Here is a 57,671-nt window from a genome sequence, read left to right on the forward strand (position 1 = left end):
CGTTGCTGGTGGCCGGTCTGATCTGGGTCGAGACCGCTTGGGATGGGGCTCGCGGCGGGATGATCGTGGTAGGGATTCTCTGTTCGCTGATGGCGACTTTTCCGCGGCCGTTGCTGGCCGCGCAAAGTTTTGCCAGGGGACTGGCTCTGGCCTTGGTGGTGTCGGCGCTCTATCTGTTCATGCTAATGCCGATGATCAGTGACTTCGAGTTACTCGCCTTGTTATTTGCGCCATTGCTATACGCCGTGGCGGTGGGGCTGGCCAGCCCGCCAACCACTGGCACAGGCATTGGTCTTGGGCTGACGACCATGCTGTTGTTGGGGCCACAAAACGCAGGAATCGGCCAGAACAGTGCCATTCAGTGGTTCGAGTTTGCCGGTGCGTATATCAGCGCCGCCACACTGGCACTCAGCGTTTACGCCTTGATCTTCCCGTTCAGGCCCGATTTGCGGATACGCCGGCTGTTCAATGAAAACTGCGAGCAGGTCTACGCTTTGTTGAAGACGCCGGCCACCGACGAACAGCAATTTGCGTTTGAAAGCCGTATGGTCGATCGCCTGACCATGATGTTGGGGCTGTTGCCAGCGACCAGCGACAAGCACTCCCGCGACCTGTTCGAAGTCAGCCTCGGGTGCATGGCACTGGGGGTGGCTTTGAACCAGCTCAGGCAGCAGGGGCAGAGCAACACGTTGTTGAGTACGCAACAACAGAACCGTTTGCTGACGGCTGTCCGAGAGACTGGACGATTGATCGCCGGGCGGCCCGGGATTGACCTTGAGCAGTTGCTGGGAAGCTTGCGTGTCTTGGGCGATGAAATGGACGACTTGCATCTGGACGTTCATGAACACCTGTGGTCGGTATTCAGGATGCGCGTGGCGTTGTTGATCGTGGTGTCGTTCCTGGAGCGCCATCGCAAATATTTTCAACCGACAGACGTGGAAGGAGTGCCGGCCCTTGCCCATTGATCTGGAAGTGGGTGGCGTCTATCTGCCGCCAATCGCCCAGGCGCTGTTGCTGGCCTTGCCGATTTTTCTGCTGTTGGACTGGACCTTGCGCCGCGTGGGGGTGCTGCGTTTTGTCTGGCATGAAGCCCTGTTCGAAGGTGCGTTGTATGCCTGCGTATGCGCAACGTTGATTCTGATGATGGGAGCCTGATGCCTTGAAGACGATCCTTGCCCGACTCGCGACCCTGGCGGTGGTGGTGCTGGCCGTCATCCTCGGCTGGTTCGCCTGGGAGCATTACACCCGCGCCCCCTGGACTCGCGATGCACGGGTTCGCGCCGATGTGGTGACGTTGTCCGCCGATGTCTCGGGGCGCATCGTCAGCCTGAGTGTGCAAGACAACCAGCATGTCGAGAAAGGCCAGTTGCTGCTGGAGATCGACCCGGCTCGCTATACGCTGGCGGTGGAGCATGCCAAGCGCGCGGTGGAAGTCGCCAAAGCCACGCTGGGTCAGTCCGAAGCGACGATTGTCTCCAGCGAAGCGCTGCTGCGGCAGCGTCAAAGCGAAGAGCAGCGCCGTCGAACCCTTAAACAGCGCTTCGCGATCTCTGGCGAAGAGTGGGAAAAGTCCAGTACCGAAGTGGCTGTGGCGCAGGCGGAACTCTTGCGCAATCAGGCCAATCTGGGCCTGGCACACGCCAACGTGCAACTGGCGATCGCGGCTTTGACCCAGGCCGAACTGGACTTGCTGCGCACACGAGTCGTAGCGCCTGTGAGCGGCTACGTGACCAACCTGCTGACTCGTCAGGGTGATTACGCCGCTGCCGGGGGGGCACTGTTGGCATTGGTGGACAGCGATTCGTTTTATATCAGTGGCTATTTTGAAGAAACAAAACTGCCGCGAATCAAGGAGGGCGATCGGGTCAGGATCGAGTTGATGAGCGGCGAGACCTTCGGTGGCACGGTGCAAAGCATTGCCTTTGCTATCGCCGACCGTGAGAACGCCCCCGGCAGTCGCCTGCTGGCCAACATCAACCCCAGTTATACCTGGGTCAAACTGGCGCAACGGGTGCCGGTGCGGATTCAGATCGACGCCGACTATATCGCCAAAAACCGCCTGCGTGCCGGGACCACGGCCACCGTCACTGTCATGGAAAACCGGGATAACGAGGCAACCCACTAACCCACTCCCACAGGGATAGGTGTTGAATTAAAGACCGACAAAAAAAGCCCCGCGACCGAATGAGGCGCGGGGCAAAGAATTTGGTTGGGTTGCGGCCAACCAAAGGGGCACGTTAAAGCATTACTTGTTGGCGACCGTCTCTGGCTGCCAGCCACCACCGAGGGCTTTGTAGATCGCGACGATGCCGCGGTACAAATCGACTTCGGCCTGGGCCTGGGTGTCTTCGGCTGCCAGACGCTCACGCTGGGCATCGAGCAGGACGAGGAAGTCCACGGTGCCTTCGCGGTAGCGAATTTCGGCGAGGTCTGCCGCGGCGCGGCTTGATTCGCTTTGACGAATCAGCGAAATCAGACGCTGCTGGCGTTTGCCGTAATCGCTGAACGCGTTTTCCGACTCTTCCAATGCCAACAGCACTTGCTGCTCGTAGGTCGCCAGGGCGCCTTCGGCTTCAGCATCGGCACCGCGCAAACGGGCGCGCACGCTGCCCAGATCGAACGCCGCCCAGGTAATGCTCGGGCCCAGCGCCCAGGCATTGGCTGCCGACGAGCCGATTTGCGAACCGCGCCCGGCAGTCCAGCCAAGAAAACCGCTGAGGCTCACCCGAGGGAACAAGTCAGCCTTGGCCACGCCGATACGCGCAGTGGCAGCCGCCAGTTTGCGTTCGGCGCTGCGGATGTCCGGACGCCGTTGCAGCAGTTCACCCGGATCGCCGATGGGCAGAGCCTTGGCGATCGCCGGCAAGTCTTTTGGACTCAGGTCGACGGTCAGCTTGTCCGGACGTTCACCCAGCAGGGTGGCGATGCGGTTGCGCTGACGAACCTGTTCGGCCTGCAGCTGCGGCACGCTGGCTTCGACAGACGCCAGGCGCGCATCGGCGCGAACCACGTCCAGCTGATCGCCGACACCGGCATCACGCAGGCTTTCGGTGATCTTGCGCGACTCCTGCTGGTTGTTCAGGTTAGCCAGGGCGATCTTTTCCCGCAGTTGCGCGCCGCGCAGTTGGCCATAGGCGTCCACCAGTTCGGCAATCATGGTGACTTGCAGTTGGTAAAGATCGGCTTCGGCCGCTTGCTGTTCGGCGTCGCTGGATTCCAGGTTGCGCTGGATGCGACCGAACAAGTCCAGTTCCCAGGCCATGTCCAGACCCAGGTCATAGCGTTCACTGTTGACCCGTTTGGTGGTCTGGCCGGGAATCTGCCCCTTGGCCAGATCACTGCTCGCGCGACTGGTGATGGTCGGCATGGCATCATTGCTGGCGTCATCGCGAATCGCCCGGGCCGCTTTCCAGCGGGCAAAAGCCACACGCAAATCACGGTTGCCTTGCAAGGATTGCTTCACCAACTGGTTGAGGGTCGGATCGTCGAATTGCTGCCACCAGATGCCTTCGAAACGGGCACGGTCAAAGTTCTTCTGACCGGCGCTGCCATCGGTGGCGGCCGTGATGTTGGCCGCCTCGGTGGCTGGGGTCTTGTAGTCCGGGCCGACGGCACAGGCGCTCAGCGCCAGTACCAGCAGGCTCGGCAGGAAGGCTTTCAGGCTCATTGTTGCGCCTCCAGTTTCAGGGCTTTGGCCGCTTTGCGCGCTTCACCGCGTTCCACAAAGTTGCGAATCAGTACGTAGAACACCGGCGTCAGCAACAGACCGAAGAAGGTCACCCCGAGCATCCCGGAGAACACCGCCACACCCATGGCATGACGCATTTCGGCACCAGCACCGCTGGAGAAAACCAGTGGCACAACACCCATGATGAACGCGAAGGAGGTCATCAGGATCGGCCGCAGACGCAGACGGCAAGCTTCCAGTACCGCTGCCAGCGGGCCGAGACCTTCTTCCTGCTTATCCTTGGCAAACTCGACGATCAGAATCGCGTTCTTACAGGCCAGTCCCACCAGTACGATCAAGCCGATCTGGGTAAAGATGTTGTTGTCGCCGCCCGAGGCAATCACCCCGGTAATGGCCGACAGCAGGGTCATCGGTACGATCAGGATCACCGCCAGTGGCAGGCTCCAGCTTTCGTATTGAGCAGCGAGCACCAGGAACGCCAGCAGTACGCAGAGCGGGAACACGAACAGCGCGGTGTTGCCGGACAGAATCTGCTGGTAGGTCAGGTCGGTCCACTCGTAGGTCATGCCGTTCGGAAGTTCATCCTTGAGCAATTTCTCGATGGCTTTTTCGGCTTGGCCGGAGCTGTAGCCTGGGGCTGCCGCACCGTTGATTTCAGCGGTGATGAAGCCGTTGTAGTGCATCACGCGGTCTGGCCCCGAGGTGTCGCTGACCTTGATGAAGGTCGCCAACGGGATCATCTCGCCACGGTTGTTACGCACTTTCAGCTGACCGATCTGGTCTGATTCGAGGCGGAACTGTTGCTCAGCCTGAACGTTGACTTGATAGGTACGACCGAAGCGGTTGAAGTCGTTGGCATACAGCGAACCCAGGTAGATCTGCAGGGTGTCGAAGATGTCGCTGACAGCCACGCCGTGGGTCTTGGCTTTTTCCCGGTCGATGGCGGCATCGACTTGCGGCACATTCACGGTGTAACTGGTGAACAGACCGGCCAGTTCCGGCACGCTGTGGCTTTTGGTGATGATGTTCATGGTTTCTTTGTACAGTTCGTCATAGCCCAGGTTGCCCCGGTCTTCGATCTGCAGGCGGAAACCGCCAATGGTCCCCAGGCCTTGTACCGGCGGCGGCGGGAAGATCGCCATATAGGCTTCCTGAATCCCGGCGTACTGGCCGTTCAACGCACCGGCAATCGCACCGGCGGACATGCTCGGATCCTTACGCTCGTCAAAAGGCTTCAGGGTGACGAACACGATGCCGGCGTTAGGGCTGTTGGTGAAACCGTTGATCGACAGGCCGGGGAAGGCCACCGCGCTTTCCACGCCAGGCTGTTTCAGGGCCAGGTCGGACATGCGCTTGATCACGTCTTCGGTACGGTCCAGGCTCGCGGCATCCGGCAGTTGCGCGAACGCCACCAGGTATTGCTTGTCCTGGCCAGGTACGAAACCGGTCGGCGTGTTGGAGAAACCGAAGAAGGTCAGCACCATCAAGCCTGCGTACAGCAGCAGGGCGATACCGCTGCTGCGGATTACCCGGCCCACGGTGCCGACATAGCCATGGCTGGCCTTGTCAAAGAAACGGTTGAACGGACGGAACAACCAGCCACCGAAGATCTTGTCCAGAACCTTGGAGAAACGGTCCTTCGGCGCGTCATGACTTTTGAGCAACACGGCGGCCAGTGCTGGCGACAAGGTCAGCGAGTTGAAGGCCGATATCACAGTCGAAATCGCAATCGTCAGGGCGAACTGTTTGTAGAACTGACCGGTCAAGCCGGAGATGAACGCGGCCGGGATAAACACCGCACACAGCACCAGTGCCGTGGCGATGATCGGACCGGTCACTTCACGCATCGCACGCTTGGTGGCTTCTACCGGAGTGAGTCCGAGCCCGATGTTTCGCTCGACGTTCTCCACCACCACGATCGCATCGTCGACCACGATACCGATGGCCAGTACCAGTCCGAACAGCGACAGGGCGTTCAACGAGAAGCCGAACAGGTGCATCACGGCAAAGGTACCGATCAGCGAAACCGGCACCGCCACCAACGGGATGATCGAGGCGCGCCAGGTTTGCAGGAACAGGATCACCACCAGCACAACCAGGATCAGCGCTTCGAAGAGGGTGTGAACCACCGCCTCGATGGAGCCGCGCACGAAGATCGTCGGGTCATAGACGATGCTGAAGTCCATGCCTTCCGGGAAGTTCTTCTTCAGCTCGGCCATTTTCGCCCGAACGTCGTTGGAGATCTGGATCGCGTTGGAGCCTGGGCGCTGGAAGATCGGGATCGCCACCGCCGGTTGGTTGTTCAGCAAGGAACGCAGGGCGTACTGGCTGGAGCCAAGCTCGACGCGAGCGATGTCTTTGAGGCGAGTGATTTCACCATTTTCGCCAGAGCGAATGATGATGTTCTCGAACTCTTCCTCAGAGACCAGACGGCCCTGGGTGTTGACCGACAGCTGGAACGCGGTGGCATTCGGCGCTGGCGGAGCGCCGAGGGCACCGGCCGCCACTTGACGGTTCTGTTCACGAATCGCGGTGACCACATCGGTGGCGGTCAGGTTGCGCGAAGCGGTCTTGTTCGGATCGAGCCATACGCGCAGCGAGTAATCGCCCATGCCGAACAGCTGCACATCACCGATACCGCCCAGACGCGCCAGCTCATCCTTGATGTTGAGCAGGGCGTAGTTGGACAGGTAGAGCATGTCGTAGCGTTTGTCTGGCGAGGTCAAGTGCACAACCATGGTCAGGTCGGGCGACGCCTTGTCGACGGTGATACCGATGCGCGTCACTTCCTCTGGAAGCTTTGGCTCGGACCGGGTCACGCGGTTCTGCACCTGCACCTGTGCGTTGTCCAGGTCGGTGCCCAGGGCGAAGGTGATGGTCAGGGTGATCTTGCCGTCAGCGGTGGACTGCGAGGACATGTACAGCATGTTCTCGACGCCGGTGATGGCTTGCTCCAGAGGAGCGGCCACGGTTTCGCCGATGACTTTAGGGTTGGCGCCGGGGAAGTTGGCACGGACCACCACGGTGGGTGGCACCACTTCCGGGTATTCGCTGATCGGCAACTGGAACAGCGAGATGGCACCGGCGATCAGGATCAGCAGCGACAGCACCGCTGCGAAGATCGGCCGTGAAATGAAGAATTGGGAGAAATTCATCGGAGTAGTTGCCCCTTAACCGCGTGGAGTCGCAGCAGCCACTTTCACAACCGTACCCGGCGCGACCTTGGCAGGTGCGACTTGGGGCAGGTTGCTGGCTTCCAGCGCTTGTCGTTGTTGAGCGAGAGCCGCGAGGGTTTCCTTGCTGGCCATCGGAATCACCTCAGGGGTGACCGGTGAGCCAGGACGAACCCGTTGCAAGCCCTTGACGATGATGGTGTCGTCCTTGTTCAGGCCGCTGCGCACGATGCGCAAGCCTTCGATCTTCGGACCCAGTTCGACCGGGCGATAAGCCGTTTTGTTGTCGGCATCCATCACCAGCACGAACTTTTTACCCAAGTCGGTACCGACTGCTTCGTCGTTGATCAGTACCGCGGAGTAAGTGCCGCTGCCCACCAGTTTCAGGCGTGCATAAAGACCCGGGGTGTAGCTGCCATCGCTGTTGTCGAACACTGCACGACCGCGAATGGTGCCGGTCTTCGGGTTGACCTGGTTGTCGACGAAGTTCATCTGGCCCTGGTGCGGGTTGCCGTCTTCATTGGACAGGCCCATGTAAACCGGGGTGGTGGCGCCGCGTTGACCCTGGCGGGCGAGTTGGTTGTACTTGAGGAACACACGCTCGTCTGCGTCGAAGTAGGCGTAAACCTTGTCGGTGGACACCACGCTTGTCAGGGCGGTGGTATCGGCGGTCACCAGGTTGCCGGCGGTGATTTCCGCACGGCTGACGCGGCCACTGATGGGCGCAGTCACGCGGGTGAAGCTCAGGTTCAGTTTGGCCAGGTCCAGTTGTGCCTGAAGGGCGCCGACGGCGGCGCGAGCTTCTTGAGCAGCGCTGGTGCGCGAGTCGGCGAGTTCGGCGGAAATCGCATTGCTGGTGCGCAGGCGTTCACCACGCTGGGCTTCGTTTTCACTGCGGGTAGCGGTGGCGCGAGCTTGCGCCACCAGGGCTTCGAGGCGGCGGACCTCAGCCTGGAAAGGGCGCGGGTCGATCTGGAACAACAGATCGCCTTTCTTGACCAACGCGCCTTCGGTGAAGGCTACGTCATCGATCTGGCCGGAAACCCGTGGACGAATCTCAACCGTTTCCGGCGCTTCAAGGCGCCCGGTGAATTCGTCCCACTCGTTGACCGGTTGTTCCAGCACCTTGGCCACGCTGACTTTGGCTGCGGGCATGGTGGCGGCGGCGTCCGGGGTCTTGCCGCAGGCGCTCATCACCAGTACGGCCAACAGGGCCAAGGGGAAGCGCAAATGTTTGAGTGACTGTTCCATGGATGCATCCGCCAATGTATTGAGATGGACGGATGATGCTTGGCGGGGTTGTATGGCACGAATCGAATGAAGCGAAGGTAACTATCATTCGGAATGATATAAGATCGAAGCGAGCCCTCTAGCATGCACCTTCTGTTAGGGGGCTATCAAATGAAATGATGACAATTGTGTGTTGCGGGGTGTGCAAAGGTCTGGTTTGAAACCGTGTCGCCGCCTTCGCGGGCCAACCTCGCGCCAGCAAAGGATTTTGCTTCTTGTTAAAGACGGAGTGGGTAGTTGTCACCTAATTACGCGTCTTTGGCACCAATAATCGCTCGATGGCGCCACTCACCATGTTTTCCATCAGATTATCGCGCTCTTGCTCATCCAGCGAATGTTGCGTCAACCAACAGGGCGCGCTGTTGAGCAAGGCTGCGATGGCTCGACCCGCGGCCTGTAGCGCCGGTTCGCTCACGCGGGGTGGTTTTGTTCCGAGCATCAACAGCAATTTGCGTTCGTATTGCTCGCGCAAGTGGCGAACCTGTGCCTGCTGCTCATCGTTCAGGCAGCCACTGTCGCGCTCGGCCAGTCGAAAATGCCAGGGCATTTCCTGGTGCAGATTAAGGTGGGCGCGAATCAGGCTGTTGAGCCTGTCGCGCTTTGCCAGCGACTGTTGCTCGAGGCGCCCCAGAGTTGCCAACAGCTCTTCGTAAAACTCCTCGATCAGGTCGAGCAGCAAATGCTGTTTACTGGGGTAATGGTGATACAACGAGCCTGGAGACAACCCCAGGCTCGTCGCCAGCTCACGCATGCCGACCTGACCGAAACCCTTGCTGGCAAAAAGCTCCAGCACCTTGTCCCGGTATTCGGCGAAGCGTGAGCAACGTTCAGGCATAGGCATGGAAGCCGCGCCCCGTTTTGCGCCCCAGGTAACCGGCCGCGACCATTTCCTTGAGCAGTGGAGCAGGGCGGTATTTGCTGTCGTTGAAGCCCTCGTAGAAGGCTTCGAGAATTGCCAGCACCGTGTCCAGCCCGATCAGGTCCGCCAGTGCCAGCGGGCCGATGGGCTGGTTGCAACCGAGGCGCATCCCAGCGTCGATCTCTTCGGCGCTGGCCAGGCCTTCCTGAAACACCAGGATGGCTTCATTGATCATCGGCACCAGAATCCGGTTAACCACAAAGCCTGGACGGTTGCCGGCGGTGATCGCGGTTTTGCCCAGGGTTGTGGCCATTTCCAGCGCGAGGGCATGGGTGGTATCGCTGGTTTGCAGGCCGCGGATCACTTCGATCAGGCCCATCACCGGCACCGGGTTGAAGAAGTGCAGGCCGATGAAGCGCTCAGGCTGGCTGACACTGGCGGCGAGCTGGGTGATGGACAACGATGAGGTGTTGGAGGCGATCACACAGTCAGCACTGACCTGCGCGGCGATTTGTTGCAGCACGCGCAGTTTCAGGTCGAGGTTTTCGGTGGCGGCCTCGATTACCAGTTGCACGTTTTGCAGGCTGTGGTAATCGGTGCTGGTGCGAATCTTGTCGAGGGCCGCGAGCTTTTGCTCATGCGTCAGCGTCTCCTTGACGACCTGCCGATCAAGGTTTTTGTCCACGGTTGCCAGCGCTTTTTGCAAGGCACTCTCGCTGATGTCGATCAAGGTCACATTGAAGCCGGCGAGGGCGCAGACCTGCGCGATGCCATTGCCCATGGTGCCGGCACCGATGACGCCAATGTTCTGTAGGTTCATGTGCACGTCCTTGTGGTCAAACCCGCTCGAACAACACGGCGATGCCTTGGCCGCCGCCGATGCACATGGTCGCCAGGGCATAACGGCCCTGACAGCGATGCAGTTCATGAATGGCCTTGGTGGCGATGATCGCGCCAGTGGCGCCCACCGGATGGCCCAGCGAGATGCCCGAGCCATTGGGGTTGACCTTCTGCGGGTCGAAGCCCAGCTCTTGCGCGACGGCACAGGCCTGGGCGGCAAAGGCTTCGTTGGACTCGATCACATCAAGGTCGGCAACGGTCAGACCGGCACGTTTGAGTACCAGGCGGGTGGCGGGAATCGGTCCCAACCCCATCATTGAGGGCTCAACGCCTGCGTGGGCATAACCCACCAGTCGAGCCATGGGCTTGAGGCCTTGTTCCTGAACGACTTGCCCGGTGGCCATGATCAGCGCGCCGGCACCATCATTGAGACCAGACGCGTTGCCGGCGGTGACGGTGCCGTCCTTTTTGAAGGCGGGTTTCATGCGGCTCAATTGCTCGACGTTGACCTCAGCCCGCACATGCTCATCCGTCGCAAACGAAACCGTCCCTTTGCGGGTCGCGACTTCAATCGGCACGATCTGTCCGGAAAAACGCCCTTCGGCAATCGCGCGGGCAGCACGCTGCTGGCTGAGAAGCGCCAATTCATCCTGGGCCTGACGCGTGATGCCGTAGTGCTCGGCGATATTTTCAGCGGTGATCCCCATGTGGAAACCGGCAAACGGGTCTTGCAGTACCCCAAGCATGTAGTCGATGGCCTGCATGTCGCCCATTCGTGCACCCCAACGCGCCTGCGGCAGCAAGTATGCGCCTCGGCTCATGGACTCGACGCCACCAGCCAGCGCAGCGCCCGCATCCCCCAGCAGCAAACTTTGCGCGGCACTGACGATCGCCTGCAAACCCGAACCGCATAGGCGGTTGACGTTGAAGGCGGGAGTCTCTTTCGGCAGACCGGCATTCATCGCGACGGCCCGTGAGATGTAGGCATCGCGTGCCTCGGTCGGGATCACATGCCCCATCACTGCATGACCGATATGTTCGGGCGCCAGGCCTGATCGTTCGATAGCGGCGCGGCAAACGTCGGTTGCCAATTGAATAGGCGGTACATCCTTGAGTGAACCACCAAAGCTGCCGATGGCGGAACGGACGGCGCTCACTACAAAAATATCGGAATGGTTCATGTTGGCTCTCTGAACAGGTCTTTTTTGTTGGGCACGAGTTTAGAATCAACAGCGCCACTGGCCTATGTCAAAACTGTTCAAGGGTGATGGCGTTTTTTGCCATGTTCAGATGTGACGAGAGAGGCATTCAAATGCGGGAAACGGATTCGGTGGCGGTTTACTTCATGTATCCCATGATCCATGCGCTACGTGAGAAACCGCAGCGGCTGCGATCAGTGCTCGAACAGGCGGGGATTGATCCGGCACTGATGGATCAGCCGACAGCACGGGTGCCGGCCACGGCTTTCGCCGCGTTGTGGCTGGTGCAGATACGAGAATTGAACGACGAATTTTTCCAGTTGGACTCCCATGGTATGCCGCCGGGCGGTTTTGCCTTGATCTGTCGGGCATTGATTCAGGAGCCGACGCTGGAAAAAGCCATGCGCCAGTGCCTGGCCAACTTCGCCTTGTTCCTGCGTGATTTTCGCGGCACGTTGAGTGTGCGTGGCAAACGTGCGGTCATCAGCTTGCAGACCCGCTCGCAGAACAACGAGGTCAGTCGGCTGGGCGAAGAAACGTTTCTGGTGTTGATGATCAGTTTGCTGTGTTGGCTGGGCGGGCGGCGCATTCCCATCGATCGTGCGGATTTTCGTCATCAACGTTTGTCGCTGCGTGATGATGCCTTGCTCTGGGGGCCAAACCTGACCTTTGGCACCGAACACACCGAAATCGAGTTCGCCAGTCACTACTTGCGGCTGCCGGTGGTTCAGGATCTTGCCTCGCTGAAAGTGTTCTTGCGCACCGCACCGCAATGGCTGGTGATCCGCTTCCGCAACCAGCATGGGCTGGCATCGCAGGTTCATCAGCGCCTGCGCCATAGCCATTACAGCGAATGGCCGACCTTGCAGGCTTTCGCTCTGGAACAGCACCTGAGCCCCAGTACCTTTCGCCGGAAACTGGGACATGAAGGCTGTTCGTATCAGGAAATCAAGGATGAAGTGCGACGCGGGGTGGCGTTTGAACGGTTGCGCCAGAGCAAGGCGAGCATCAGCGATATTGCCGAACAGTTGGGGTTTCAGGAGCCAAGTGCGTTTCACCGTGCCTTCAAAAAATGGACGGGGGAGAGCCCGGGGCAATACCGTTTGCGGTTTCAAGGTGGTGATGATTGACTCATCCCGTTGAGCGAAAAAGCGCGCAAGTTCCCCTGCGCGCTTCACTTCCTGATTAGTAAGCCTAGGTAAGTGTCCGCAAGACACGCCACACTTTGCCCACAAAAGACCTGATGACAGCAGAACCGACTATCCTTTCGGATAGTGAACGCTGCACTCTTGGCAAAAAGGGACGCCATGCCAGACTATGATCGCGCCATCGGCTCCACACCCGGCATTCCATTCGGTGATCGAACCTGTCTGATCGGGCCCTGGTTACTCAGGCCTTGGATACCCTGGATGGCTTCAATTACGGTTTTCTGTCTTTTCACGGCAACGCCCGGATATGGCCAGAATCTGCCAACCACGGCGGGTGTCGAAAGCGCCACGGTTACGGTGATTGAAGCGCAGGAAATCGTTTCCAGGGCCACCCTCGAAGCCGTTCGCTGGAGCGGCCCAGAATCCGGCCCAAAAGCCCAGCGGGGCAAGAGCATCGCCCTTGTCGCGGAGGATTTGCGTAACGGAGGCATCGTCGGTGTCGCGCAGGGCGCTCGCGAGGCAGCCAAGGCGATGGGCTGGACGCTGAAGATATTCGATGGCGCTGGATCATCGGCCGGGCGCGCAAAGGCCTTCTCCGATGCCCTGGCAGAGAAGCCCGACGGCCTCATTCTGTGCGGCTCTGATGCCCTGGAGAACAATGCGGCGCTGATCCTCTTCGCCAACAGGGATGTGCCGGTGGTTGGCTGGCACGCCGGGGCACGCCCCGGGCCGATTGACGGCACGCCGGTGGCCATGAACGTCACGACCGACCCGCTCGAAGTGGCTCGCCTCACGGCCATGGCGGCAGTGGCACAGTCAAACGGACACGCCGGCGTAGTCATCCTGACCGACTCCAAATACAGCATCGCCATGGCGAAAGCCAAGGCCATGGAAAATGTCATTCGGGCCTGCCGGGAATGTACGTTGCTGGAAGTGCGCGATGTGGCGATCTCCGAAAGTGGCGAGAAGATGCCAGCGCTCACCAAAGAGCTGCTTCAACGCTATGGCAAGCGCTGGACCCACACGCTGGCCATCAACGATATCTATTTCGACTACTCGATTGCCTCATTGACCAACGCCGCAATGCCCAGTGACGGCATCAGTCTGTTGTCTGCCGGTGATGGCAGCGCTTCGGCTTTCTTGCGCATACAGGCAAAAACCTACCAGACCGTTACCGTGGCCGAGCCGCTCAACCTGCATGGCTGGCAAGTGATGGACGAATTGAACCGGCTGTTTGCAGGTCAGCCGGTGAGCGGCTTCGTAGCGCCGATTCACCTGGTCAATGCCGACAATATTGCCTTCGACGGCGGGAAGAAATTCCAGTACGACCCTGACAATGGTTATCGAGACATTTATCGCCACCTATGGAATCCCTGACATTGGACGTTATTTCCCGGCTCGGACGCCGGCTATTGCCGCAGTCGTTGCGCGCACAGTTCACACTGGCGTTCCTGACGCTGGCGCTGCTGATCCTGGCGGGTGGTGCCACAGCGGTCTACGCGTTGCGCACGTCAAACAGCGCCACCCGCCAGCTGACGGATGAACGACTGGTGCGCATGCAAAATGGGCAAGACATGGTGCAGCGGACCTTGCTGATCGAACGCCAGACCGATCAGCTTCTGACAACCCGTTCCCCCGACGCCCTGCGTTCAAGCTATGCGGCGACCGTCGAACAGCTTGAAGCCCTTGATCAACTGGTGCAGGAGCTGACTGCCGCGAACAGTGGCGAGGCGATACTCGACATGCATCAGTCGAGTCAGATGTTCCGCAATACCGCCAACATCGTTGCGCAACTGCGAGAAAGCCTGTTGCAGACCGAGGTCAGCTTCGAGCAAGCCCTGGAGGATCACGCTGCCCGGTTAACCGCGACCAAGACCCGGGCGAGCCTGGAACTGGCGGTGTTACTTTTCGATCTGCCGCAGGCTAATGACAGCGATGCCGTGCAACGGCTGCGGATCCGATATGAGCGCCTGTCACGCGCCGCTGGCAAGTTACCCGACGCTGATGGGGAAACGCCCGATCTCTTCTCCCAGCGCCTGAGGCTCATCAATCAGCACAACGTCATCCAGCGCTTCAATGAGGAGTTGAAGAATGAGGCCGGGGTTCTGGTCGCGGTGGCCCGTGCGCAATCCAGTGCTTACACCGAAGACTATCGCGAAGCCGTGCAACGTCTGGTCGAGGCCTCAAATCGTAGCCAGCGATGGGTGCTGATCATGTTGGGCGCCAGCCTGATATTCGCCTGGTTCGTGACCCGGGTCTTCATGGGCCGTCATGTGCTCGTGCGCCTGAATGAAATCAGCCGGCAATTGCGTCAGGAACGCACTGACAAAACGCATTTGATGATGGTGGAACATGGGAAAGACGAGATCGGCAACATGGCTCGTGCGGTGAATCAATTCCTCAAAGACCGTCTTCAGCTTGAAAAAAAAACGGTCCAATTGAGTATCGCCACAGAGCGGCTCGCCCTGCAAAACAACCGATTAGAGCAAGAAGCCATCATCCGTGCCGGACAAGGTCATGTCCTGGAGCTGATCGCCAGGAGCACCGAACTTGCAGAAGTCCTCGATAGTCTGGCTCACCTGGTCGAGTCCCAACTGGAGGGGATGATGGTGTCCATCCTGGTGCTGGATGAGGATGGCAAACACCTGCTGCACGGGGCTGCCCCCAGTTTGCCGAAAGCCTATAACCAGCTCATTGACGGGATTGCGATCGGTCCAAACGTCGGCTCTTGCGGCACCGCGGTGTATCGACGAGAACCGGTCATCGTCACGGATATCGAGCTGGACCCGCTGTGGGAGGAGTACCGGTCAGCCGCTGCGCCCTATGGATTTCGTGCCTGCTGGTCAACGCCGATTCTGTCCCATGAACGAAAGGTCTTGGGTACGTTTGCCTTGTATTCCAACACCGTACGCAGCCCTAGCTCGACCGAGACGCGACTGATCGACATGGCGACACCTCTTGCCGGTATTGCGATAGAACGCCAACTGACCGAGAAGCGCATTCGCTATATGGGCGACCATGACGCATTGACCGGGCTGCCGAATCGCACCTTGCTCGAAGACCGTCTCAAGCAGGCAATACTTTATGCCCAGCGCTACAGCCGGCTGGTGACGGTGGTGTTTCTCGATCTGGACAAATTCAAACTGGTGAATGACAGCCTTGGGCACAGCGCTGGAGACGTACTGCTGAAAACCGTCGCCCAGCGCATGCAGGAGTGTGTACGCCGCACCGACACCGTCGTGCGACTGGGTGGCGACGAGTTTGTGATCATCCTGTTCGACCAGCCCTCAGACCTCGACGGCGTTACTCCAGCCCTGCACAAGATCCAGGAAGCCATCCTGCGGCCGATTCAGCTCAGCGGGCATACACTCCACGTCACCTGCAGCATGGGGTTGGCCACCTACCCAGCTGACGGCAGCGATACCGACACGTTGCTCAGCAATGCGGACGCCGCCATGTACCGGGCCAAGGAACTGGGTCGCAACAGTTACCAGTTCTATACGAGCGAGATGAATAACAAGGATCAAGGCAAGCTCGCCATGCAAGACGGGCTTCGAAACGCACTCAACCATGACGAGTTCCTGCTGCTGTACCAGCCACAGGTGGATTTGCAGTCAGGTCAGATTATCGGCGTAGAAGCACTGATCCGCTGGCAGCATCCCGAACTTGGCATGGTCTCTCCAATCAAATTCATTCCACAGGCCGAAGACACCGGGTTGATCGTGCCCATCGGCGACTGGGTCATTCATACCGCGTGCAGACAGAACAAGGACTGGCAGGATGCGGGCTGGCCGCCGATCACCATGTCGGTGAATATTTCAGCACGCCAGTTCATCGAAAGGGACCTGATCGACCGGGTGAGGCATGCCTTGCAAGAGACCGGACTGGACCCGATGTACCTTGAGCTGGAGCTGACCGAAAGTCTGATCATGCAAGACCTTCAGCAAGCCATCAGCAAAATGAAGGAACTGCAATCAATGGGGATCAGTCTGTCGATCGACGACTTCGGCACCGGCTATTCCAGCCTCGCCGCATTAAAAAGCTTCCCCATCGCAAGACTCAAGATCGACCAGTCTTTCGTGCACGATCTGCCCGACAACGAGAACGACAAAGCCATCGCTACCGCAGTGATTTCGTTGGGGCACCAACTGAACCTCAAGGTCATAGCTGAAGGTGTCGAAACCGAAGAGCAGCAAACCTTCCTGCGTGAAAACGGCTGCGATGAAATTCAGGGCCACTTTTTCAGCAGAGCGGTCAGCGCAGAGGAAATCAGTCTGTTACTGCGTACGTCCCGATTGCCCCAACCGAGCCGCATTACCAGCCCTGACGCGGCAGGGCGAAAACGTGATGTAAAACGTCCACGCAGTCCAATGCCCGGGCATTAATGACTTGGCGTACGGTAAAACGCTGCTGTGTCAGAAGTGGTCCTCGCACTACGAAGACAACGAGCCCTACCCCATTCAAAGACTGCGCAGGCAGATTACGGGACGACCGAAAGACATCGTGAGATCGAACAGGGTGTGAGCGTCAGTTCGTAATTGAAGACTGCCTTACGGTTTCCAGATATCGAAGAGCTGCCGGGAGCGGAATTGAAAGTGTCCCTTGAAAGAACCACCGCTGCGTCGCTGTCCCGCGACGTTTTCCTCGAACGTTCGGCGACCGCTTGATGACGCTCGAGCAGTCGCCTTCGGGCTATAGCGCCTTGCCGAAGCGGAATGAAGCGCCATAAGCCGAGTCAGGTAAATGGCTGCTGCCATCTTCCCTTAACCTGGACCTGAAGGTACCGCGTTGCGGCTGGGTTCTGTAGAGACCGCGCTTCTGTAATTCGGGAATGATCAACTCCACGAAATCTTCGAGTGTGCCAGGGCTGATCAACGGATTGATCATGTAGCCGCTGGTGCCGGAAATGCGCGCGTGTTCTTCGATCCGGTCGGCTACCTGTTGTGGAGTGCCCACCAGGATCAGGTCGCTGCCGCGGGTGACCTTGGCAAAACGTTGCTTCACATCCCCGGCGGTCAACGGCTTACCACTGCCATCGGGGCGCATGACATAGGACGTCAGCCCTTCGGTGTGGGTCGACAATGCATCGCTGTCGGCATAGCGACTGATATCGATACCTGTGTCGCCTGCATAACTGACCAGTTGCGCCTGAAGGTGGTAGTTGCTTTGCAACGCCTCATATTTGCGCTGGGCTTCAATTTCGGTTTTGGCGGTGACGATGCGCAATACAGTCAGGGACTTCACATCCTCACGCTGGCGACCGAGCGCCTGGGCCTTGGCCCATATGTCCTCCAGGCCCTGACGGATTTCCTGAGGGTTGGATTTGGCAATGAAGATCAGTTCAGCGTGCTTGGCGGCGAACTCGCGACCACGACCCGACCAGCCGGCCTGGATCAGCAGCGGTGTGCGCTGCGGCGACGGTGAGGTGAGGTGCGGCCCGGCGACTCGATAGTGCTCGCCGACGTGGTTAATCGGCCGTACCCGATCACCCAGGGCATACAGCTGGTGAGCTTTGTCCGCGACCACCGCATCGTCGGCCCAACTGCCTTCCCACAGCTTGTACACCACCTCGAGAAATTCTTCGGCGCGTTCGTAGCGGTCATCGTGTTTGATCATCTGTTCAAGGCCGAAGTTACGCGCGGCGCTGGACAGGTAAGAGGTCACGATGTTCCAGCCCACCCGGCCGTTGGTGAGGTGGTCCAGGGTGCTGAAGCGCCGAGCGTGGGTGAAGGGGTGTTCATAGCTGGTGGTGACCGTGACGCCGAACGCCAGGTTTTCGGTGACCGCGGCCAGGGCGGGAATGATCATCAGCGGGTCGTTGGCCGGAGCTTCCACAGCCCACTTCATCGCGGCATTGGCATTGCCGCCAAAGACGTCGTAGAAACCCAGCACGTCGCCGAAGAACAGCATGTCGAGGTTGGCCTGGTCAGCAATGCGCGCCAGGTTCGACCAGTAGCCCAGCGAGTTGATTGCCAGACGCTCATCAGCCGGATGCGTCCAGAGGCTCGGCGCACCTCCACAGCCCACACTGGCTTGTTCGTAGAGTGCAAACAACAGAGGTTTTGGATCAGCCATCATGGCTCCTGAACTAATTTGAAGGGGCGTTTCTGTATCAACTCCAGCGCATAGATTGAAACGCACTATAAAAACAATATGTACTTCTTTAATGGAATAAGAGCCTTGTGTCAGGCTATATGGAGCCTGAGCCTCAGGCGCCATCCTTACCGGGCTCGGCATTGATCAGAATGAATGGCTGCACTTCGAAATACCCTGCGATCTTTTGCTCTTGCTCTGCGCGCCCGAGGAGTCAGAACGCGTATCGTTGACGCTGAGAATTTGCGTGTGGTTGTAGTTCAGCGCCGCGGTCCATCTCACTGAGCCGAACAGACCAATCTTCTGGCGCTCAATGCCGCCATCGAAGCTGCACGGGCGGGCGAGGCCGGTCGTGGTTTTGCCGTGGTAGCCGACGAGGTTCGTAGCCTGGCGTATCGCACTCAGACGTCAGCCCAGGAAATCCACACGATGATTGAAGAGCTTCAGATGGGCGCCCGTGAGTCGGTATTCACTATGAACGAGAGTGAGCGCTACAGTCGGGACGGCGTGATTATTGCCAACCAGGCAGGTGAGCGACTGGGCAGTGTAAATCAGCGCATTGGCGACATTGACGGCATCAATCAGTCGGTGGCGACCGCAACTGAAGAGCAGACTGCGGTCATAGATTCGTTAAACGTTGACATCACCAAGATCAAAACCCTCAACCAGGAAGGCGTGGAAAACCTCCGGGCCACCTTGTTTGCCTGTGACGAGCTTGAGCAGCAAGCCACGCGACTCAAGCAGTTGGTGGATGGTTTTCGAACTTAGGACGTAGCACGGCGCACTCCAGACAAACCGCGAGCGATGTCATGGATTCAAGCGCGCGAGAACAGCAGCTTTATACCCGCGGCGCCGAAGACTAACCCCAGGGTGCCTTCGATCCATCGGCGTGCCCGGCGATAACCTCGAATCATCGGTGCCGTGGAGAAGACGATCGCATAGCTGCAGAAGATAGTGACGCTCAGTACGGCGCAGCCAGCCAGGATAATCACAACCGTTTCAGGCGTCGCGTGTGGCCCCAGCCCCAGGGTCATGGTTGCGATCCAGCCCAGCAGCGCCTTCGGGTTTGTGAGGTGCATAAGCAGGCCGCGCCGGTAAAGGCCAAAGCCAGAAACGGTTGGTACGGCAGCCAGTTCTTTTTGAAGGCGCTCGTCAGAGTTGAGGGCGGAGCGGCCAGCTTTGATGGCGAGGAAAAGCAGGTAAATCCCTCCGACTATTTTGAGGGTGCTGGGGCCAGGGCTTGCTGCTCCCACGATGTAGGCGGTGAATACGAGCAGGAGATGGTGGAGATCAAATGACATTTGTAGCCCTTGACAATAACGCCCCCCAAAAAAAGCCTTGGAGTAGCGCGGGTTACTGATCGGCAGCAGTGGACTTTTGGGTAACGCCAAATCCAGCTAACGCCCCTTGAAAAAAGGCGCCAGTCCCCTTTCAAAGACTCTCAGGGTCGCCGAAGAACATCTGAATCCGCGACCTCAACCACCGCTCACCCGGATCATTATCCTGCGAGCCACGCCAGGCCATGTGCAATTCGAAACTGCGCACTGGCAACGGCGGGTCTTCCGCCCGAACACCACCAGCGGCGGTCAACGCTTCGGCGGTGTAATCCGGGACAGTAGCCACGATATCGGTTCCGCTGATCAGTGTGCTCAACCCGTTGAACTGCGGCACCGCCAGCACCACGTGGCGTTTGCGCCCCAGTTTCTCCAGCTCTTCATCGATAAAACCGCTCAGGTCGCCCGCGAATGAAACCAGCGCATGGGGGCGGGCGCAGAAATCGTCCAGGCTCAACGGCCCCGGCACTGAGTCGGCACGGAGCAGTTTTGGCATGCTGCGGCGCAATATTTTGCGCTTGGCGTTGGCCGGCAGGTCGGCGGTGTAGCTGACGCCGATGGAAATCTCGCCCGAAGCCAGCAGGCTCGGCATCAAGATGTAGTTGGCCCTACGCACCACCAACACGATGCCCGGTGCCTCGGCCCGCAGCCGCTTGAGCAGCATCGGCAGCAGCGCGAACTCGACATCGTCCGACAGGCCGATGCGGAACACCGCAGTGCTGGTTGCCGGATCGAATTCCGCCGCACGGCTGACCGCGGTGGAAATCGAATCCAGGGCCGGCGAGAGCAGGGCGAAGATTTCCACCGCCCGGGCGGAAGGCTCCATGCTGCGGCCGGTGCGCACGAACAGCGGGTCATCGAACAGCCCGCGCAGGCGCGAGAGCGCCGCACTGATGGCGGGCTGGCCGAGGAACAGTTTCTCCGCAGCGCGGGTCACGCTGCGTTCGTGCATCAGTGTTTCGAAAACGATCAACAGGTTCAGGTCGACACGACGCAGGTCATTACGATTCATCTGGGGTCCTGGCAGATTCAACAAACTTGACGTGAGCGACCATATGAGAACAATGGCCGGCATGAATCTTACGGGGAAAGGCTGGTACTCTGCACAGGGTAATTCAGTTTTCCCTGAAAGGCTGCTTCGGTTTTCACGGCATTGGATGATGTCGCCGTCGCTGCGGAATCAATGACAGGCATGTCGACTATTAATAGCCACTGATGGTCTTGGGTAAAAAGCCCAGATAGAGTTCAGGGCATTAGAGGTTAATTTGACGAGGTTTGCGATGTCCCGCACGATCCGTTTTCACAAGTTTGGTCCAGCCGAGGTGCTCAAATGCGAAGAGCATGCGGCCGCTCTGCCTGCACCGGGCGAAGTGCAGGTGCGTGTCGAGGCGATTGGCATCAGCTGGTATGACATTCTCTGGCGCCAGAACCTGGCTTCGTCCCATGCTCGCCTGCCTTCAGGTCTGGGTCATGAAATGGCCGGTGTGGTCACGGCGCTCGGCGAGGGCGTCGATGACCTGGCCGTCGGTGACAAGGTCGCCAGCTTCCCGGCCGAAAGCCCCAACGACTATCCGGTCTATGGCGAACAGATCGTTCTGCCGCGCACGGCACTGACCCGTTACCCGGACGTGCTCAGCCCGATCGAAGCCAGCGTGCATTACACACCGCTGTTGATCGCCTATTTTGCTTATGCCGATCTGGCGCGAGTCAAACCCGGGCAATTCGCCTTGGTGACCGACGCCAGTCATTGCGCCGGGCCATCGTTCGTGCAACTGGGCAAAGCCATGGGGGTGCGGGTGATCGCTGCGACCAAAACCGCGGACGAGCGTGAATACCTGCTGTCGCTGGGTGCCGAAAAAGTCATCGTCACCGAAGAAGAAGATCTGCTGATGCGGATCAACAAAATTACCGATAACCGTGGCGTCGACGTCGTGTTCGATGGCCTTGGCGGACCGCAGATGTCAATGCTTGGCGATGTGCTCGCACCTCGTGGCAGTCTGGTGTTGTACGGGTTGCAAGGTGGTAACCAGACACCCTTCCCGGCGTGTGCGGCGTTCCAGAAGAACATCCAGTTCTTCGTGCACTGCATTGGCAACTTCACCGGCAAGCCGGAACTGGGCATCCTGCAGGACCAGGCCGCACTGCAACGTGCCCTGCGCGACATCAACCAGTTGACCGCAGACCGTGTGCTGCTGCCGCTCAAGACTCGGGTGTTCCCGTTCTCCCAGTTTGTCGAAGCGCACCGCTACATGGACGAATGCCCATGCCGCGAACGGGTCGCCCTTGAGGTCGAGCCTGCCTAGGCCATTCGTATGAGGCTCTTTGCATGAGCTTCGTTGTATAAGCCCCTCTGGAAAAGTCCGTGCGAGCACGGACTTTTCCGCTGTAAAGACCTCCAAAATGAGACATCCCATTGGTCCCTCGGTGGGACGGTTCAGCAACTGAACTGGTTTTTGCTCTCGATCTGTATCTTCTAATCATTATGTAAGCCCTGATAATTGGATGATTATTTCATCTCAAGGAAAGAGTCATGGCTGGGTATCAGATTGAAACTTTTCAGTGCGCACCGGCAATACGTGCTCAACAAATAACTCGACATCGCTCGATGCTCATACATTTATTGGCAACTTCTTTCTTTATTTCTTGTATTACATGTCTGTGGGATGTTGTCGGAAATTTCCTAGGAAATCGCACGGAACCGAAAAGCCCCAGCCCTGCTGGGCGCTGCGGCGGTCTTGCCTTGTTTGGGGTTCTCGAGACATGCAACCATTTCAAATAATTACACAATGCTTAAGTGCTAGCATTTGATAACAGCCCCGGCACTCCATCGACGACAAGCAATCCGTTGCGCAATCCATGTAATTGTTGGCGCGGCGTTGAACTTATGAGTAACAGGTAAACAATGATGACCCATACCCATGAACAGGCAATGAATTATGTTTATCAACAAGTACTGCAGCGCTTGCTGAGTTTTTTCTCTCGCGCCGAGCGCACGGCATTGCAACTGATGATTCAGCGCCTGGTGGTGTCGGCTGGAGGTATGGAGCGTATTGGCGATTACAAGGTGTTGGCGATCCAGTCCGGGTCCCGTGATAGCTGCTACACACTGGCACTGCTGCGCGCCGCGCAACTGAGTATCGCCGGTCGGGCACCGGCGACATTTCGGCTGCGAGTGGCCACGTTGCGCTTGAATGGCACGGCTTCGACAGCACTGGAAAACATCCATCGCAGCAGCAGCGCATTGTTTCTCTACGACGATCCCCGGGTCGAAATGTTGATGGTCGATAATCGTGAAGTCCTTCCGTTCAACCACCTGGGGCCAATCTCCGAAGCCGGCCGCGAGTCGAATCGGCTCAACCTGCTGATGGTCGGTCACCGTCGCGCCTGGAACGGGCCGCTCGATTTGTGGGACGACGGGTACCTGGCAACTGGCGAGTTTTTTGGGCAAATCGCCCGCTGGGACAACGGCGTCGATGTCATGGTCAGTAGCGATTCACCTCGTCGGCAGGCACAGTTTCTCGACAGTTTGAACCGTGCTGCAGCCAGGGCCGGGCTTCAACCGTCGAGCCGCCATGAGACGGGCTATGAGGGATTGTTCGCGCGGCTTGATGAGCTGGGCAGTGACTGCTATCGCGAGCTATATCCCGACTCTACTCAAGCTGCATGGCGTCCTGTCGAGCGCTTTGAAGCTTGCCGCCGTACAACCTTCATCGACATTCACGACATGCTGGTCAGCAATCTGGAAGAGCGCTGGCCGCTGCTCACTGACTTCCTCGGGTTTCAACCTGACGAACTGACGGCTCAACTCAGTGATAACGACCATGTCAGTCTGTCGATATCCGCGCATGTTCGCGGCCTGCAAGCGTGTTTTATACACGCTCGCACCTACGAGGATGGTGTCATCGAGTACCTGCAACGGGCGCTGGTGTTGATGCGCCGTAAACAGTTGCCCGAGCGTTTTTGCGAGCAGGCAATGGAAACTTTCGGCAATCCGCTGACAATGGCCGATCAACGCGGCTTGGCGACGGCCGAGGCACAAAAAAGTCTCGGTTTGAGTGAAGCCCAACTGGTGTGTCTGCTGTTCGCCCCTTTTGTCGATAAAGGCGCGGCACTGGAGCATTTTCTCCGTCAGTGCCACCCCGGCATGCTGGTGGCGCTGCCGGAATTGCACCGGGCGATGCAAGGCGGCCCGGCACCCGAGCAGGTTCTGCAATGGATGGTTGATGTCAGTGGGTTGTCGGTCAACCTGATCGGTACGCTTTATCGCATGGGGCCGGTGGTTCGGGACGAGGGAAGGGGGGCCGGCACGGAAAGCGGCGACGCGCGCGCGCAAGCTGAAGGCATGGATCCTGAAAATGAAATGGCAATGACTGGCGAATGGTCGATGGGCCAGTGAACGTTTCTGGTTTGGCGGATTCATCAAGAGAGCGTCATGACGTTTGTAGCGTGTTCGGTCATCATCTATGAAAGGATCACGAGATTCCGATTTCGCGTACCAGGCGGTGTACCGCTACCTGAACAATCTGATCAATGAACCGGGCAGTGATGTGCGAGTGCGCCTTCCCTCGCTGCGACAGTTGGCGGATCGTTTGAATGTGTCGATCTCGACCATTCAATACGCCTATTCGCTGCTGGAGAAGGAAGGACGCATCTATTCGGTTGCCAAGTCGGGCTATTACGCGCTGCCGGTGTCTTCTATCGGCCTGCCCGGCAGCGGCAAAGACCTGCTCGAAACGGTCTATGTCAACGCCAGGCGCCCCGGCATGCTGGTGTTGAGCGCCGATGAACCGGCGTTATTACAACCGCTGGATAGCCCGTTGTTGTTGCTGGAGAGAGAACTGCTGCGCCAGTATCCGCGCCAGCCACAACCGTCTTCACAACCCTGCGGCGAGCTGGAGCTGCGCACGGCCCTTGCCGCACGCTACACCACTTCGCCGACTCGTTGCTGGCACGCCGATGATGTCTATATCGGCGCAGATATGCGCGGTGTACTGGAAATATTGATCGCTGTCCTTGAACTCAAAGATACAGTGGTGGTGGTCGAGTCACCGTGCGACTGGGTGATTCTGCGTTTGTTCCGTGACGCGGACGTGCAGGTTGTCGAGTTGCCGCTGCAAGCCTGTGGCGGCCTGGATCTCAAACAGTTGAGAGCGCTGCTCGAGACCGAGCGGGTGCGACTGGTGGTGCTTTCATCGGGCCTGAACATGCCGCGCGGGAGTGTGGCGCCTGACGGCAACCGACAATCCACTGCGCAACTGCTGGAGCGGCATGGCTGTTGGGTGTTGGAAAACGACTGCTACGGCGAGCTCGAATTTGAGCCAGGCGGCTTGCGGTTTCGTGACCTGCTGGACCCCGATCGACTGATCGTGTTTTCCACTTTCGAAAAAATCATTGGCTCGGAGGCGCCCTTTGGTTATCTGCTATCGCGACAACTGCGCGCCGAGTTGCAACGACACTTTCTGCTGCGGGCATTCCGCTTGTCGCTGATTCGCCAGAAAGCCATCGCACGCCTGTACAGCAATGGACGCATCGATCAACACCTGCTGGTGTTGCGTCGGCGGCTCAAGGAGCGCATGGTGCTGATGACCCAACTGCTTCAGGAGCGTCTGCCGGATGCGCTGCACTTCGTCGAACCCCGGGGCGGGGCGACGATCTGGATCCGCTCGTTGCGCCAGGTCAATGTACATCGGGTGTTCCAGCGACTGCTCAAACAGCAAGTGGTCATCGCACCGGGGGAATTGTTCAGCCTGCAGGGCCTGCACGCTCAGTACTTGCGCCTGAGTCATACGTTCGGTAGCGACCACGAGCTCGTCGCTGCACTGGGGCAGCTGGGGGACGCCTTGCGTCTGGAATCGGTCGATTGAGCCGAGGCGCAGGCATCCTCGGAACCTGACGTTCGATAACGTCGCGCGATGGCCAAACTGTCAGTAAACTGCGTGCCTATCCCGAACCACTCTCTCTCAGAGGTTTTGCATGACACTCAGTCCTTTTGCGGGCAAACCGGCACCGGCAGAACTGTTGGTCGACATCCCGCGACTGGTAACGGCCTATTACACTGGCCAGCCCGATGCAGCCATTTCTACCCAGCGTGTCGCCTTCGGCACGTCTGGACACCGAGGCAGCTCGTTCGACTTGAGTTTCAACGAATGGCACGTCCTGGCCATCAGCCAGGCGATCTGCCTGTACCGCGAAGCCCAGGGCATCGATGGCCCGCTGTTTGTCGGGATCGACACCCACGCGCTGTCCACGCCGGCCGGTGCCAGCGCCCTGGAAGTGTTGGCAGCGAACGGTGTGACGGTGATGATCGCCGAAGGCGACGAGTACACCCCGACGCCGGCCATTTCCCATGCGATTCTTTGCTACAACCGTGGGCGTACTTCAGGTCTGGCGGACGGCATCGTCATCACGCCGTCCCACAACCCGCCGCAAAGCGGTGGCTACAAGTACAACCCAACCAACGGCGGCCCGGCCGATACCCACATCACCAAGTGGATCGAAGCCAAGGCCAACGAGTTGCTGGCAGCCAAACTCGCCGGCGTCAAACGCATCAGCTACGAGCAGGCCCTGAAGGCCAGCACTACGCATCGTCACGATTACCTCAACACCTATGTCGCTGACCTGATCAACGTGATCGACTTCGACGCCATCCGCGATGCGAAGCTGCGTCTGGGTGTCGATCCGCTGGGCGGAGCAGGGGTGCGCTACTGGTCGGCGATTGCCGAGCACTACCGCCTGGACCTGGAAGTGGTGAATAAACAGGTTGATGCAACGTTCCGTTTCATGACCGTCGACTGGGACGGGCAGATCCGCATGGACCCATCGTCCAGCTATGCCATGCAAGGCCTGATCGGCCTGAAAGAGCGTTTCGACGTGGCGTTTGCGTGCGACCCGGACCACGACCGTCATGGCATCGTGACCCCGTCCGGTGGTTTGCTGGCGCCGAACAACTACCTCGCGGTCTCGATCGACTACCTGTTCCAGAACCGTCCACTGTGGCGCGCCGATGCGGCCGTGGGTAAGACCGTGGTCAGCAGCGGCTTGATCGATCGCGTCGCCAAACGCCTGGGCCGTCGTCTGTACGAAGTGCCGGTCGGTTTCAAATGGTTTGCCGACGGTCTGTTTGACGGCTCCCTGGGTTTTGGCGGTGAAGAAAGCGCCGGTGCGTCGTTCCTGCGCAAGGACGGCAGTGTCTGGAGTACCGACAAGGACGGTTTGATTCCGGCGCTGCTGGCCGCTGAAATGACCGCTCGCACGGGCCGTGACCCAAGCCAGGCCTATCGCGCGTTGACCGATGAACTGGGTGAGCCGTTCTCGGTACGCGTTGATGCCAAGGCCAACCCTGAACAGAAAGCACTGCTGAGCAAATTGTCGCCGGACCAGGTCACTTCGACTCAACTGGCGGGCGAAGCGATCCAGAGCATCCTCAGCCATGCACCGGGCAACGACCAGGCCATCGGCGGTCTGAAAGTCATGACCGAGAACGGCTGGTTCGCGGCGCGGCCGTCGGGCACCGAGGACATCTACAAGATTTACGCAGAAAGCTTTGTCAGTGACGATCACCTGAAACAACTGGTGGCCGAGGCTCAGACGCTTGTGGATGGCGCAATTTCTGCGAAGTGATTGAAGGCCCATCGCGGGCAAGCCCGCTCCCACAAGGATTTGCGCTAAACCTGTGGGAGCGGGCTTGCCCGCGATGGCGTCAGTACAGTCACCAACATTTCAGAAAAAAGGGGCGACCATCAACGGTCGCCCCTTTTTTTGCACACGGATTTACCGCCTCAAGCCACATCCACCAACACGATTTCACTGTCCTCGATCGCAGTCACCCGCAACACCTGCTCATCGGCAATCGCAACCCCGTCTCGAGCTTGTGCACGCAAGCCATTGACTTCAATCACTCCGGTTGCAGGCACCAGATAAGCTCGACGGCCGCTGTCCAGACGATATTCAGCCGTTTCCCCGGCTTTCAGGTTGGCCGCCACCAGACGTGCATCGGCGCGAATCCGCAGGCTTTGATCGTCGCCGGCCTTGCCGCTGGCCAGGGTCACGAAACCTTCACGCTGGCCTTTGGGGAAGGGCTTGGCGCCCCACGACGGTGCCAGACCGGTTTCGTTAGGGATGATCCAGATCTGAAAGATCCGGGTTTCGGTCGCTTCCAGGTTGTATTCACTGTGGGCGATCCCGGTGCCGGCGCTCATGACCTGCACATCACCGGCCTCGGTACGGCCCTTGTTGCCGAGGTTGTCCTGGTGAGTAATCGCGCCTTCACGAACGTAGGTGATGATTTCCATGTCCCGGTGCGGGTGTTGCGGGAACCCGGTACCGGGGGCAATCACGTCGTCGTTCCACACCCGAAGGTTGCCCCAGTTCATGCGTTTGGGGTCGTAGTACTCGGCGAACGAAAAGTGGTGATGGGCATCCAGCCAGCCATGGTGCGCGCCGCCCAGGGAATTGAAAGGTCTGAGTTCAAGCATGATCGTCTCCTGAAAAGGTTCGTCATGGGGCAGAACGACTGAGCCACAAACGAGAACCGGGGGTTGATGGTGAGCATCATCTATCAGGTACCAATCGATAAAAAGCGTAAAAAATGCCTCAATACAATCGAATTATTTGATATCGAATAACCTCGAATTTTTCTCATCCAGCCTTCACTTCATCGCATAAGCCAATGACCTGTAAGCATTTCACTAGAACTCAACGACAAATGCAGACACCATAGCCCTCGACAGCCTCACACACTGGAGTCCGCCTGCGTGCCGCAACACACACCCGATCTTCCGCCCGAACTTCGTCCCCTGGCCGAGATGCCTTTGCTCAAACGTCTGGCCGCCCGGTTCTTTGGCCACGGCCTGACCCGCTTGCGCGCGCAACACCGTGCGTCCTGGCTGCACGGGCAAGCCGACGGTTTTCGCAGCGGTCACAGCGCTGGCGTGGAATACGGCTATAAGGAAGGCAAGCTCGAGGGCCTGGAAGAGGGCCGGCAAGTGCTGCTGATCCGTGACTCGCGCTCGACCGAGCATCGACCGCCCAACGTCGATGACAACCTGTTCGACGATTGGCGCCTGCCATTGAGCGCCGAGCTGAAGAAGCGCATGAAGGCCGACGTGGCGCGACTGCTGCCTGCGCATGCCCAGCCGAGCGCTGCCCAATGGAAAATGATCTTCAGTGACACACCGTCGACTTCGGTGATCGCCGGCGCGGGCGCGGGCAAGTCGACCACCCTGGTGTTGCGTATCCTGCTGCTCAGCCATTACCTGGGGTTTGAGCTGAGCTCGATGACCGTGGTGACCTTCACTCGCGAGTCGCGCAAGGACTTCATCAATAAGCTGATCGAACTGTTTGCCGTGTGGGGCCGGGCACTCAGCTTCAAAGAAGCGCGGGACCTGGTGCGCACTTTTCATTCGCGGATCCTGCCAATGGTGCGCAGCCTGCCGGGTTTCGAACGACTGCAAGCCTTCGAAAACCTCAGCTTTCGCGTGCAGGGCACCGATGAGGAGGTCGACAGCAACCCCTTCGACCTGCGAATCAACGACGCCCAGCGCCAGCAGCTCAACGCCTGCTATCACAGCCTGCATACCCGCGATGAGCGTTTCCGCGAATTGATCAAGCCGTTGTCTCGTCACGCCTTGCAGCTCAAGGAACTGGAGCGCGATCACCCGGACGTGCAAAAGCGCATGGCGGTGACTGAACTGGCGGCCAAGCGCGATGAAGAGCTGTGCGACACCATCGAGGACCTGTGGTTTCGCGCCGGCGCCTGGCCGATCAAGGGCATCGAGCCGAATCGTCAGACCTTCGACATCAACGGTTCGACCTTCCATTGCCACGGTTACATTCCGGCGCTGGATGCCTGGGTGGTGCTGGGTTTCGATCCTCGGGAAAATCCCCAGGTCAGTCGCCCGAATGCCAAGCTGACCGTGCGTGCGGAATGGGCTGTAAAGCGCACCCTGTTTCAAGCTTTCTGTCGTAAGCCATTGATATGGCTCGATAGTTACGAATCTTCGAAACGTGTTTTGGCGTCGCTTGCCGGTGACGCGAGCGCCGGGCCGGGCTTCGATTACAAGGTCAAGGGCGAGCTGGCTTCCGCGCCGTTGCTGGACTGTTTTGTCGCGGCAGCCGGGTTTATCGAAAACCTCGGCCTGGATGTGCCCAATGCCGTGGGCCAGATGAGTTTCGCCAAAGATGACCCGGACCGATTCTTCTTCGAGGCCTTGAGCCTGTTCTGGCGAGCGCTGGAAGATCATCTGCTGGATCAATCGCCACCCGTGATGACCTACAACCGGATGTTTGCCCTGTTCAGCGAGCATTCACCGGAGAATCTCAAGTTGCTCGGCGATGAACTGCTCAGGCCAATGTCGCACTTGATGATCGATGAGTTCCAGGACGTGTCGCCGCAGATCGTTTCCTGGATTCGCGCCAGCCTGGCCGAGATCCGCAGTCGTGGCCCGGCCATGCACGTAGGGCGCGGGGCGCAACGTTCGTCATTGCTGTGTGTGGGGGATGACTGGCAATCGATTTACGGCTGGCGTGGCAGTTCGCCGAGCTACTTCATGGAGTTCAACAAGGAGTTCCCGTCACCGAGCACGACCAAGGTGATGCTCAGCGACAATTACCGCAGCCATCAGCACATCATCGACGCGGCGGAGCACATCGTCCGCGCCGCACCGGCAATCGCCGGCAAGAAGGCCAAGGCCAGCGGAGAACCCAAGGCGTTGCTGCCGGTGAACGTTCTCGATCGGGATGACCAGGGCATGGCCCAGCGCCTGATCGAGCACTACAGGAAAGGCGATTCAATCTTGATGCTTTATCGAAAAAGTAGCGATAAGTCATTGATAGAAGAGCATATTCAGTCTGTAGTTAATGTGGATTCTAGCTTGCCGTACGACGCGCGACGGCTCAAGCAACTGACCTATCACAGCGCCAAGGGCCTGCAAGCTGATGCGGTATTCCTGCTGGGCGATTGCCAGCATCTGACCAGTTCGCCTTACAAGAACCAGGTCTATCGCATGGCCGGGCTCGGCAAGGCCGGCGACAGCGAGCCCTACGACAGCGCGCAGAAAGACGAGATCCTGCGTCTGGCCTACGTGGGCATCACTCGCGCGGTGAGTCATTGCTACTGGTATGTCGATGGCCAGGATACCCAGGCGGCGAACATGCCCAAGGCCTCCGACCGGATCGGCAAGGGCAAGGCGTTTTTTGCCGATCACCGTCAGGGAAAAGTGCCTGCATGAAACCGGGAACTCTCAGGTAGCGGCGTTCAGGCGACGACGTTACCGACTGGCTACGAAAAGTTGCGGGGCGCGCAATCCCGGCCTATGGTCCAAGCGAGGCTTTGCTGGCGACTGGCGCGCGATGCTCGCCGCGGGTCGCTGTCCATCCAGTGCGGATACCCGTAGCGAGGTGACGACATGCCGAACAACTCCCGTCCCGCCGTGCTCGAACTGATCGGCAATACGCCGCTGGTGCGTATCAGCCGTTTCGATACCGGCCCATGCACCCTGTTTCTCAAACTTGAATCGCAGAACCCCGGCGGCTCGATCAAAGATCGCATCGGCCTGGCGATGATCGACGCCGCCGAGCGCGATGGCCGACTGCGTCCCGGCGGCACCATCGTCGAGGCCACCGCCGGCAACACCGGTCTGGGGCTGGCACTGGTTGGCCGCGCCAAGGGTTACCGGGTGGTGCTGGTGGTGCCGGACAAAATGTCCACCGAGAAGGTCCTGCACCTCAAGGCGATGGGCGCCGAAGTGCACATCACCCGCTCCGACGTCGGCAAGGGCCATCCCGACTATTACCAGGACGTCGCTGCGCGGCTGGCCAAGGATATTCCCGACGCATTCTTCGCCGATCAGTTCAACAACCCGGCCAACCCGCTGGCTCACGAGTGCAGCACTGCGCCCGAGATCTGGGCGCAGACCCAGCATGATGTGGATGCCATCGTGGTCGGTGTTGGTTCGGCCGGCACGCTGACCGGGCTGACCCGTTTCTTTCAACGCGTACAACCGAATCTGGAAATGGTGCTGGCCGATCCGGTCGGCTCGGTGATGGCCGAGTACAGCCGCAGCGGCACCCTTGGCACGCCTGGCTCCTGGGCAGTGGAGGGTATCGGCGAGGACTTCATTCCATCGATTGCCGACCTTTCCAGCGTGCGCAAGGCCTATTCGATCAGCGACGAGGAAAGCTTCGATCATGCCCGCCAGCTGCTGCGCGCCGAAGGGATTCTCGGCGGCTCTTCGACTGGCACCTTGCTGGCGGCGGCATTGCGCTATTGCCGCGAGCAAACCGAACCGAAGCGGGTGGTCAGTTTCGTTTGCGACACCGGCACCCGTTATCTGTCGAAGATCTACAACGACCAGTGGATGAACGATCAGGGCCTGCTGGCGCGCAAACGCTACGGCGATTTGCGTGACCTGATCGCGCGGCGTTTCGAGGATGGCCGCGTGGTCAGCGTCGGCCCGGACGACACCTTGCTCACCGCCTTCCAGCGCATGCGCCTGGCGGATGTGTCGCAACTGCCGGTGCTGGTGGACGGGCAGCGGCTGGTCGGGGTCATCGATGAGTCCGACATTCTGTTTGGCGTGCATGAGGACGCCACGCACTTTCGCATGACCGTGACCAGCGCGATGACCGACAAACTCGAAACCCTGCCTCCCGGCGCCAGTCTTGCTGAACTGGAGGCGGTGCTCGACCGTGGGCTGGTGGCGATCATCGCCGACACCTCGGGCTTCCACGGCCTGATTACCCGCGTCGACATGCTCAATCACTTGCGGAGATCCCTCGCATGAGTCAGCACGATGAAAGCACCGCGCCACGGGGCTTTGCCACCCGTGTGATCCATGCGGGACAAACGCCGGACCCGACCACCGGGGCGCTGATGCCGCCGATTTACGCCAACTCCACCTATGCGCAGCAGAGCCCCGGTGTGCACAAGGGCTTCGATTACGGGCGTTCGCACAACCCGACGCGCTTTGCCTTGGAGCGTTGCGTGGCGGATCTTGAGGGTGGAACCCGGGCATTCGCCTTTGCCTCCGGGTTGGCGGCGATTGCCACGGTGCTCGAACTGCTCGACGCAGGTGCGCACATCGTTTCTGGCAATGATTTGTACGGCGGGACTTTCCGCTTGTTTGAACGAGTGCGCCGACGCAGCGCCGGGCATCGCTTCAGCTTCGTCGATATGACTGATCTGGCGACCTTCGAAGCCGCGCTACAGGGCGATACGCGGATGGTTTGGGTCGAGACGCCGAGCAATCCTTTGCTCAGCCTCACTGACCTCACCGCTGTCGCACGCATCTGTCGCGAGCGAGGCATCATCTGCGTGGCGGACAACACCTTCGCCAGCCCGTGGATCCAGCGTCCTCTGGAATTGGGCTTCGATATCGTGCTGCACTCGACGACCAAGTACCTCAATGGTCATTCCGACGTGATCGGCGGCATTGCAGTGGTCGGGCAGAATGCGGAACTGGCCGAGCGCCTGGGCTTTCTGCAGAACGCAGTGGGGGCGATCGCCGGGCCGTTCGACGCGTTCCTCACCTTGCGCGGGGTGAAGACCCTGGCGCTGCGCATGGAACGTCATTGCAGCAACGCGCTGGAACTGGCGCAATGGCTGGAGCGTCAGCCGCAAGTGGCACGCGTGTATTATCCGGGCCTGGCATCGCACCCGCAGCACGAATTGGCGCGGCGGCAGATGCGCGGGTTCGGCGGGATGATTTCCGTTGAGCTAAACAGCGACCTGGAGGGGGCGAGACGTTTCCTCGAGAGCGTGCGGATCTTTGCCTTGGCCGAGAGCCTGGGCGGGGTGGAAAGCCTGATCGAGCACCCGGGGATCATGACTCATGCCACCATTCCCGCAGAAACACGCGCACAGCTAGGTATCAGCGATGCGCTGGTGCGTTTGTCTGTGGGGGTGGAGGATGTCGAAGACCTGCGCGCCGATCTGGCCCAGGCCCTGTTGCAAGTTGCGGTGACGCATTCCTTGTAACAAATCGGCAGTTGCTACAAAAAGCCCGCTTGATCGACGAGCGGGCTTTTTGTCGAGTGCTGACCGTCAGGCATAACTCCTGAGTGCCTCGGGAGGAATGAACGCTTCCAGCTCATCCTCGACCGCTTCGATAATCCGCTCTACATCGGCGGCATTCATGACCGTTGCACAAGGAATGCCGGCAATGGCGATCATGGTTTCGCCGCTGGCTCGGTCGAATAGACGAGCAACCATGCTGCCCGGTGCATCCATGGTCGCTTCGAAACCCATGGGATGAAAATGCCAGCGCATCAGCTGGCAGGCATTTGGAAAAGTGACCTTGCTGAATGAACCTTGATTCATGTGTTGCCCACCTTCTTCATCGAGCGCTTCCTTTAGCTCATGTTAGGAGGGAAGAGCCTTCAATGGCTCAACCGGTGACTGTCTTTAAAAGTAGCACCCGGATGTGAAAATCACGTGGAATTTTTCAGACCGTTCAGCGATTGGTTCAGTTTTTTTTGATGCAGGTCATGAGATGCCGGCATTTCGGCCAAGGGCCAGCATTGCCGGGCATCCCATTGGTCATTGAAGCCCGGACCGAACTTCGGCAAGCTCGGTTTTTTCTCGTCGAGTCCTCTATGCACGCCGATGATGATGGTCCGTCGCAAACCCAGGCCACGGGCGACACGGTCATGCGTTACCACCTGCGCTGGAAGCACCGGGATCTGGACGGTGTGATGGCGCTTTATCATCCGGACATTCAGTACAACGACTTTTTCCAGAACCGCGTGATGGGCCTGGACGCGTTGCGCGACTACGTGCGTGACAGCATGCCTCGCGATCCGGATGAGGCGCTGGAGCACTCGGACCGTATCCGACTGGATGGCAACACGGCGTTCATTCAATACCGCATCACCCTTCGCGGCGGTGAAGGGCTTGTGTCGTTTCGGACCAGCGAGGCGATCACCGTGCGTGACGGGCTGATCTGGCGGATCAATGAATACGCCACCCTCGTACACGAACAAACGTCCGGCAAAGCCCCCCGCAACCTGCGCCCGGCGGTCAGTCGGCTCGGGCTGTCACCGCGACAGCTGAGCTTCATGGCCGAAGACTTGCAGCAGTATTTCCAGGGGCAGCAGCCGTACCTGGATCCCGAACTCGACCTGCAACGGGTGGCGAAGGAGTGCGGATACAGCCGCAATCAGATTTCCTACTTGTTGAACCAGGTGCTCGGCCAAAGCTTCTACCGTTACGTCAATCAGGCGCGGTTGCAGCATTTGCTCGCGGCACTGGACAGCGCCACTCCACCACTGCGTATCGATGAGCTGGCCTTTGCCGCAGGCTTCAATTCGCTGTCGGCGTTTTACAGCTGTTTCCGCCAGCACACTGGCCTGTCGCCCAAGGCTTACGCCAAACAAATTTCTTTGCGTGCACGCGCGCAAGACAGCCCCTGAACCCACGCACTAGGATCGACGCCATCGAAGTATTGAGTGGCGGAGTCTGGCATGGCAGCGTGGCGCACGATCAGTTTGTGGATGGATCAACTCGACGAGCCGTTACTGGCGCGCCCGGCGCTGGAAAAGGACCTGGACGTCGACGTGGCCATCATCGGCGCCGGGTACACCGGGCTCTGGACCGCGTATTACCTCAAACGCCTGGCGCCGGGACTGAACATCGCCATTGTCGAAGCCCAAACCGCGGGGTTTGGTGCGTCGGGCCGTAACGGCGGCTGGTTGATGGGCAACCTGCTTGGCGAGGATCGCTTGCTCGCCGGTTTACCGGTCGAACAACGTCGCGCCTCTTACGATCTGTTGCACGGCATCCCCGATGAAGTAGAAATCGTCCTCGAACGAGAAGGCATCGACTGTGATTATCGCAAGGGCGGGGCGCTTTACTGTGCGGCCCGTTACCCGGAACAGGAAGCCAGCCTGCGCGATTATCTGGACGCGCTCTACCGCCAAGGGCTGACCGAGGCCGACTACCGCTGGCTCAGCCCCGAGCAATTGGCGCAACAGATCAGAATTGCCAAACCTTACGGCGGTATCTATGCACCGCACGTGGCGACCATTCACCCGGCAAAGTTGGTGCGAGGTCTGGCACGGACGGTGGAGCGCATGGGGGTCAAAATTTATGAAAACAGCCCGGTCACCCAATGGCAATCGGGCAGTTTGCGTACCGCCCGCGCGCAGGTTCGCAGCCGCTGGATCGTGCCGGCGGTGGAAGGTTACGCGGTCACGTTGCCGCCGCTGGGTCGTTATCAATTGCCCGTGCAGAGTTTACTGGTGGCGACCGAACCGCTGTCCGCCGCGACCTGGGACGACATCGGCCTCAGCCATGGTCAGGCGTTCAGCGAAAGCAGCCGCCAGGTCACCTACGGCCAGCGCACGGCCGACAACCGTCTGGTGTTTGGCGCCCGTGGCGGCTATCAGTTTGCTGGCAAGTTGCGCCATGACTTCGAGCTGAGCGCCAGCGAAGTGCAGTTACGACGCTACCTGTTCGGTGAACTCTTCCCGCAGCTCAAGAGCGTGCGAATCACCCACGCCTGGGGCGGAAACCTGGGGATGTCCCGGCGCTTCAAGCCGCACATGCTCTGCGATCAGGCCAGCGGCATCGCCTTGTCGGGCGGTTATGGCGGGGAGGGCGTGGGGGCCAGCAACCTCGGCGGGCGGACGCTGGCCGATCTGATTCTTCAGCGCGATACCGAGCTGGTGCGCCAACCGTGGGTGATTGCTCAGGGCGGTCTCGACGCGCTCAAGGCGTGGGAGCCGGAGCCCTGCCGCTGGCTGGGCTACAACGCACTCATCCGCAGCTTCGTTCACGAAGACCAGACCCTGGCCAACCCGTCCACCGCGCCCTGGCGTCGCAAACTGGCCGGCCGGGTTGCCGGGTTCATGGAAGGTTTCATGCACTGAATGGCGTTTTCTCAATCGACAGGTACTCCCATGCTAACTCACGCCGTGCGCAAGACCTAGTCCAACCACTTCATGGCCCGGCAGATTGAGGGCGGGGCCTTGAAGGAAGCCAGGAACGGTGTGGGCATCGGCTACTCGATCCCCAAGGAAGGTGCGGCCACCTGGTTCGACATGGTCGCCAGCATCAGCAACTACGTGCACTACGCCAACAGCAACGAACAGGCCGATAGCCTGATTGATCCGGCGATCAAGAGCGACACCAAGGTGTATCCGAGCCCGGAAATGATGGGCAAATTGTTTGCCCTTGAGGCGATGCTGTTGAACATTGACCGGGTGCAGACGCGGATGTGGAACAAGATTCGGACGGGGAGCTGATTGTCATCCCGAAGCGCGTCCAGGTCATCGGAAGCGCGCTTCATCCACTCATCTATACCTGTTAGTTCTGACAGTAGAAAACTCGCGATTTGCTTTGTAGCCTGACATGCGCAGACATGACGTCTGTGAAGGAGAGACACAATGAAAAAGTCAGATTTCAGGAATTTCGTCGAAAAAGAAATCAATAGCGCTGCCGAGAGAATCATCGCCAACGGCACCACATCCGATGACGTTGCTTTAGGGCGATTGTATGTACTTTCTTGTTTGCGTCGAATGCTTGACAGCAAGGCAACTCCCGAAGATGTCGGGATGTTGGGTGCCTTCAACGATGCCTGCCAGAGGTTGAAGGTGCTGGACACTAAAAAGACAATCTTCTCTGGACTGGAAGCCTAGCGGGGGACTTGCTCGTACCCTGTGGCGGGAAAACAGGTTTTCTCGCCACAACTATCACGACTAACTGAACGTTTAATCTGGTTGATGGCAATGTACCAGTACTTGCACTAAGTTCTCTGAAAATTGAGATGCAGCCGACTAAAAATAACTTACCGATATTTAATATTTAAATACGAAATTGTCGGACAATCCGGCTGAAAGCCTGCACTAAAAACAATCTTTCGACAGCGCAAGCAATGTTTGCTGGAGTTCTGCGAAACAGTTCAATTTTACGTCAAAAAAAATGTAGACGTTTGATTTCGAATTGTGTCAGTTTTCATACGCCTTCATTGGGCGAGTGATAGGACGATCTCGCCAGAGATTGTCGTATCGGACAAAAACTGTTCCATTGCTAAACAAGGAAGTGTGTTTATGTCGAAAGTAAAAGACAACGCTATTGATCTTGCCGAACAGGCCTTTGCACCATTGGCTGCCGCCAGTTCTGCCTATAACCAGATCGATAGCTTCAGCCATCAGTATGACCGGGGCGGCAATCTCACGGTCAATGGCAAACCCTCCTTCTCTGTCGACCAGGCCGCTACCCAGCTGCTGCGCGACGGCGCTGCCTACCAGGACAAGGATGGCAGCGGCAAAATCGAACTCACCTACACGTTCCTGACCTCGGCCTCGTCGAGCACCATGAACAAGCACGGCATTACCGGGTTCAGCCAGTTCAATACGCAACAGAAAGCCCAGGCCGTGCTCGCCATGCAATCCTGGGCCGACGTGGCCAACGTCACCTTCACCGAGAAAACCACTGGCGGCGACGGTCACATGACCTTCGGTAACTACAGCGGTGGTCAGGATGGCGCAGCGGCATTCGCTTATCTGCCTGGCACGGGCGCCGGTTATGACGGTACTTCGTGGTACCTGACCAACAGCAGCTATACGCCGAACAAGACGCCGGACCTGAACAACTACGGCCGTCAGACCCTGACCCACGAAATCGGTCATACCCTGGGCCTGGCCCACCCTGGCGATTACAACGCCGGTGAAGGTGCTCCGACCTACAATGACGCGACTTACGGGCAAGACACCCGCGGTTACAGCGTCATGAGTTACTGGAGTGAAAGCAATACCGATCAAAACTTCAGCAAGGGCGGTGTGGAAGCTTATTCTTCCGGCCCGCTGATGGACGATATCGCGGCCATCCAGAAACTCTACGGTGCCAACACCACCACCCGTACCGGTGACACCACCTACGGCTTCAACTCCAACGCCGGTCGCGACTTCCTGAGCGCGTCTTCGTCGTTGGACAAAGTCGTGTTCTCGGTGTGGGATGCGGGCGGCAAGGACACACTGGACTTCTCCGGCTTTACCCAGAACCAGAAGATCAACCTCAATGAAGCCTCGTTCTCCGACGTTGGCGGCCTGGTGGGCAACGTGTCCATCGCCAAAGGCGTCACGATCGAGAACGCGATTGGCGGCTCGGGTAGCGACCTGCTGATTGGTAACAGTGTGTCCAACGAACTGAAGGGCGGTGCCGGCAACGACATCCTCTTCGGCGCGGGCGGTGCAGACAAACTGTGGGGCGGCTCGGGTTCGGACACCTTCGTGTTCGCGGCCAGCAGCGACTCCAAGCCAGGCGCGGTCGACCAGATCCTCGATTTTGTCAGCGGCCTGGACAAGATCGACCTGACCGGCATCACCAAAGGCGCGGGCCTGCATTTCGTGAACTCGTTCACCGGTGCGGCAGGCGATGCAGTGTTGACCACTTCGGGCGGCAACAGCCTGTTGTCGGTAGACTTCTCCGGGCACGGCGTGGCTGATTTCCTAGTCAGCACCGTTGGCCAGGCGGCGTTCTCGGACATCGTGGCCTGATTCAAGGCATAAAGGAGGGCGGCGCTTTACGCGTCGCTCTCTGCCCCGATCCAGAGTAAAACGCCCTATGACCCAGAACGCTTTTACCTGCAAAACAACCGCGTGGCTGTTAGCGACGCTGATGATGTTTCTTGGAGAAGTAGCCATGGCAAGCAGTCTGAAACTAGCCGACCCGTCGGAGCTCGCCGGCAAATGGCAAGCCATTTTGAATACCGCGCAAGACTCGCCCGAGTCCCAGGCGCTGCAGGACAAACCGTCGAATGTCTGCACGATAGAGCTTAAGTCGGATCAGACCCTGGGTGAGGGGGCCGATTGCCTCAGTGCCTGGCTGGAAAAATCGGCGATGGGCTGGTTCCCGGAGCCGGACGGCATTGCCGTGACCGGGGAAGAAGGCTCAAGAATTGTGTTTTTCAGCCGACAGCATGAGGGGCTTTATAAAAGCACCTTGAAGTCGGGGCTGATTATTACGCTCACGCGCGCAGCGCAATAAGCGAAAAGCGTCGGACCGACGGCAGGTACTGAATATAAAGACCGTTGTTGCAGTTATAAGCAGCAGATCAATAACCAGGGCTCTTTAAAGTCCACAAAGAGTTGTTATTAATCTGTCAGCAATAACCGGCAAAAGAATGTCTCGACCCGTGTGCGGACAGTTAATTGGAACCTTGCCAAGTGAGGCGAGGCTTAATACCTCAGGAAAAACCAATGAAGATGGCGAAGAGCCCGGCCACCGCACCGTTATTCAAGGCACTGGGCGACTATAAGAGCATATTGATCAGCGTCGGCTGCTTTACCGCATTGATCAACGTTCTGATGTTGGTCCCGTCGATTTATATGCTCCAGGTTTATGACCGGGTGCTGTCGTCGCAAAACGAAACCACACTGGCGATGTTGTCGCTGATGGTGGTTGGATTTTTTGCCTTCATCGGGCTGCTGGAGACCGTGCGCAGTTTCATTGTCATCCGTATCGGCAGCCAACTGGAACGCCGTTTCAACCTGCGGGTGTATCAGGCTGCTTTCGAACGCAACCTGTTCAAGGGTGAGGGCAACGCCGGGCAATCCCTGGGCGACTTGACCCATATTCGCCAGTTTGTCACCGGCCCGGCGTTGTTTGCCTTCTTCGATGCGCCATGGTTTCCGGTCTATCTGTTTGTGATTTTCCTGTTTAACGTCTGGCTCGGCGTATTGGCCACCGCAGGGGCGGTGCTGCTGATCGGGTTGGCCTGCCTCAACGAGGCCATGACCAAAAAGCCTTTGGGCGAAGCCGCGGGTTTTTCCCAGAAGTCCAGCCAACTGGCCACCAGTCACCTGCATAACGCCGAAACCATTCAAGCCATGGGCATGCTCGGCGCCTTGCGCAAACGCTGGTTTGCGGTGCACTCGCGTTTTCTCGGTCTGCAGAATCAGGCCAGCGATACCGGCGCGGTCATCAGCTCTCTGAGCAAAACCCTGCGCCTGTGCCTGCAATCCCTGGTCCTGGGATTGGGTGCGTTGTTGGTGATCAAGGGCGACATGACCGCCGGGATGATGATCGCCGGCTCCATTTTGATGGGCCGGGTGCTGAGCCCCATCGATCAGTTGATTGCCGTATGGAAACAGTGGAGCGGCGCCAAACTCGCTTACCGCCGCCTCGACGCCCTACTGCAAGCCTTTCCACCGAGTGACGAGGCCATGGCGCTGCCGGCGCCGAAAGGCCAGATCACGTTCGAGCAAGTCAGCGCTGGCCCGCCGGGGCAGCGGGCAGCGACCTTGCACATGGTCAACTTCAACCTCGGCGCCGGCGAAGTGTTGGGCGTGCTCGGGGCTTCCGGCTCCGGTAAGTCGACCCTGGCGCGGGTGCTGGTAGGCGTCTGGCCGACGCTGGGCGGCACGGTGCGCCTGGATGGCGCGGACATTCATCGCTGGAACCGCGACGACCTCGGCCCTTACATCGGCTATCTACCCCAGGACATCGAATTGTTCAGCGGCAGCATTGCCGAAAACATCGCTCGCTTCCGTGAAGCGGATCCGCAACAAGTCGTCGAGGCCGCGCAGCAGGCTGGCGTCCATGAATTGATCCTGCGCATGCCCCAGGGCTACGACACCGTGCTCGGCGAAGACGGCAGTGGTTTGTCCGGTGGCCAGAAGCAACGCGTGGCCCTGGCTCGTGCGTTGTACGGCCATCCGAGCCTGGTGGTACTGGATGAACCGAACTCCAACCTCGATACCGTCGGCGAAGCGGCACTGGCCGGCGCCATCGCACACATGAAGGCCCGGGGCACCAGCGTGATTCTGGTCACCCATCGTTCTTCGGCCCTGGCCCAGGCCGATAAGTTGCTGGTGCTCAACGAAGGTCGCTTGCAAGCCTTCGGCCCAAGCCAGGACGTGCTCAAGGCGCTTGCCGGCAACCAGTCAGGCGCTCAGGAACCACAACGTGAAAAAGCCGCGCAGGCACCGGGCGGGCTCAGCATGAGCCGGCAGTATCAGCCCACGACCAGGAATTCGGGTGTATGAGCAGCACACGCATGAACAACGACAGCGAAGCGACGATGGAACACGACTACATTGCCGAACGCCCTGAGCGCGACGCCCGTTTCTTCGCCCGCATGGGCTGGATGCTGGCGATTGTCGGCGCCGGCAGTTTTTTCACTTGGGCGAGCCTCGCGCCGCTCGATCAAGGCATCCCGGTGCAGGGCACCGTGGTGGTCTCGGGCAAGCGCAAAGCCGTGCAATCGATGAGCAACGGCGTGATCAGCCAGATTCTGGTGCGTGAAGGCCAAGTGGTGAAACAAGGCCAGCCGCTGTTCCGCCTCGACCAGACCCAGGTCGCGGCCGACGTGCAGTCGCTGCAAGCGCAATACCGCATGGCGTGGGCCAGCCTGGCGCGCTGGCAGAGTGAACGGGACAACCTCAAGCAGGTGAATTTCCCCGCGCAACTGAGCAACGATCCCGACCCGCGCCTGGCGCTGGTGCTTGAAGGTCAACGGCAATTGTTCAGCAGCCGCCGCGAAGCGTTTTCCCGTGAGCAAGCCGCTTTGCGCGCGAACATCGAAGGCGCCAGCGCGCAACTGGCCGGCATGCGTCGCGCGCGCACGGACCTGACAGCCCAGGCCAGTTCCCTGCAACAACAGTTGAGCAATCTGCAACCCCTGGCAGACAACGGCTACATCCCGCGCAACCGCTTGATGGAATACCAGCGTCAACTGTCGCAAGTGCAGCAACAGTTGGCAGAGAACACCGGCGAAAGCGGCCGAGTGGAGCAGGGCATCCTCGAATCCCGGCTGAAGCTGCAACAGCACAGCGAGGAATACCAGAAGGAAGTGCGCAGCCAACTGGCCGACGCGCAGCTCAAAAGCGTGACCCTGGAAGAGCAGTTGACTTCCGCCGGCTTCGACCTGCAACACAGCGAAATCGTCGCCACCGCCGATGGCATTGCGGTCAACCTTGGGGTTCATACCGAGGGCGCGGTAGTACGCCAGGGCGAAAACCTGCTGGAGATTGTCCCGCAAGGCACCAGCCTGGAAGTGGAAGGGCACTTGCCGATCAACCTGATCGACAAGGTCGGCACGCACTTGCCGGTGGACATTCTGTTCACCGCGTTCAACCAGAGCCGTACCCCGCGAGTGCCGGGCGAAGTCAGCCTGATTTCCGCCGACCAAATGGTCGATGAGAAAACCGGAGCGCCGTATTACGTGCTGCGCAGCAGCGTCAGCGACCAGGCCATGGAAAAACTCAACGGCCTGGTGATCAAGCCCGGCATGCCTGCAGAAATGTTCGTGCGCACCGGTGAACGTTCACTCCTCAACTATCTGTTCAAACCGCTGCTCGACCGGGCAGGCTCCGCGTTGACCGAGGAATAAGGATGTTCGGTTGTATGAATAAGTTTTCCCTGCTCGCAGCGACCCTGGCGTTGCTGACATGCAACAGTGCGATGGCCATGGGGCCGTTCGACATCTATGAGCAAGCGTTACGTAATGATCCAGTGTTCCTCGGTGCCATCAAAGAGCGCGATGCAGGCCTTGAAAACCGCGCCATCGGCCGCGCCGGGCTGTTGCCGAGGCTGGGCTACAACTACAACAAGGGGCGTAACTCCTCCGAGGTCAAATACCTCAACGATCGCGGTAACAGACAAACGGATGATCGCAACTACAGCAGCTACGGCTCGACCTTGACCTTGCAACAGCCGCTGCTCGACTACGAGGCTTACGCGGCGTATCGCAAGGGCGTGGCGCAATCGCTGTTCGCTGATGAAAACTTCCGGGGCAAGAGCCAGGAACTGCTGGTTCGCGTGCTGGAGAATTACACCAAGGCGCTGTTCGCCCAGGACCAGATCGACATTGCGCGCGCGAAGAAAAAAGCCTTCGAGGAGCAGTTTCAGCAGAACGAGCAAATGTTCCGCCAAGGGGAAGGCACGCGCACCGACATCCTCGAAGCCGAGTCACGTTACGAACTGGCGACCGCCGAGGAAATCGAGGCGCGTGACGAACAGGATGCGGCTCTGCGCGAGCTCGGCGCATTGATTGGCGGGCCGGCCATCGACATCGGCGACCTGACGCCGCTGGATCAGAACTTCCAGACCTTCACCCTGCAACCGGCCAATTACGACACCTGGCACGAGATGGCAGTGGCCAACAACCCGAACCTGGCCTCCCAGCGCCAGGCGGTGGAAGTGGCGCGCTACGAGGTCGAACGCAACCGCGCCGGGCACCTGCCGAAAGTCAGCGCCTACGCCTCGATGCGCCAGAACGAATCGGAAAGCGGCAACACCTACAACCAGCGCTATGACACCAACACCATCGGCATTGAAGTCAACGTGCCGTTGTATGCCGGTGGCGGGGTTTCGGCCTCGACCCGGCAGGCCAGCCGCACCATGGAACAGGCCGAGTACGAACTGGACGGCAAGACCCGGGAAACCTTGATCCAGCTGCGCCGCCAGTTCAGCGCCTGCCTGTCGGGGGTCAACAAGCTGCGCGCTTATCAGAAGGCGCTGATCTCAGCCGAAGCGCTGGTGATCTCGACCAAACAAAGCATTCTGGGTGGTGAACGGGTCAACCTCGACGCATTGAATGCCGAACAACAACTATTTACCACCCGCCGGGATCTGGCACAGGCACGCTACGACTATCTGATGGCCTGGACCAAGTTGCATTACTACGCCGGCACCTTGAACGAACAGGATCTGGCCAAGGTGGATGAGGCCTTCGGCCAGGGCCCGAGGGCACAGTAGCCGTTAGAAAACAGTGTGCCGAGGGAGCTTGCTCCCGTTCGGTTGCGCAGCAACCGCCATTGGGTCTGCTTCGCAGCCCAGCGGGAGCAAGCTCCCTCGCCACAGAATCACAGCAACACGTCGCCCCTGGGACCGGAGCCTAGAACTCTAAAAACGCCAAGAAAGCGAGATGTCATGCACATGGACGTACAGATCAAGCCGATGTCGGTCGGCACGCTATTGCTCGTGATTTCATCAGCGCCCGGCCCGGCCCAGGCGCAGTACCTGGAAACCGGCACCCTCGGCGACCCGGCCAGTTGGCGTTCGGCGGAGTTCCAGCGCGATTGGGGCCTGGGGCGGATGCAGGCCGATCAAGCCTATGCCGCCGGCATCACCGGCAAGGGCGTGAAAATCGGCGCGCTGGATTCCGGATTCGATTCCAGCCATCCCGAATTCGCCGCCGACCGTTATCACGCCGTGACGGCCAGCGGCAGCTATGTCGATGGCTCGGCGTTCAACGTCGACGGCACGCTCAACACCAACAATGACTCCCACGGCACCCACGTCACCGGCACCATGGGCGCGTCCCGCGATGGCAGCGGCGTGCACGGCGTGGCGTACAACGCGCAAATCTACGTTGGCAACACCAACAAGAACGACAGCTTCCTGTTCGGTCCCAACCCCGACCCGCGCTACTTCAAAGCGGTTTATAACGCCCTGGCGGATGCGGGGGTACGTGCGATCAACAACAGTTGGGGCAGCCAGCCACCGGACGTCAGCTACCGGACCCTCGACGATCTGCATGCCGCTTACGCCCAGCACTGGAACCAAGGCACCTGGCTCGACGCCGCCGCCGACGTTTCGCGCCGTGGTGTGATCAACGTGTTCAGCGCCGGCAACAGCGGTTACCCAAATGCCAGCGTCCGCTCGGCCCTGCCGTATTTTCAGCCAGACCTGGAAGGGCACTGGCTCGCCGTGTCGGGGCTGGATCAAGGCAACCAGCAGAAATACAACCAGTGCGGGATCGCCAAGTATTGGTGCATCACCACGCCGGGAGCGAAGATCGACAGCACCATTCCCGGTGGCGGTTACGCGATCAAATCCGGCACCTCCATGGCCGCGCCGCATGCCACCGGGGCACTGGCGCTGGTGATGGAGCGTTATCCGTACATGAACAACCAGCAGGCGCTGGAGGTGTTGCTGACCACCGCGACCCAGCTCGACGGTTCGATCACCGATGCGCCAACCACGCGGGTCGGTTGGGGGGTGGCCAATCTCGACCGGGCGATGCGCGGGCCGGGGCAATTGCTCGGCACGTTCGACGCCAATCTGGGGGCAGGGCAGAGCGATGTCTGGAGCAATGACATTTCAGACAAGGCACTGATTCAGCGCCAGGCCGAAGACGCCGCCGAACACAGCGCCTGGCTACAGACGTTGCAGGACAACGGCTGGGCAAACGGTATCCCGGCCGGCGCCAGTCAGCAGGATCAGACCGACTATGCGGTAGGTATGGCGAGGGATTCCGCCGCCGCCAGCCGAGTCTACGAAGGCAGCCTGATCAAGTCCGGTGCCGGACGCTTGATGCTCACTGGCGACAACACTTATCGCGGCCCGACCACGGTCAACGGCGGCTTACTGGCGGTGAACGGTTCGCTGACATCGGCGGTGACGGTCAATGCCAGCGGCACCCTCGGCGGTAACGCACGAATCGCTGCCTTGACTGCCAATGCCGGCGGCACCGTGGCGCCCGGTAATTCCATTGGTACGTTGCAAGTCAGCGGCGATGTGACGTTTGCGCCGGGGTCGACCTATGCCGTCGAACTCTCGCCCAGCAGCAGCGACCAGATTATTGCCGGCGGCACGGCCACGGTCAGCGGCGCCACCGTCAGCCTGTCGCTGGAAAACAGCCCGACCTTGCTCAGCACCCAACAAGTGCAAAGCCTGCTGGGGCATCAGTACAACATCCTGCAAGCGGCGGGTGGAGTTCAAGGCCAGTTCGGTGCGGTGCTGCCCAACTATGTGTTCATCGGCGGCAGTCTCGATTACGCCGCGACCGGCATTCAGCTGAGCGTCGAGCGTAATGCCACGACCTTCGCCAGCGTCGGCCAGACCCCGAATCAGCGTTCCGTCGCGACTGCGGTGGAAGGGCTTGGCGCGGGTAATGCGGTGTACGAAAGCCTGCTGCTGTCGCCGACCGAGAGCTCGGCGCAACAGGCGTTCCGGCAATTGTCGGGGGAAATCTATCCGGCGCTGGGCTCGGTGTTGATCAACGACAGCCGTTATCTGCGCGATGCGCTCGGTGAGCGTCTCAATGAAGCCAACGGTTCGCGCAGCAATGGCTGGATCAAAGCCTTGGGCGCCTGGGGCAAGACCGATGAACGCCACGACACCGCCGGCTACACCACGTCGATTGGTGGTTTGCTCGCCGGTGTCGATGGCGCTGTGGATGACGAAACCCGTGTCGGCCTGGTCGCCGGCTATAGCGACAGCTCCGTCAATATGGGCTCTGGAACTCATTCATCGGCGCAGGTCGACAGTTATCACCTGGGCGCCTATGCCGGCCACGAAATGGGTGCCTGGCGCCTGAGTACCGGCGGTACCTACAGCTGGCATCGGGCCGACATCAAACGTGACCTGCAATACGCTGACGTCAGCGCCAAACAGAAAGCCAAGGTCGATGCCGGGACCACTCAGGTGTTCGGTGAAGCGGCCTATCGCCTGAACCTGCAACCCCTGGCTTTGGAACCGTTCGCCAACCTCGCTTACGTGCACCTCGACACCGAGGGTTTCACCGAGAAAGGCGACGCCGCCGCGCTCAAAAACAGTGGCGACCGACGTGACGCGGTGCTCGGCACGCTGGGCGTACGTGCGCTGAAAACCCTGACGTTGTCCGGCCAGCAACAGCTGGACCTGAGCGGCAGCTTCGGTTGGCAGCACAACCTGAGCAACACCGATTCCGAAGAACACCTGGCGTTTGTCAGCGGCGGCGCACCGTTTGTGGTGGAGAGCTCACCGCTGGTTCGCGATGCGGCGCTGGTCGGTGCCCACGCCAGCCTGGCCTTGAGCCGGGACATTCGGTTGAACCTTGATTACACCGGCCAACTGGCCAGCCGCGAGAAGAGCCATGGAGTCGGGCTGAGTCTCAATTGGCAGTTTTAACCCGGTAAACACCGATTGTGGCGAGGGGCTCGCTCTAATCCGCAGCCCCTGTAGGAGCGAGGCTTGCCCGCGAAAGGGCCGTGACATTCAGCATTGACGTTGACTGACACACCGCTTTCGCGGGCAAGCCTCGCTCCTACAAGTTGCGCGTAGGCCGCTGGCCACGAGGATTTTTGCAACACAACTAAGGACGGTAGCTTGATGGATAACAAGTACAACAAACTGGCCTTGCTCTGCGCACTGGCCTCCCTGGGCACCGCGCATGCGGCGCCCTACGTGGAAAACGGCAGGGTCGGTGACCCGAACAGTTGGCGTAGCGCAGAGTTCAACGCCGACTGGGGGCTGGGGGCGATCAACGCTCAGGATGCCTATGCGGCCGGTTACACCGGCAAAGGGGTGAAACTGGGGATCTTCGACCAGCCGGTCTACGCCTTGCACCCGGAGTTTTCCGGCGCCAACAAGGTAATAACCCTGGTCACCAGCGGCATCCGCGAGTACACCGATCCGTACATTCCGGTCAAAGCCGGGGACGCCTTTCTCTATGACGGTTCGCCCTCGGTAGGCTCCAACGGCAAACTCGGTGCCCACGGCACCCACGTTGGCGGGATCGCCGCGGGCAGTCGCGATGGCGGGCCGATGCATGGCGTCGCCTTTGGCGCGCAAATCATCAGCGCCGACAACGGCGACCCAGGCCCGGAAGACGGCATCATCCGTGGTAACGACGGCGCGGTGTACAAGGCCGGTTGGGACGCCCTGATCGCCAGCGGCGCGCGGATCATCAACAACAGCTGGGGCATCGGCATCACCGACCGCTTCGACCTCGGCGGCCGGGACCCGGCGTACCCACACTTCACCGTGCAAGACGCGCAACTGCAATTCAACGAAATCCAGACCTTGCTCGGGACCAAACCCGGCGGTGCCTACGACGGCGCCATCGCCGCGGCCCGCAGCGGCATCGTGACAATTTTCGCCGCCGGCAACGACTACAACCTCAACAACCCGGACGCTATCGCCGGCCTCGGTTACTTCGTCCCCCAGATCGCGCCGAACTGGATGACCGTCGCCGCGTTGCAGAAGAACCCGGACATCAACAGCCCCGACCTCTACACCATCAGCACCTTCTCGTCGCGCTGCGGCTACACCGCGAGTTTCTGCGTGTCGGCACCGGGCAGCCGCATCTATAGCTCGATCATCAGCGGCACCAATGCCGCTGACCTGACCACCGGCTACGCCAACTACAACGGCACCTCGATGGCGGCGCCGCACGTTGCCGGCTCGGTGGCGGTGTTGATGGAACGCTTCCCATACATGACCGGCGCGCAAGTCGCCAGCGTGCTGCGCACCACCGCCACCGACCTCGGCGCACCCGGCGTCGACGCACTGTACGGCTGGGGCATGATCAACCTGCGCAAAGGCATCGATGGCCCGGCGATGTTCGTCACCGAGCAGGACATTCCCGAGGAGTTCCGCATCGATGGCGCCTACGGCTCCAGTCAGTTTGTCGCGGACTTGCCAGGTATCGGCGCGATCATCGACGCTGGCAAACCCACCGAGCGTGTGTGCAATGACGTGCATTGCGGGCTCGACTATTGGCGCAACGACATTTCCGGCCATGGCGGCCTGACCAAACAGGGCATCGGCACGCTGGTGCTGACCGGCGCCAACACCTACACCGGCCCGACCCTAGTCAATCAGGGCCGATTGGCGATCAACGGTTCGCTGCTGTCGGCCGTCACTGTCAATGACAGCGGCATCCTCGGCGGTAATGGCAGCATCGCGGCGCTGACCGCAAAAAGCGGCGGCACTGTGGCCCCCGGCAACTCCATCGGCACCTTGCAGGTGGCGGGCGACGTGACCTTCGAACCTGGTTCGACCTACGCCGTAGAGCTGTCGCCTACCAGCAGCGACCAGATCATCACCGGCGGCAAGGCGATCATTGAGGGCGCCACGGTCAGCCTGTCGCTGGAAAACAGCCCGACGCTGTTGACCACCGGCGAGGCGAAAACCCTGCTCGGCACTCAGTACAACATCCTGCAAGCGGCCGGTGGAATCGAAGGGCGCTTCGGTGCGGTAGTGCCGGACTACCTGTTCCTCGGCGGCACTCTCGATTATTCGGCGGGCGGCATTCAACTGGCCGTCGTTCGCAACGCAACCTCGTTCACCAGCGTTGGCCAAACCCCGAACCAACGTGCGGTGGCCGCTGCCGCCGAGCAACTGGGCGCCGGCAATCCGCTGTACGAAACCCTGCTGCTGTCGCCGACCGCCGCTGTCGCGCAACAAGCGTTCCAGCAGCTGTCCGGTGAAATTCATCCGGCGATCGGCACGCTGCTGATTAACGACAGCCGCTACCTGCGCGATGCCGTCGGCGAACGTTTGCGCGAGCGTGATCTGTTCGACGCCGGCGCACCGACCGATGACCGCAGCAACGCCTGGCTCAAAGTGCTCGGCGCCTGGGGCAAGAGCGATGGCGGGCATGACAACGCCAGTTCCAACAGCTCCATCGGCGGGCTGCTGGCCGGTGTCGATGGCTTGATCACTGAAGATACGCGCTTGGGTTTCGTCACTGGTTACAGCGACAGCTCATTGAGCATGGGCGATGGCACGCATTCGCAAGCCGAGGTCGACAGCTATCACTTGGGTGCCTACCTGGGCCATGAAATCGACGCGCTGCGCCTGAGTGTCGGCGGTGCTTACAGCTGGCATCGCATCGACGTCAAACGCGACCTGCAATTCGGAGACGTCAGCGGCAAGCAGAAATCCAAGCGCGATGCGACCACCGCGCAACTGTTCACCGAAGCGGCCTATCGCCTGGACTTGCAACCGCTGGCGCTGGAGCCGTTCGTCAACCTGGCCTACGTGCATCTGAACAGCGACAGCTTCAGCGAAAAAGGTGATGCCGCCGCACTCAAGGGCGGTGAAAACAACCGCGATGCAGTGCTCTCGACCCTCGGCCTGCGGGCGAGCAAAGCCATTGTGCTGTCCGACCAGCACCAGTTGGAACTGTCCGGCACGCTCGGTTGGCAGCACAACCTGAGCAGCACCCGTTCCGAAGACCACCTGGCCTTCGTCAACGGCAACACCGCGTTCAGCGTGCAAAGCGTGTCGATGGACCGCGATGCCGCGGTGGTCGGTGCCCGTGCCGGACTGGCGCTGGGCCGCGATACCCGTTTTAACCTGGATTACAACGGGCTGCTCGGCTCCCGGGAAAAAGACCACGGTGTGGGCCTGACCCTGGACTGGCAGTTCTGATTTGACGCAAAGGAAGCCACAACATGGGACTGTTTGATTACAAAAATGCTGACGGCAAGACGTTGTACAGCGACGCGATCGCGCTCACGCTCTACGCGTACACGCCCACCGGCCAGCCGTTGCCGGCAACCGCTTGGGCGCCGATTGGCGCGGCGGCCTTGGGCTATCAGGGCAAGGTCGGGCCTCAAGGCACCTTCTATGGCGAGAAGGACGGTTTCACCAGCGCCGAAGCCGAAATCCTCGGCAAGTACGACGGGGCAGGGCAGCTGATCGGCCTTGGCATTGCCTTCCGTGGCACCGGCGGCCTGGGCTACAGCGACACCTTCGGCGACATGAAAAACAATCTGCTGGCCGCCGTCGGACCGGTGGATTACGCGAGCAACTACGCGAAAAACGCCTTCGACACCTTGCTCAAAAATGTCGCTGCGTTTGCCATCGCCCACGGCCTGAGCGCCAAGGACGTACTGGTCAGCGGGCACAGCCTTGGCGGGCTGGGGGTCAACAGCCTGGCGGAGTTGAGCGGCAATAACTGGGGCGGTTTCTTCAAGGACGCCAACTACATCGCCTTCGCCTCGCCGACCCAAAGCGCCACTGGCAACAACGTGCTGAACATCGGTTACGAGAACGACCCGGTGTTTCGCGTGCTCGACGGCACCACTTTCAGCAGTGGCTCGCTGGGCAAGCACGACGGTCATGAGGATTCGGCGACCAACAACATCGTCAACTTCAATGACCAGTACGCGTCCACCGCGCAGAACCTGGTGCCGTTCAGCATCCTCAACCCGCTGAACTGGTCGGCCCATGGCTCGTTGGGCTATGCCGACGGCTTGAACCGGGTGATCGACTCGCGCTTCTACGACCTCACTGACAAGGATTCGACACTGATCGTGTCCAACCTGTCGGAGTCGTCCCGAGGCACTACCTGGGTCGAGGACCTGGGCCGCAGCGGCGAGCCCCACACCGGCAGCACCTTCATCATCGGCACCGACAGTAATGACTTGCTCAAGGGTGGCGCGGGCAATGACTTCATTGAAGGTCGTGACGGCAACGACCGGTTCCGCGATGACGGTGGCTACAACCTGCTGCTGGGCGGCAAGGGCAGCAACACCTTCGAGCTGCAAAAGCCGTTGCAGAACTTCAGCTTTGCCAACGACGGCGACGGCACTCTGTATGTGCGCGACGCTTACGGCGGCATCAGCATGACCCGCGACATCGGCGCGCTGGTGAGCAAGGAATCGGGCTCGTGGTGGGGCAGCAAGGAGGTGACCTACAACGTCACCGCCAATGGCTTGCTCAATGGCACGGAACTGACCCACTTCAACCACTCGCTCAACGGTGATGCCTACAGCAACACGCTGGTGGCCAGCGTCGACGGTGACTGGCTGTTCGGCAACGCCGGCGACGACCTGCTGCGCAGCGACAAAAGCCACGTGACCTTCGTCGGCGGCACGGGCAATGACGTGATGCATGCCTCGGGCGGCGGCAACACCTTTTTGTTCAGCGGCGCCTTCGGCTTTGACGCGATCAATGGCTACCAGGGCAGCGACAAACTGGTGTTCATCGGCGTTCAGGGTGCGGGGCAGGGTTATGACTACGCCCAGCACGCTTCAGAGGCCGGCAACGACACGGTGCTGAAGATTGGCGATTACGCCGTGACGCTGGTGGGGGTAGGACTGGATAACCTGTCGGCTTCGGGATTTGTATTTGCCTGAAAAAACCGAATGAAAGCATTGCACTAAAGACACTGGGGCGCCCCATAGCGGGGCGTCCCGGCTGTAGCTGTCTCTGATAAATCCAACAAAGAGAGGCAATACCAATGGGTGTGTATGACTACAAAAACTTCGGCACAGCAGATTCCAAGGCGTTGTTCAGCGATGCCATGGCGATCACGCTGTATTCCTATCACAACCTCGACAACGGTTTCGCCACCGGGTACCAGCAAAACGGCTTCGGCCTGGGCTTGCCGGCAACCCTGGTGACCGCGCTGATCGGCGGCACCGATTCCCAGGGCGTCATTCCCGGCATTCCCTGGAACCCCGATTCGGAAAAGGCCGCACTCGAAGCCGTGCAAAAGGCCGGCTGGACACCAATCACCGCCGCGCAACTGGGCTATGACGGCAAGACCGACGCTCGCGGAACCTTCTTCGGCGAGAAGGCCGGTTACACCAGTGCGCAAGTGGAGATCCTCGGCAAGTACGATGCCCAGGGCCATCTCACGGAAGTCGGCATCGCCTTTCGCGGCACTAGCGGCCCAAGGGAAATCCAGATCGGCGACTCCATCGGTGATGTGATCAACGATCTGCTGGCGGCGTTGGGTCCCAAGGATTACGCGAAAAACTACGCGGGCGAAGCCTTCGGCAATTTGCTCGGCAAAGTCGCGGCGTTTGCCCAGGCCAATGGGCTGTCGGGCAGCGATGTATTGGTCAGCGGCCACAGCCTTGGCGGGTTGGCGGTCAACAGCCTGGCGGACTTGAGCAGCGAAAAGTGGTCCGGGTTCTACCAGGATTCCAACTACATCGCCTACGCCTCGCCGACCCAAAGCAGCAGCGACAAAGTGCTGAACATCGGTTATGAAAACGACCCGGTGTTCCGCGCCCTCGATGGCTCGTCGTTCAACCTGGCTTCGGTGGGTGTGCATGACGCCGCCAAGGTGTCGACGACCGATAACATCGTCAGCTTCAACGACCATTACGCCTCGACGGCATGGAATGTGTTGCCGTATTCCATCGTTAACATTCCTACCTGGATCTCGCACTTGCCCACCGGTTACGGCGATGGCATGACCCGGGTGCTGGAGTCGAAGTTCTACGATCTGACCAGCAAGGACTCGACGATCATCGTCGCCAATCTTTCGGACCCGGCGCGGGCCAACACCTGGGTCCAGGACTTGAACCGCAACGCCGAAACCCACAAAGGCAGCACCTTCATCATCGGCAGCGACGGCAATGACCTGATCCAGGGCGGCAAGGGCAACGATTACCTGGAAGGCCGCGACGGTAACGACACCTTCCGCGACAGTGGTGGCTACAACATCCTGTTGGGCGGCAAGGGCAGCAACGTGCTGGACCTGCAACAGTCGGTGAAGAATTTCGTCTTCGCCAATGACGGCGCCGGCAACCTGTACGTGCGCGACGCCAATGGCGGCATCAGCATCACCCGCGATATCGGCAGCATCGTCACCAAGGAGCCGGGATTTCTCTGGGGCGTGTTCAAGGATGACGTGACCCACAGCGTCACCGCCAATGGTCTCACTGTTGGCAACAACGTTACGCAGTACGCCTCCAGCGTGAAGGGCACCACCGGCGCCGACACTCTCAAGGCCCACGCCACGGGCGACTGGTTGTTTGGTCTGGACGGCAACGACCACTTGATCGGCAGCGCCGGCAACGATGTGTTTGTCGGCGGGGCGGGTAATGACCTGATGGAATCGGGCGGCGGGATTGATACTTTCCTGTTCAGCGGCGCGTTTGGCCAGGACCGGGTGGTGGGTTATCAGGCCAACGACAAACTTGTATTCCTCGGGGTGCAGGGCGTTGCGCCAAACGACGACTTCCGCGCCCATGCCACGGCGGTGGGGCAGGATACGCTGCTGACGTTTGGCAGTGATTCGGTGACTTTGGTGGGTGTCGGGCTGGACAGTTTGTCCGGTAGCGCGATTGTGATCGCCTGAGGGTGAGGCGGCGCCGGTAAGGGCCTCTTCGCGAGCAAGCTTCGCTCCTACATTGGAATCCATTTCCCCTGTAGAAGCGAGGCTTGCCCGCGAAGAACGATAACGCGGTAATCCTGCCTGTCCCCGTGACTCACTGGCCACTCCCGGACTCCAATATCTGCACCAACAGGAACTGGCACTAAAGCTTCAGCCCATACACGCGTTATTCCTATGACGTCGGTGCTGCACGCCGCCATTGAGTACAGGAGATTTTGCAACGTGAGTAATAGCAAGAGGTACACCTTCGGTCTGGCGCTGGCCTTGTTATCGGCGACCGCCGCCGCAGAACTGCCTCAGAGCTCGATTCTGACCCGTTACGGGGTCACTTCCGATCAACTGCCGAAACCGGCAGCGACCGAAACCGCCAAGCCCATCGAAGAAAAAAGCCGCTTCCAGCTCCAGCCGGAACAGCCCTGGGTAACCGTGCGCCTGGGTGACGGCAAAGAACCGGAGAAGACCGGCAACATCAGCATCGACCGTTCGATGCAGCAGGAACAGGAGCGCTGCCAGCGGATGCAGGAACAACTGCTCCGGCGTGGCGGGCAATACATTTCCTGTGATAACAGTATTCCGGGCACCCACTAAACACCGAGCGCCCCGTTACTGCATCGGCGCTCAATAACCCTGCGCGCGATCGATCTCGCCGAGCATCGGCTCCCCCCGTTGATGCCGGCGGATGTTCTCCAGCAACACCCCGAACGCGCTTTCCGGCTGGGTCATCGCGGCGATGTGTGGCGTCAGCAGAATCTGCGGGTGGTGCCAGAACGGATGATCCGCCGGTGCCGGTTCCTGCAGCAGCACATCAAGCACCGCGCCGCTCAAGTGCCCGCTGTCCAGCGCCTCCAGCAGATCCGCTTCTATCAAATGCCCGCCACGGCCCATGTTGATCAGCGCTGCGCCCTTGGGCAGTTGCTGAAACAGGCGGCGATCAAGAATGCCCTGGGTCTGTTCGGTCAGCGGCAATACACACAACAGAATGTCGCACTGGCTGAGGAACGCCGACAGTTGCTCGTTGCCGGCATAGCAATCGACCCCCGGAATGTGATGGGCACTGCGCGCCCAGCCGGACAAGGCAAAGCCCAGCGGTTGCAAGGTCGCCAGAATCTGCTGCGCCTGGGCGCCGAGCCCCATGACCCCGACCCGACGTTTGGCCGCCGGTTGCAGCAAGTGCGCCTGCCAGCAGCGGGCTATTTGTTGCTGGCGGTAGCGCAGCATGTCGCGGTGCAGGCTGAGCACGGCAAAAGTCGCGTATTCGCACATGCCACGGTTGATGCCCGGATCCAGCAGGCGCACCACCGGCAAGCTCGCCGGCAGGCGTCCGAGGTCGAGTTGATCGACACCGGCGGACAGGGCAAACAGCACTTGCAGATTCGGCAGCACAACGTCGAGATCGTCAGGTGCCTGCCATGCGGCCAGGTATTGAATGTCCTTCGGGTCGCCGATGTCCGGCCAGGCGCGCCATTCGATATCCGGGGCGTGTTCGGCAAACAGCGCTTGCCACTGTTCGCCGCGTACAGGGTCAGCTTTATACAGCAGGGCCATGGGCATTTCCTGAAAGGTGAAAGTGCTGTCCATCATCGCGCAACGCCAGCGCAGGATCTGTCGAAAGCAGCAGGTTTAACAGGTTGAGTCGCGCAGTATCGCCCCTGCACCGGCAGATTCGGCGGGCTGAAGGAATCTGCCGTTTGGCGGGGTGAAAACAGTCGATCCGAATTTCTCAGGGGGCAAGTTCGGCGTAGTTCGTTTCGCGCAAGCCTTAACCTGAACACCATCGCAACCACTTCCCGGTTGCCGGACTCACGATGGGAAATGCCATGAATAGCAAAGTCGACGAAACCCCTCATTTGCTCCGTCAGCGCGATCAATTCGTGCCACGTGGCCTGGTTACCGCGCACCCGTTGGTGATCGATCGAGCCCAGGGTTCAGAATTGTGGGACGTGGACGGCAAGCGCTACCTGGACTTTGTCGGCGGTATCGGTGTGCTTAACATCGGTCACAATCACCCAAAGGTGGTCGCGGCGGTGCAGGCGCAGTTGCAGAAAGTCTCCCACGCCTGTTTTCAGGTGGTGGCTTACAAGCCTTATCTCGACCTGGCCCAGCGCCTGTGCGAAATGATAGGCGGCCAGGACGCTTATAAAGCAGCGTTCTTCACCTCCGGCGCCGAAGCGGTGGAAAACGCGGTGAAGATTGCCCGCGCCCACACCAACCGCTCGGCGGTGATCGCCTTTCGTGGTGGGTTCCATGGCCGGACCTTGCTCGGCACCACGCTGACCGGCATGAGCCAGCCGTATAAACAGAACTTCGGGCCGTTCGCACCGGAGGTCTTCCACACCCCGTATCCGAATGCCTATCGCGGTGTCACCAGCGACATGGCGCTCAAGGCGCTGGACGAGTTGTTGGCGACCCAAGTGGCGCCCGAGCGGGTCGCGGCAATCATCATCGAACCGGTGCAGGGCGATGGCGGTTTCCTCGCGGCACCGGCGGAGTTTCTTCAGGCCCTGCGCGCCCTGACGGAAAAACACGGCATCGTGCTGATCCTCGATGAGATCCAGACCGGTTTCGGGCGTACGGGCAAATGGTTCGGTTTCCAGCACGCCGGGATTCAGCCGGATCTGGTCACCGTGGCCAAGAGCCTGGCCGGCGGTTTGCCGCTGTCCGGTGTGGTCGGTAAAGCCGAGATCATGGACGCGCCATTGCCCGGCGGCCTTGGCGGTACTTACGGCGGCAACGCGCTGTCGTGCGCGGCGGCGCTGGCGGTGATCGAAGCCTATGAGCAAGAGCAGTTGCTGGCCCGTGGCGACGCCTTGGGCGAACGTCTGCGTCTGGGGCTGTTGCGCTTGCAGGCCCGTTACCCGCGGATCGGCGACGTGCGCGGCAGCGGCTTCATGCTGGCGATCGAGCTGATCAAGGACGACGAGGCACGGACCCCGGATGCCGACCTCAATCAACGGCTGATCGACGAAGCCCGGGCCGGTGGCCTGCTGGTGATCAAGTGCGGCGTGTACCGCAACGTGTTGCGCTTCCTCGCACCGCTGGTGACCAGCGAAGCACAGATCGATGAAGCGTTGCAGATTCTCGACGCGGCACTGGCACGAGTCTTGACCTGAGCTCACGCCAGCTCACGGGCGCTGCCACACGGCATCGCCCGTGAGCATTTATGGAGCATGGATTGATGGAATGCATCATCGGAGGCTTTACACACCATGGGGCTGACTGATTATCGAGCGTTGCTGATCGATTGCGATGAGGTGCTG

The 57,671-nt window shown here is 59.8% G+C and carries 40 protein-coding genes and 2 pseudogenes (2 of these 42 only partly in view); 30 read left to right on the forward strand and 12 right to left on the reverse strand.

The window, feature by feature from the left end:
• The 3 genes in view from AC30D7_RS04205 to AC30D7_RS04215 are tightly spaced (at most 4 nt apart) and all read left to right on the forward strand, a layout consistent with a single transcriptional unit that may run on beyond the window.
• A protein-coding gene (locus AC30D7_RS04205; RefSeq protein WP_490133178.1) for an FUSC family protein crosses the window boundary here: on the forward strand, positions 1-965 show its final stretch. It extends 1,183 nt beyond the left edge of the window; 965 of the gene's 2,148 nt are visible here — the last part of the coding sequence; the start codon falls outside the window, past its left edge; its stop codon occupies positions 963-965.
• Positions 955-1,155 carry a DUF1656 domain-containing protein gene (locus AC30D7_RS04210; protein ID WP_490133179.1) on the forward strand — a complete coding sequence of 67 codons (201 nt, stop codon included), beginning with the start codon at positions 955-957 and terminating at the stop codon, positions 1,153-1,155. Before AC30D7_RS04205 ends, AC30D7_RS04210 begins: the two co-directional genes overlap by 11 nt.
• A gap of 4 nt (positions 1,156-1,159) precedes the next feature.
• Positions 1,160-2,125 (forward strand): HlyD family secretion protein, encoded by a 966-nt coding sequence (locus AC30D7_RS04215; protein WP_490133180.1) that lies wholly within the window; start codon positions 1,160-1,162, stop codon positions 2,123-2,125.
• A 120-nt stretch (positions 2,126-2,245) separates the two neighbouring features.
• On the opposite strand, the gene AC30D7_RS04220 is transcribed toward AC30D7_RS04215, so the two are convergent.
• The 6 genes from AC30D7_RS04220 to AC30D7_RS04245 all read right to left on the reverse strand — a co-directional run bounded on the left by AC30D7_RS04220 (position 2,246) and on the right by AC30D7_RS04245 (position 11,031).
• Positions 2,246-3,667, reverse strand: a complete 1,422-nt coding sequence (locus AC30D7_RS04220; RefSeq protein ID WP_490133181.1) for an efflux transporter outer membrane subunit — start codon at positions 3,665-3,667, stop codon at positions 2,246-2,248.
• Complete coding sequence (locus AC30D7_RS04225) at positions 3,664-6,843, reverse strand: efflux RND transporter permease subunit (RefSeq protein ID WP_490133182.1); 3,180 nt, start codon at positions 6,841-6,843, stop codon at positions 3,664-3,666. The genes AC30D7_RS04220 and AC30D7_RS04225 overlap by 4 nt, the downstream gene beginning before the upstream one ends.
• A 15-nt stretch (positions 6,844-6,858) precedes the next feature.
• Positions 6,859-8,112, reverse strand: a complete 1,254-nt coding sequence (mexE, locus tag AC30D7_RS04230; RefSeq protein WP_490133183.1) for a multidrug efflux RND transporter periplasmic adaptor subunit MexE — start codon at positions 8,110-8,112, stop codon at positions 6,859-6,861.
• Between the two features lie 283 nt (positions 8,113-8,395).
• A complete protein-coding gene (locus tag AC30D7_RS04235; protein WP_490133184.1) occupies positions 8,396-8,992 on the reverse strand; it encodes a TetR/AcrR family transcriptional regulator in 597 nt (198 codons plus the stop codon).
• Positions 8,979-9,830: a 3-hydroxybutyryl-CoA dehydrogenase gene (locus tag AC30D7_RS04240; RefSeq protein WP_490133185.1), complete on the reverse strand. Its 852-nt coding sequence runs from the start codon at positions 9,828-9,830 to the stop codon at positions 8,979-8,981. Before AC30D7_RS04240 ends, AC30D7_RS04235 begins: the two co-directional genes overlap by 14 nt.
• Before the next feature lie 16 nt (positions 9,831-9,846).
• Positions 9,847-11,031 (reverse strand): acetyl-CoA C-acyltransferase family protein, encoded by a 1,185-nt coding sequence (locus AC30D7_RS04245; protein ID WP_490133186.1) that lies wholly within the window; start codon positions 11,029-11,031, stop codon positions 9,847-9,849.
• Positions 11,032-11,162: 131 nt separating this feature from the next.
• On the opposite strand from AC30D7_RS04245, the gene AC30D7_RS04250 reads away from it, so the two are divergent.
• The 3 genes from AC30D7_RS04250 (at position 11,163) to AC30D7_RS04260 (ending at position 16,582) form a co-directional block, all read left to right on the forward strand.
• Positions 11,163-12,179 carry an AraC family transcriptional regulator gene (locus AC30D7_RS04250; RefSeq protein ID WP_490133187.1) on the forward strand — a complete coding sequence of 339 codons (1,017 nt, stop codon included), beginning with the start codon at positions 11,163-11,165 and terminating at the stop codon, positions 12,177-12,179.
• A gap of 375 nt (positions 12,180-12,554) precedes the next feature.
• Positions 12,555-13,574 (forward strand): substrate-binding domain-containing protein, encoded by a 1,020-nt coding sequence (locus AC30D7_RS04255; protein WP_490133277.1) that lies wholly within the window; start codon positions 12,555-12,557, stop codon positions 13,572-13,574.
• On the forward strand, positions 13,562-16,582 hold the full coding sequence (locus tag AC30D7_RS04260; protein WP_490133188.1) for an EAL domain-containing protein: 3,021 nt from the start codon (positions 13,562-13,564) through the stop codon (positions 16,580-16,582). Before AC30D7_RS04255 ends, AC30D7_RS04260 begins: the two co-directional genes overlap by 13 nt.
• A gap of 307 nt (positions 16,583-16,889) precedes the next feature.
• On the opposite strand, the gene AC30D7_RS04265 is transcribed toward AC30D7_RS04260, so the two are convergent.
• A complete protein-coding gene (locus AC30D7_RS04265) occupies positions 16,890-18,272 on the reverse strand; it encodes an LLM class flavin-dependent oxidoreductase (RefSeq protein ID WP_490133189.1) in 1,383 nt (460 codons plus the stop codon).
• A 303-nt stretch (positions 18,273-18,575) separates the two neighbouring features.
• On the opposite strand from AC30D7_RS04265, the pseudogene AC30D7_RS04270 reads away from it, so the two are divergent.
• Positions 18,576-19,058, forward strand: a pseudogene (locus AC30D7_RS04270) (methyl-accepting chemotaxis protein); the annotation flags it as partial.
• A gap of 47 nt (positions 19,059-19,105) precedes the next feature.
• On the opposite strand, the gene AC30D7_RS04275 reads toward AC30D7_RS04270, so the two are convergent.
• Complete coding sequence (locus AC30D7_RS04275) at positions 19,106-19,591, reverse strand: LysE family translocator (RefSeq protein ID WP_490133190.1); 486 nt, start codon at positions 19,589-19,591, stop codon at positions 19,106-19,108.
• 130 nt (positions 19,592-19,721) lie between these two features.
• Positions 19,722-20,636: a LysR family transcriptional regulator gene (locus AC30D7_RS04280; protein WP_490133191.1), complete on the reverse strand. Its 915-nt coding sequence runs from the start codon at positions 20,634-20,636 to the stop codon at positions 19,722-19,724.
• A gap of 268 nt (positions 20,637-20,904) precedes the next feature.
• Here AC30D7_RS04280 and AC30D7_RS04285 point away from each other — a divergent pair, with 268 nt between their 5' ends.
• The 4 genes from AC30D7_RS04285 (at position 20,905) to pgm (ending at position 27,244) form a co-directional block, all read left to right on the forward strand.
• Complete coding sequence (locus AC30D7_RS04285; RefSeq protein ID WP_490133192.1) at positions 20,905-21,927, forward strand: zinc-dependent alcohol dehydrogenase family protein; 1,023 nt, start codon at positions 20,905-20,907, stop codon at positions 21,925-21,927.
• A 602-nt stretch (positions 21,928-22,529) separates the two neighbouring features.
• Positions 22,530-24,020, forward strand: a complete 1,491-nt coding sequence (locus AC30D7_RS04290; RefSeq protein WP_490133193.1) for a hypothetical protein — start codon at positions 22,530-22,532, stop codon at positions 24,018-24,020.
• Positions 24,021-24,087: 67 nt separating this feature from the next.
• A complete protein-coding gene (locus AC30D7_RS04295) occupies positions 24,088-25,488 on the forward strand; it encodes an aminotransferase-like domain-containing protein (protein ID WP_490133194.1) in 1,401 nt (466 codons plus the stop codon).
• A gap of 109 nt (positions 25,489-25,597) precedes the next feature.
• Positions 25,598-27,244: a phosphoglucomutase (alpha-D-glucose-1,6-bisphosphate-dependent) gene (gene pgm, locus AC30D7_RS04300; protein ID WP_490133195.1), complete on the forward strand. Its 1,647-nt coding sequence runs from the start codon at positions 25,598-25,600 to the stop codon at positions 27,242-27,244.
• 158 nt (positions 27,245-27,402) lie between these two features.
• Here the strand turns inward: pgm and AC30D7_RS04305 are convergent, their stop codons facing one another.
• A complete protein-coding gene (locus AC30D7_RS04305) occupies positions 27,403-28,098 on the reverse strand; it encodes a pirin family protein (protein WP_490133196.1) in 696 nt (231 codons plus the stop codon).
• A gap of 279 nt (positions 28,099-28,377) precedes the next feature.
• On the opposite strand from AC30D7_RS04305, the gene AC30D7_RS04310 reads away from it, so the two are divergent.
• The 3 genes from AC30D7_RS04310 (at position 28,378) to AC30D7_RS04320 (ending at position 33,599) form a co-directional block, all read left to right on the forward strand.
• Positions 28,378-30,852 (forward strand): UvrD-helicase domain-containing protein, encoded by a 2,475-nt coding sequence (locus AC30D7_RS04310; RefSeq protein WP_490133197.1) that lies wholly within the window; start codon positions 28,378-28,380, stop codon positions 30,850-30,852.
• 177 nt (positions 30,853-31,029) lie between these two features.
• Entirely contained in the window at positions 31,030-32,406 is a 1,377-nt protein-coding gene (locus AC30D7_RS04315; protein ID WP_064618027.1) for a pyridoxal-phosphate dependent enzyme, read from the forward strand.
• Positions 32,403-33,599, forward strand: a complete 1,197-nt coding sequence (locus AC30D7_RS04320; protein WP_490133198.1) for a cystathionine gamma-synthase — start codon at positions 32,403-32,405, stop codon at positions 33,597-33,599. Before AC30D7_RS04315 ends, AC30D7_RS04320 begins: the two co-directional genes overlap by 4 nt.
• 66 nt (positions 33,600-33,665) lie before the next feature.
• Here AC30D7_RS04320 and AC30D7_RS04325 read toward each other — a convergent pair whose 3' ends face one another.
• Positions 33,666-33,941 (reverse strand): DUF1652 domain-containing protein, encoded by a 276-nt coding sequence (locus AC30D7_RS04325; protein WP_490133199.1) that lies wholly within the window; start codon positions 33,939-33,941, stop codon positions 33,666-33,668.
• Positions 33,942-34,216: 275 nt separating this feature from the next.
• Here AC30D7_RS04325 and AC30D7_RS04330 point away from each other — a divergent pair, with 275 nt between their 5' ends.
• The 14 genes and pseudogenes from AC30D7_RS04330 (at position 34,217) to AC30D7_RS04395 (ending at position 55,002) form a co-directional block, all read left to right on the forward strand.
• Positions 34,217-35,032, forward strand: a complete 816-nt coding sequence (locus tag AC30D7_RS04330; RefSeq protein ID WP_490133200.1) for a helix-turn-helix transcriptional regulator — start codon at positions 34,217-34,219, stop codon at positions 35,030-35,032.
• 51 nt (positions 35,033-35,083) lie between these two features.
• Entirely contained in the window at positions 35,084-36,490 is a 1,407-nt protein-coding gene (locus AC30D7_RS04335) for an NAD(P)/FAD-dependent oxidoreductase (protein WP_490133201.1), read from the forward strand.
• A 102-nt stretch (positions 36,491-36,592) separates the two neighbouring features.
• A pseudogene (locus tag AC30D7_RS04340) lies at positions 36,593-36,865 on the forward strand (spermidine/putrescine ABC transporter substrate-binding protein PotF); the annotation flags it as partial.
• Between the two features lie 141 nt (positions 36,866-37,006).
• Complete coding sequence (locus AC30D7_RS04345; RefSeq protein WP_490133202.1) at positions 37,007-37,258, forward strand: hypothetical protein; 252 nt, start codon at positions 37,007-37,009, stop codon at positions 37,256-37,258.
• Between the two features lie 411 nt (positions 37,259-37,669).
• The gene (locus tag AC30D7_RS04350; RefSeq protein ID WP_490133203.1) at positions 37,670-39,118 is read left to right on the forward strand and encodes a serralysin family metalloprotease; all 1,449 of its coding nucleotides are present in this window, start codon (positions 37,670-37,672) and stop codon (positions 39,116-39,118) included.
• Between the two features lie 67 nt (positions 39,119-39,185).
• Positions 39,186-39,608 carry a protease inhibitor Inh/omp19 family protein gene (locus AC30D7_RS04355; protein WP_258668472.1) on the forward strand — a complete coding sequence of 141 codons (423 nt, stop codon included), beginning with the start codon at positions 39,186-39,188 and terminating at the stop codon, positions 39,606-39,608.
• A 212-nt stretch (positions 39,609-39,820) separates the two neighbouring features.
• Positions 39,821-41,608 carry a type I secretion system permease/ATPase gene (locus AC30D7_RS04360; RefSeq protein WP_490133204.1) on the forward strand — a complete coding sequence of 596 codons (1,788 nt, stop codon included), beginning with the start codon at positions 39,821-39,823 and terminating at the stop codon, positions 41,606-41,608.
• On the forward strand, positions 41,605-42,954 hold the full coding sequence (locus AC30D7_RS04365; protein ID WP_490133205.1) for an HlyD family type I secretion periplasmic adaptor subunit: 1,350 nt from the start codon (positions 41,605-41,607) through the stop codon (positions 42,952-42,954). The genes AC30D7_RS04360 and AC30D7_RS04365 overlap by 4 nt, the downstream gene beginning before the upstream one ends.
• A gap of 2 nt (positions 42,955-42,956) precedes the next feature.
• On the forward strand, positions 42,957-44,321 hold the full coding sequence (locus AC30D7_RS04370) for a TolC family outer membrane protein (RefSeq protein ID WP_490133206.1): 1,365 nt from the start codon (positions 42,957-42,959) through the stop codon (positions 44,319-44,321).
• Between the two features lie 180 nt (positions 44,322-44,501).
• Positions 44,502-47,459 carry an autotransporter serine peptidase EprS gene (gene eprS / locus AC30D7_RS04375; protein ID WP_490133278.1) on the forward strand — a complete coding sequence of 986 codons (2,958 nt, stop codon included), beginning with the start codon at positions 44,502-44,504 and terminating at the stop codon, positions 47,457-47,459.
• 201 nt (positions 47,460-47,660) lie between these two features.
• On the forward strand, positions 47,661-50,708 hold the full coding sequence (locus AC30D7_RS04380) for an autotransporter domain-containing protein (RefSeq protein ID WP_490133207.1): 3,048 nt from the start codon (positions 47,661-47,663) through the stop codon (positions 50,706-50,708).
• A gap of 23 nt (positions 50,709-50,731) precedes the next feature.
• A complete protein-coding gene (locus AC30D7_RS04385; protein ID WP_490133208.1) occupies positions 50,732-52,420 on the forward strand; it encodes a polyurethane esterase in 1,689 nt (562 codons plus the stop codon).
• A gap of 104 nt (positions 52,421-52,524) precedes the next feature.
• Positions 52,525-54,378 carry a polyurethane esterase gene (locus AC30D7_RS04390; protein ID WP_490133209.1) on the forward strand — a complete coding sequence of 618 codons (1,854 nt, stop codon included), beginning with the start codon at positions 52,525-52,527 and terminating at the stop codon, positions 54,376-54,378.
• A gap of 258 nt (positions 54,379-54,636) precedes the next feature.
• Entirely contained in the window at positions 54,637-55,002 is a 366-nt protein-coding gene (locus tag AC30D7_RS04395; protein ID WP_490133210.1) for a hypothetical protein, read from the forward strand.
• 30 nt (positions 55,003-55,032) lie between these two features.
• Here the strand turns inward: AC30D7_RS04395 and AC30D7_RS04400 are convergent, their stop codons facing one another.
• Positions 55,033-55,959, reverse strand: a complete 927-nt coding sequence (locus AC30D7_RS04400) for a 2-hydroxyacid dehydrogenase (protein WP_490133211.1) — start codon at positions 55,957-55,959, stop codon at positions 55,033-55,035.
• Between the two features lie 272 nt (positions 55,960-56,231).
• Between AC30D7_RS04400 and gabT the strand changes: the two genes are divergently transcribed.
• Positions 56,232-57,524 (forward strand): 4-aminobutyrate--2-oxoglutarate transaminase, encoded by a 1,293-nt coding sequence (gene gabT / locus AC30D7_RS04405; RefSeq protein WP_490133212.1) that lies wholly within the window; start codon positions 56,232-56,234, stop codon positions 57,522-57,524.
• Between the two features lie 96 nt (positions 57,525-57,620).
• Positions 57,621-57,671, forward strand: the 5' portion of a protein-coding gene (locus AC30D7_RS04410; RefSeq protein WP_490133213.1) for an HAD family hydrolase. It continues 606 nt past the right edge of the window; 51 of the gene's 657 nt are visible here — the first part of the coding sequence; the start codon lies at positions 57,621-57,623; its stop codon lies off the right edge, out of view.

It is taken from the genome of Pseudomonas sp. DF5 (assembly GCF_058148225.1).

Bases quoted from the DNA above. Each gene is read 5' to 3' on its own strand.
- AC30D7_RS04385 (WP_490133208.1), top strand. From the start codon at position 50,732: ATGGGACTGTTTGATTACAAAAATGCTGACGGCAAGACGTTGTACAGC.
- pgm (WP_490133195.1), top strand. From the start codon at position 25,598: ATGACACTCAGTCCTTTTGCGGGCAAACCGGCACCGGCAGAACTGTTG.
- AC30D7_RS04320 (WP_490133198.1), top strand. From the start codon at position 32,403: ATGAGTCAGCACGATGAAAGCACCGCGCCACGGGGCTTTGCCACCCGT.
- AC30D7_RS04250 (WP_490133187.1), top strand. From the start codon at position 11,163: ATGCGGGAAACGGATTCGGTGGCGGTTTACTTCATGTATCCCATGATC.
- AC30D7_RS04330 (WP_490133200.1), top strand. From the start codon at position 34,217: ATGCACGCCGATGATGATGGTCCGTCGCAAACCCAGGCCACGGGCGAC.
- AC30D7_RS04290 (WP_490133193.1), top strand. From the start codon at position 22,530: ATGACCCATACCCATGAACAGGCAATGAATTATGTTTATCAACAAGTA.
- AC30D7_RS04325 (WP_490133199.1), bottom strand. From the start codon at position 33,941: ATGAATCAAGGTTCATTCAGCAAGGTCACTTTTCCAAATGCCTGCCAG.
- mexE (WP_490133183.1), bottom strand. From the start codon at position 8,112: ATGGAACAGTCACTCAAACATTTGCGCTTCCCCTTGGCCCTGTTGGCC.
- AC30D7_RS04260 (WP_490133188.1), top strand. From the start codon at position 13,562: ATGGAATCCCTGACATTGGACGTTATTTCCCGGCTCGGACGCCGGCTA.
- AC30D7_RS04400 (WP_490133211.1), bottom strand. From the start codon at position 55,959: ATGGCCCTGCTGTATAAAGCTGACCCTGTACGCGGCGAACAGTGGCAA.
- AC30D7_RS04390 (WP_490133209.1), top strand. From the start codon at position 52,525: ATGGGTGTGTATGACTACAAAAACTTCGGCACAGCAGATTCCAAGGCG.
- eprS (WP_490133278.1), top strand. From the start codon at position 44,502: ATGGACGTACAGATCAAGCCGATGTCGGTCGGCACGCTATTGCTCGTG.
- AC30D7_RS04350 (WP_490133203.1), top strand. From the start codon at position 37,670: ATGTCGAAAGTAAAAGACAACGCTATTGATCTTGCCGAACAGGCCTTT.
- AC30D7_RS04345 (WP_490133202.1), top strand. From the start codon at position 37,007: ATGAAAAAGTCAGATTTCAGGAATTTCGTCGAAAAAGAAATCAATAGC.
- AC30D7_RS04235 (WP_490133184.1), bottom strand. From the start codon at position 8,992: ATGCCTATGCCTGAACGTTGCTCACGCTTCGCCGAATACCGGGACAAG.
- AC30D7_RS04285 (WP_490133192.1), top strand. From the start codon at position 20,905: ATGTCCCGCACGATCCGTTTTCACAAGTTTGGTCCAGCCGAGGTGCTC.
- AC30D7_RS04360 (WP_490133204.1), top strand. From the start codon at position 39,821: ATGAAGATGGCGAAGAGCCCGGCCACCGCACCGTTATTCAAGGCACTG.
- AC30D7_RS04275 (WP_490133190.1), bottom strand. From the start codon at position 19,591: ATGTCATTTGATCTCCACCATCTCCTGCTCGTATTCACCGCCTACATC.
- AC30D7_RS04380 (WP_490133207.1), top strand. From the start codon at position 47,661: ATGGATAACAAGTACAACAAACTGGCCTTGCTCTGCGCACTGGCCTCC.
- AC30D7_RS04355 (WP_258668472.1), top strand. From the start codon at position 39,186: ATGACCCAGAACGCTTTTACCTGCAAAACAACCGCGTGGCTGTTAGCG.
- AC30D7_RS04315 (WP_064618027.1), top strand. From the start codon at position 31,030: ATGCCGAACAACTCCCGTCCCGCCGTGCTCGAACTGATCGGCAATACG.
- AC30D7_RS04280 (WP_490133191.1), bottom strand. From the start codon at position 20,636: ATGAATCGTAATGACCTGCGTCGTGTCGACCTGAACCTGTTGATCGTT.
- AC30D7_RS04365 (WP_490133205.1), top strand. From the start codon at position 41,605: ATGAGCAGCACACGCATGAACAACGACAGCGAAGCGACGATGGAACAC.
- AC30D7_RS04305 (WP_490133196.1), bottom strand. From the start codon at position 28,098: ATGCTTGAACTCAGACCTTTCAATTCCCTGGGCGGCGCGCACCATGGC.
- AC30D7_RS04225 (WP_490133182.1), bottom strand. From the start codon at position 6,843: ATGAATTTCTCCCAATTCTTCATTTCACGGCCGATCTTCGCAGCGGTG.
- AC30D7_RS04370 (WP_490133206.1), top strand. From the start codon at position 42,957: ATGTTCGGTTGTATGAATAAGTTTTCCCTGCTCGCAGCGACCCTGGCG.
- AC30D7_RS04295 (WP_490133194.1), top strand. From the start codon at position 24,088: ATGAAAGGATCACGAGATTCCGATTTCGCGTACCAGGCGGTGTACCGC.
- AC30D7_RS04245 (WP_490133186.1), bottom strand. From the start codon at position 11,031: ATGAACCATTCCGATATTTTTGTAGTGAGCGCCGTCCGTTCCGCCATC.
- gabT (WP_490133212.1), top strand. From the start codon at position 56,232: ATGAATAGCAAAGTCGACGAAACCCCTCATTTGCTCCGTCAGCGCGAT.
- AC30D7_RS04240 (WP_490133185.1), bottom strand. From the start codon at position 9,830: ATGAACCTACAGAACATTGGCGTCATCGGTGCCGGCACCATGGGCAAT.
- AC30D7_RS04265 (WP_490133189.1), bottom strand. From the start codon at position 18,272: ATGGCTGATCCAAAACCTCTGTTGTTTGCACTCTACGAACAAGCCAGT.
- AC30D7_RS04220 (WP_490133181.1), bottom strand. From the start codon at position 3,667: ATGAGCCTGAAAGCCTTCCTGCCGAGCCTGCTGGTACTGGCGCTGAGC.
- AC30D7_RS04335 (WP_490133201.1), top strand. From the start codon at position 35,084: ATGGCAGCGTGGCGCACGATCAGTTTGTGGATGGATCAACTCGACGAG.